The sequence below is a fragment of the Blautia sp. An81 genome (assembly GCF_002161285.1).
GTDB classification, from domain to species: domain Bacteria; phylum Bacillota; class Clostridia; order Lachnospirales; family Lachnospiraceae; genus Blautia; species Blautia ornithocaccae.
The window spans coordinates 1-57519 of the sequence record NZ_NFHH01000024.1; the positions used below are offsets into that span (position 1 = coordinate 1).

Here is a 57519-nt window from a genome sequence, read left to right on the forward strand (position 1 = left end):
GGTCTTTCCAATGGAAGTGGATAAAACCAATGGAAAAGCCGGAGAATGTAGATAACCCGTTTTTTTAGAAAACTCTCCATCCTAAAGCAGGCAGATATATTTTTACCTTTCAAAACTGTAAAGTTTTTCTTATGTTTGAACTTCCCAGGGAAATATGATATCCTATTATAAATACACTTTTGGAAGGAGCGATTATCATGAAGATACATGAATCGGCGGAAAACTACCTGGAAACCATCTTAGTAATCGGGAACCGCAAGCCCCAGGTACGTTCTATTGATATTGCCAATGAACTGAATTTTTCCAAGCCCAGTGTCAGTGTGGCCATGAAAAATCTCCGTCTGAACGGATATATTCAAATGGATCATGAGGGATTTATTACCCTTACTCCCTCCGGCAAGGCAATCGCTGATAAAATATATGAGCGTCATCGTCTTCTCAGTTCCTGGCTTGAACAGCTGGGCGTAGATCCCAAAACTGCTGCTGAAGATGCCTGTAGAATGGAGCACGTTATAAGCTCTGAAAGTTTTGAGGCTATTAAAAAGCACACTCATCTCATGGAAGAAAAAATACAGTCTGCCAAAGAAGCATAGCTGCTTCTTCATATACTGTACATCTGGCCTGCCTGCCAACAGAAAACCGTTCCGTAAAATCCTGATATTATCTGAATTTTACGGAACGGTTTTTTATGACTCCACTTCTTTTTCCTGTTGGATTTTTTCCAGCTGATCAGCAATTTTTTTCTTTATGCCGTTCATTTCCTGATAGGTGGCTGCAAGTTTCTGCTGAGTTTTATTCAGTACATTCACATATTCTGCAATCTTGTACTGTACTTCAGACACAGCACTGCGTACGCCTTCATAGTCTGCCCTGCTGCCTATATTTCCTTCTGCTTTCTCCAGTTTTTCCCGGAGGACCTTGTTTTCTTCCCGAAGGCGAAGGATTTCTCTGGCCAGTTTGTCTTTAATGGCATTCTTCATCTGTTCTGCTTTCAGATATTCCTGCTGGGTAAATTTCTGCTTTTCTTCTGCCATAGTCAGGGCATCCTGAAGACGGCTGTTTTCCCTGGCCAATCCTTCCAGGCGCTTATCCTGGTCCTCTGCCAAAGCTGCGCTGTTTTCTTCCTCCTGCCTGAGCAGCTCTTCCAGTTCCTGAATGCGGCTCTGATATCTCTTTGTTTCCTCTTCATGGGCACGGCTCATCTGCGACAGCTTGTCATTCATGTTTTCTACATATTCCAGTACATCATCTTTTTTGTAACCGCCTACTGCGGTCCTGAATTCCAGTTCTTCTCCCATTATCTATTCTCCCCTTTCTTCCCTTCACTGCCAGCTTTCTCCGCTGGAGTGATTCCTTATCCAGTCATCTCTTAAAGCTCCATAAAGTTCTGCATTTGTGGCTGCCTGATAAGGCAATGCCCAAAAAATTCCCAGAAGGCCGCATGTAAAGGCAGATCCGATCCACCAGCCTAAAAAAGAAAGATCCAGTCCGAAAGCTTCCAATTTCTGTCCCATCATCATTTCTTTACTGATAGCAAAGGCATCCGTACTGCTGATATCCGGCTGTTCCGCCAGAATATAGGGGGACCATCCTGTACTCATAGCTCTTTACAATCCCCGGAATGATCAGAAGCAGCGTCCACAAAAATGTGAACAGATTTCTAAGAAACATTACAAGCACTACATTTCCATAATGGCCGGACTGAAACCCAAAAAGGATCTTGGAAACCCCTGCCTGATAATCCCTGTTCTCTACATAAAACCTGCAGGCTCCCATTTCCAGTACCGAAAACACCAGAATCTGTACTAAAATGACCACTGCCCCGGGGATAAGAAACCATAAGGCAAATGTAGTATCCTCCAACCATCTTTCTATGCTGACAGACCCTCCGGTCCCGGTTATCAGACCAACGATCAGGCTCACCAGCACACAGTTCCCGTAGTTCCTGCGAAATTTTTCTTTTCCGTCTGCTTTCAGACCCGCTCTGTTCCAGTACATACGACCCCCTCCTCTCAAATCATATATTACTGTTTTATTCTAACATGTATTCTACCGGTATAAAAGTGAATTTTTTATTACATAGAAAAACATCATTTCTTCTTAGCTGTTATTATCATAAAATTTTTCCAAAATATTTTTTTAATTTTATCTTGACATTTCAAATTTTATCCCTTATAATCATTACTGTTGCTAAGGACAGCAACGAATTTCATATGTGCGTTTAGCTCAGCTGGATAGAGCGTTTGACTACGGATCAAAAGGCCGGGGGTTCGAATCCTCTAACGCACGGTATCAACCCTTATGTCTCAGGACATAGGGGTTTTTGTTTTATCAGAAAACCATTTATGAAAGGAGTTCCATATGCTTACATCAACTCAGCTTCGGCAGCAGCTTTCCTCCATAAACAGAAAAAGCTATCCTGCATATAAAAGTTTAAAAGGCATCTATCAATTTCCTGACTATCTTTTATCTATTGACCATGTACAGGGAGACCCTTTTGCCTCTCCTTCCCACGTAAGTATTTATGTTTCCAGAAAAAGAGCAGCTTTTCCGGAATTCTGTTTTTCATCTTCTCCGGCCAGGATTGCTGTTCAGGACCTGCTCACACGTAAATTTGAAGAGCAAATTTCCGCTTACAGTTTCCGGGCAAAAGGTTCCGGCAAAAGCGGTCTCATCTCTATTACCCACTGTGGACAGGAAACTCTGGAACGGACGGCCTGTCAGGTTACCGATAAGGAAATCATTGTCCGCTTTACTGTCGGCTTCCCTGCAAATGGCAGGACAATCAACGCACCAGAGCTTGAAAAAATCCTGTTTGACTTTCTTCCCCGCTGTGTGCAGAAAAGCCTGTACTATAAAAATCTTTCTTCAAAAAACGTAGAGGAGACTGTATTTCTCGCAGAAGATCAGGAATATATCCGCAAAGAACTTCCCAAAAGAAATCTGGCTGCTTTTGTGGCTGATCACTCCATTCTCCCCAGACAGAGCGGTATTTCTCAGAAACCCTTGAAAGGAAGTATCCCCTTTCTTTCCCCGGAAACACTCCAGATAGAAATGAAGCTTCCCCACAAAGGTATAATCCGTGGAATGGGAATCCCAAATGGCATCACTCTTATTGCCGGAGGAGGGTATCATGGAAAGTCCACACTGCTGAATGCCTTAGAAAGAGGCGTTTATAATCATATTGCAGGAGATGGGAGAGAATACGTGATCACGGAGCCTTCTGCACTGAAGCTCCGTTCTGAAGACGGACGTTTTATTAAAGATGTGGATATTTCTCTATTTATCAATGATCTGCCTAATAAAAAGGATACCCGTTGCTTCTCAACTCTGGATGCCAGCGGAAGCACCTCTCAGGCCGCCGGAATTGTAGAAGGAATGGAAGCTGGAACTAAGCTCCTGCTTCTGGATGAAGATACCTCTGCCACCAATTTCATGGTCCGGGATACTTTTATGCAGGAAGTGATAAGCAGAGATAAAGAACCCATCACTCCATTTCTGGAAAGAGCAAGGGACCTATATGAAAAGGCTGGCATTTCCACTATCCTAGTAGCAGGAAGTTCAGGTGCTTTTTTCCATATTGCAGATACGGTAATCCAGATGGACAGCTACCGGACTCTGGACATTACAGAAAAAGTTAAAAATCTGTGCAGAAAGTATCCCCTATCTTTCTCCCATGTTCCAGCTTTTGCCATGCCGAATTTTAATAGAGTCATGACAGTGCCTCCGGTGAAAGGAGACGGAAACAAAGAGTTAAAGCTGAAAGTTCATGGAAAAGATTCTTTCTCTCTGGGTAAAGAAACCATAGATTTAAGATATATCGAACAGATTGCCGATTCAGAACAGACCGCCGCACTGGGACAGCTGCTGAAATATGCCAGGGAACACCTTTTAGATAATAAGCGAAGTCTTTCTCAGGTAATTTCCCTTCTGGAAAAGACGCTGGATGAAAAAGGACTGGCCGGTATCTGCTCTTCCTCTTATATCCCCTGTGGTCTGGCAATGCCCCGGAAGCAGGAGATTTATTCTTGTTTTAATCGTTATCGAAGATAATGCCGGGAAACTTTTTATTGTCATGAGTAAAAAGGCCGCTGTATTTGTGCAGACTTTCCTCTATACGGTGTCTGCATAAACACAGCGGTCCCTCTTTATTCTGAGACTTTCTAAGCTTCTGCTTTCTTCAAAATTCCTACTCCAATAGGATAAGGCCCTGTATGGACTCCAATGGTAGCGCCTATCTGCATCTGCGGCCAGTTTTCTGACGGGTAGCCTCTTTCTGACAGCTTCTGACCCAGATAGTCTTTAAAGGTCTTGTACTCCGGAACATCCAGACCTACGCCTGTGACCAGATGATACTCCTCAAGATTTATTTTTTTCTTTTCCAGATACTCGACAAACATATCTGCTACCTTGAACAAGGATTTCTTTCTGCCTCTGCAAAGCTCTGTAGAACCCAGTTCCCCGTCATAATACTGGAGCAAAGGTTTTATATTCAGCATACTCCCGGCCAGAGAAGCCGCCTTTCCGATCCTTCCTCCATGTTCCAGATATTTCAGATCCTTTGTGGTAAAAAAGATATGTCCTGTATTTCTGATCTTCTCCAGGGCTTTTACTGCCGTTTTCAGATCCAGTCCCTTATTCCTGAGCCTGACCGCTTCTTTCACAAAAAGCCCCTGAGCCGCAGTTACCAGCTGAGAATCCATCACATAGATTTCTGCCTCAGGATGCTCTTCCAACAGTTCCTCCCTGGCATTTATTGCAGACTGCATAGAGCCGCTGAATTTCTTTGTCAGGCAGATACACAGTACCGGCGTACTGGTTTCTACAAAGGGAAGAAAGGCATCCATATAATCCTGTACAGAAGGCATAGATGTCTTGGGATAGCAGTCCTGATTATCTGCCATTTCCTGATAAAAGTCCGTAATGGCTATATCCTTTCCTTCTCTCAGATAATTTTCCCCATCAAAGGATACATAAAAAGATACGATGGAGACCTTCTCCTGCTCCGTATACTGAAGAGACAGGTCACAGGAGCTGTCGCTGACAATACCAAATTTCATTTTTCATCCGTCCTTGTCTTTCTTTTTAATATCTGTTATCATCTACAGTAAATGTTACAATTGTAACACTTTATTTTCTGAAAAACAATATTTAAAATCTCAACTGTTACAAAAAGGAGAATTTTGTTCATGAATACTTCATCGAAAAATCCTTCCAAAGAGTTTACAAAAAACTGTATAATGGATGCCCTTCTCCAACTTATGCACACCAAAGAATATGAGCAGATTTCTATCTCTGAACTAACTCAGAAAGCCGGGGTTTCCCGGATGTCTTATTACCGCAACTACAACTGCAAAGACAGTATACTGATTGATTATATGCACCGGATTTTAAAAGAGTACGCAGAGGAGTTAAAAGGTCCTTCTTTTCGTTCAGATTTCCAGACTTACGACCATATCCTGCGAAGTCTGAAATATCTTGAAAAATACAAAGATTACGTGCTGTGCCTGAAAAAGGCCAACCGCTCGGAAATCCTCCTTCAGGGATTGGATCTATATATGCTTTATGTAACAGAATCTCTGGAAAAATCAGCTCTGGAAAAATACGATCTCTACTACTATTCCGGAGCTCTTTACAACATTTTCATGCATTGGATCGAAGACGACATGAAAGAAGACATCCAGGTTATCGCCTCTATTATATATGAACATGTGCGGCATAACCGTTTCAATGACAGACAAAGGAGGTAATCCTCTTAGCAAAATCAAAAATGCTTCAAGCCTTCCTTGCAACGGCTTGAAGCACACTGTAGTGTAATGGGCGATGGTGGATTCGAACCACCGAAGGCTTTGCCAGCAGATTTACAGTCTGTCCCCTTTGGCCACTCGGGAAATCGCCCCTAAATTTTCAGTTCTCACAAATTATAGCATACCCTGACCGAATTGCAAGTGTTTTTTTTCATTTCTTTCAAAGACTGCAAAAGGAACTGTGGCATTCGTCATATATCAGTAATAACATGTATAAGTATTCTCACTTTTAACTAATGCCACAGCTCATTTAAATACCCTGCTATCTTTCTATTCTTCCTGATCCAGCACACATTTCACAATGATTGCTCCATGGGAAGGAACCTCCAGATGGATAACTCCGGCCCTGCACTCATGAATTTTCTTTACAAGACTGTATCCAAAATCTCCAGTCACCATCAGCTGTTTGAATTTACAGGTTCTGGATCTTGGAATCCCCAGTTCCCACACAGACAGCTCCACCATCTTCGTCTCATCGCTGTTATTAATGGTCACCACAGTTTTCTCCCTGTCTGTAAATCTGCCGTAACTGATCTGCTGATAATCATTTGCCAGAAATTTTACAGATCCTCTCAGCAATTCACGATTCTCCTTGTGTATCCGTATGATATCTTTATGAAAAGCGATCAGTTCCTGGTCTTCTCTTCCCCAGGGATAGGTTCTCCGATTATCCGGGTCGGTAAAACCGCAGAGTCCTGCTTCGTCTCCATAATAGATGGTAGGCGCTCCCGGCCATGTCATCTGGATTACCACAGCCTCCCGGAAGACGGCCTTGTTTATATCCTGCTGGGCAGCTTCACTTCCCAGATTTTCTACCCGTCCCACTTTATGATTGGTTCTTGTAAGGAAACGGGAGTGATCATGATTAGACAGCTCATTCATGGCAGTCATCAGCGAAGGCGCATAGAAACTGGCCATATGATATTTCATAGAGCCGATAAAACAGTCACTATTTCCCAGCATGCCCTCGTTAAATTCATCACTGTGTTTCTCCATTCCTGTCAGGAACCAGGTTACCGGCTCCATAAAAGCATCATAGTTCATCACAGTGTCCCACTGGTCTCCTTCCAGCCAGGACCTGGCTTCTCCATAATGCTCTGCAAGGATCAGAGCGTCAGGGTTAGCCTCCTTCACATTCCGACGAAATTCTCTCCAAAACTGATGATTGTACTCATTGCTGTGTCCCAGGTCTGCCGCAACGTCAAGACGCCACCCGTCCACATTATAGGGGGGAGAAACCCATTTTCTGGCAATACTCATAATATAATCATAGAGTCTGGGAGACTCTTCATAATTCAGTTTTGGCAGAGTGTCATGTCCCCACCAACCGTCGTAGAACTGGTTATAGGGCCAGCTATACTCATTGTGAAAGCGGAAAAAAGTACGGTAAGGACTGTCCTGAGATATATAAGCCCCCTTCTCATATCCTATCTGATTCTCGTAAATCTGCTCTCTGTCCAGCCATTTATTAAATGAGCCGCAATGATTAAATACTCCATCCAGGATTACTTTCATGCCCCTCTTATGGATTTCTTCCACAATACAGACAAAAAAAGCATTGCTGGCTTCTAGATTTACTTTGTCTGTAACTCGTTCTATATATTTGGTAGCATGGGCATTTTCCATATCCCCATCGGTCAGGACCTCTCCCCCATCTTTCACGATTTTTCCATAATGAGGGTCTATATAATCATAATCCTGGCTGTCATACTTATGATTGGAAGGAGATACAAACAAAGGATTAAAATAGATCACATCCACACCCAATTCTTTCAGATAGTCCAGTTTATCCAGAACTCCCTGGAGATCTCCTCCGTAAAAATCCCGGACATCCATAGCTTGAGGAGGACGGTTCCAGTCCTCTACCTTTTTTACATGTTCATCAATATATGCATACTCACCTGACACCACATCATTAGACGGGTCCCCGTTGCGGAATCTGTCTACAAAGATCTGATACATCACTGCTCCCTTTGCCCAGTCAGGAGTCTTAAATCCCGGAACAATACCAAAACAGTAGTGGTCGTCAATCTCTCTGGTCACTCCAATCTGGTTATAATAGCAATGAATTTTTCCGGAAATAATCTCAAAATAGTAACGGATAGTCTCATTTCCAAGTTTTACATCCGTCCCATAATAGTCAAATCCGTCTTTTGAGTTAAGCCATTTCATAGGCTGTCTAACATCATCATATACCAGAAAAACAAAGTCCACATTGTTTTTCTTTGTGCGGATACGGATATTCACTGTGTCTCCGGCTTCCGGTTCTGCCGGGGTCCTGTAATTTTCCGTTTCATCGCTGAACACCGCACGTTTATTAAAAGTAGGCCTCATATTGGTCACATATTCCTGAATCTTCCTTGCATCCGTAAGATTTTCGTAATTCATACTGCATCCTCTCCATCTTTTAGCAAAACCTATAAGTGTTTCCTGCTTTGCTGAATTACTTCATATTATTATATGTTACTATTCTATCCCACCGAGTCCATATATACAACTACTTTTTCCACGGATTTTTCGTACATTTTTTGTCAAAGTAAAACAGCCAGTCTATCGACTGGCTGTTTTGGAGAAGGTATTTCTTCTTATGGGGTGTAGCAAAAACTATATAATGTATTGGGGGGTTTTTACAGTAATTATAATAGCATGACCCGAAAAAAAAGTGTGCACAATCTTGACTTTTTTTCGTAGTTTTTTTTGACCATTTTTAACATAACTGGTCCTTCCACTTTTATCCATTCTGAGAAATTCTGCATAAAACCCCATTAAAACAAGGCTTCAAACTCTTCCCTGCCGATTTTTTCTTTCTCAATCAGCAGATCTGCACACCTATGGAGAACCTCCTCATTCTGAGAAAGAATCTCTTTGGCTTTTTCATAGGCCTCGTCAATAATCCGTTTTACTTCACTGTCAATAAGAGCGGCTGTCTGATCTGCATAGTTCTTCGTGTGTCCAAAGTCTCTTCCGATAAATACCTCGTCCTCGTCACCACCGTACTGGATCATTCCCACTTTTTCGGACATTCCGTACTGAGTTACCATAGCTCTGGCCATCTGGGTAGCCTGCTTAATATCCTGAGAAGCACCTGTTGTAATATCGTGGAAAATCAATTCTTCCGCTACACGGCCTCCAAGATCCACCACAATATTCTCCAGCATTTTCTTCTTGCTGTTAAACATTTCATCCTGTTCTGGCAAAGGCATAGTATAACCTGCTGCTCCCATTCCCGTAGGAATAATGGAAATTGTATGGACCGGTCCCATCTCAGGAAGGAGATGGAAAAGAATGGCATGGCCCGCCTCATGGTAAGCTGTAATCTTCTTTTCCTTTTCAGAGATTACCCGGCTCTTCTTTTCCGCACCCAGCCCTGTCTTTATAAAGGCCTGGCGGATATCTCCCTGATTAATAAAGAATCTGCCGTCCTTAGCGGTAATAATGGCAGCTTCATTCATAAGGTTCTCCAGATCTGCGCCAGTATAGCCGGCAGTAGTTCTGGCAATCTCTTTTAAGTCTACATCTTCTCCCAGAGGTTTTTTCGCCGCATGGACGCGGAGGATTTCTTCTCTTCCTTTAATGTCAGGACGGCCTACACCTACCTTTCGGTCAAAACGTCCCGGACGGAGAATAGCCGGATCCAGAATATCTACCCGGTTAGTGGCTGCCATAACAATAATGCCTTCATTTACTCCGAAACCGTCCATTTCTACCAGAAGCTGGTTCAATGTCTGTTCCCTCTCATCATGACCTCCGCCCATGCCAGTCCCTCTCCGTCTGGCAACAGCATCAATCTCATCGATAAATACAATACAGGGTGCATTCTTTTTGGCTTCTTCAAACAAATCTCTGACACGGGAGGCTCCTACTCCTACGAACATTTCCACAAAATCCGAACCGGAAATGGAGAAGAAAGGCACCCCTGCCTCCCCTGCAATGGCTTTTGCCAACAGTGTCTTTCCTGTTCCCGGAGGTCCTACAAGGAGAACGCCCTTGGGAATTCTGGCCCCTACTTTTACATATTTCTGAGGCTCCTTTAAAAAATCTACAATCTCTTCCAGCTCTTCTTTTTCCTCCTGAAGGCCGGCTACATCTTTAAAGGTTACCTTTTTATCTGCATCTGTAGACATTTTCGCTCTGCTCTTGCCGAAATTCATCATCTTGGCATTGCTGCCACCTGACATCTGCCGGTTCATCATATTCATGATAACGATTACCAGAATGACTGTAAGGACCAGAGGGAGTACCGTAGCCATAATGGTATTATCACTTGGAACATCTGCCACCTGTACGGCAATACCGCTCTCTCCTTCCAGCTCATCCTGAAGCTCTTTCACATCCAGAGAATAAAAGTTATGCTCATCCCCGTTCTTCATCCTGACAGTTACCTGGCCTGTAGGAATCTCTCTGTTGGGGCTGATATATACCTGAGACACTTCTTCTTCCTCAATATCCTGCCAAAAGGCCTGCTCTGTGTAGCTGTAGTCCCGTGTCATCTGTCTGGAAATAAACCAGAAGCCCAGCACCACCAACAACAGCAGCAGTGCCGCCGGTATCCAGTTTCTTGCCTGCTTATTCACCTTGTTGTTTCTCCTCTCTTTCCATATTCAAGTCTGTAACTGCCTCTCAAAATTCTACTACACCGATATAAGGCAGGTTTCTGTATTTCTGAGCATAGTCCAATCCATATCCCACTACAAACTCGTCTGGGATGTTAAAGCATACATAGTCTACTTTTACATCCTTCACTCTTCTCTCCGGTTTATCCAGAAGGGTGCACAGATGAATACTGGCAGGATGTCTCTGTTTCAGGATTTCAATCAGATGACTCAGAGTGCGTCCGGAGTCAATAATATCCTCAACGATCAGTACATCCTTTCCCTCTATAGTTTCATCCAGATCTTTTACAATACGCACAACACCGCTGGAGCTGGTATCATCTCCATAGCTGGACACAGACATAAAATCAAGAGTTACTGGTACTGTCACTCTTTTGGCCAGTTCACAGGTAAAAAATACACCGCCTTTGAGCACACATATCATATGCACGGATTTCCCTTCATAATCTCTGCTGATCTGCTCCCCGATCTCACAGATCCGCCTATCTACTTCTTCTTCGCTTAACAGCTGACGGATTCTTTCACTCATCTTCCCTTACTCCTTTTACATGTACTTCTAACACTTCTTTTGTCTGACTTGTAATCTTATAATACTCGCTGATACGGCAGCCTACTGCCCACAAAATATGGGAGCCTTCTGCCAGAAGAGTTATCTTTTCCCGTTCTTCCCGTGGAATCTTACAGTCAATAAAATAGTCTTTCAGCTTTTTCCTTCCTCCCTGAGCATTAACTGTAAGGTAATCTCCCGGAAGGCGGAATCTTACTTCAAGGCCGTCTTTTATTTTATCATAATCAAACCATTTCGTATATGTTTTTTCCGGAATTTGCTGTTTTTCATAGGGAAAAATCCGGAATTCCAGAGGAGCCGGTTCTTTTTCTTTTTCACCAGCTTTTCCTATGGAAAGACTTCCATAGGTCTGCCGGGCAGTAAGGCCATAGGGAAGGGATGCCGCAGCTCCCGTAGCTCCCCTGAAGAGTTTTTTCAACGTTTCCACATGGATTCTGGAAATATCCTTTCGCCTCCCTGCCGCCAGAGACAGAACCTTCAGCAGAACATACTCTTCCATGATCTCCTCCTCAGAAAGAAGCTCTTTTCTGACATAGAATTTCCCGCCTTTTTCTTCTACATATCTCTCGAAAAGGCTGTCTGCCTGTCTCTGAAGATATCCCTCTATCTTCCTCATATATCCTGCCGCAGCGCCTATATGCTCCACTGCCCGGGGATTGATCTTCTCCATTTCCGGGATAACTGCCTGCCGGAGCCTGTTCCTGGTGTAAGAAAGGTCCTGGTTCGTGCTGTCCTCCATCCAGGAAATCCCTCGGCTCTCCAAATATTCTTGTATTTCTCTTCTGGAAATACACAAAAGAGGCCGGATAAAAGTCCCCATTGTTCCCTGCTGTACAGGTTGGATTCCTCCAAGGCCCCCAGCCCCGGTTCCCCGTATCAGATTATGAAGGACTGTCTCTGCGTTATCATTTTGGTGATGAGCCAGAGCAATCCCAGACTCCTCCGGCCCAAGCCCCAGTCTCCTGCGTTCTTCTTCGAAGGCCCTGTGTCTTGCCTCCCGTCCTGCTTCTTCCAGGGAAAGTTTCTCTTCTGCTGCGATTTTTGGCACCGGATAGCTGTATATCCTGAGAGGAATACTCTCTTTCTCACACAGCTGTCTGGTAAATTCCTGGTCCCGCCAGGCTTCTTCTCCCCGTATCCCATGGTTCACATGGATTCCGTGAAGGAAAAACTCACATCTTTTCTGATATTCTTTTAACAAAAACAACAGGCATACCGAATCTGCCCCGCCGGAAATTCCAAGGAGCACATGGCTGCCCGTTTCTATCATATGTTGTTCTTCTATATAAGAAAATACCTTCTCTTCTATCTTCATCTTTTTGTATCTATTTCCTCCATAATCCAGCCGCCAGTACGGTCATATCGTCTGTAGCCTTATATTCACAGTATGTAAGAACCCGTTCCAGAATACCTTTTCCAAGTTCCTGAGCCGCACTGGTATTGACCTCCATAATGATTTCTTTCATGGTTTCCTCTGGTTCCTCTCCTGGCAGAGCATCTAAAACCCCATCTGTGACCATGATAAGGAAATCTCCTTCATACAGTTTTTTTGTGGAAGACTCGAAGTCTGCCTGCTGCACCAGTCCCAGCCCCAGACTTGTAGAAGAAATCGCCTCTACCCAGTGGCTCCTCTTAATAAAGGTTGTGGATGCTCCTGCTTTTAAAAAATGACACATACCAGAATATAGGTCCACAATAGAAATATCCACTGTAGAAAACCTGCCATTGCGATTCTTCAGGTTCAATACAGAATTCACCATTTTGGCCGCTGTCTCTCCTGAAAATCCTGCTTCTACCAGCTGTTCCAGGGTATCCACTACAGTCTCACTCTCCCTGGATGCTTCCAGACCAGATCCCATCCCGTCAGAAAGGCAGATGAAAAACTGCCCGTTTTCTTCCACAGCGCAGGTATAATTATCCCCGGATACCGTTTCCTTGTCCTTGGTTATTTTTGCAGCTCCATAGAGGATTTTAAAATTTACTTCCTCTACAAATCCCAGGACCCCATAGTCTTTGGTAATAAGGCTTTTCCCCTCTGTTCTCACTGTCATCCGGCTGCCGCATAATTCTGAAAGCACTGCTGCCGCTTCAGCGGCAGGTATACAGCTGCCTCCTCTGGTGCAAAATTCTCCATAGTATCTCTGTTTTCCGTCAGGCTGCTCCAGGGTCCATAGATTTCTCACTCTGATGTGCCGTTTTTTAAGTTTTCTGGCGAAGTCATCCCGAAACTGCATGTCTGCTTCGGTCATATCAAAAAGGTCTCTTGACAGATATTTCATCAGCTGAGCCATTTCTCCCAGCTGCTGGGCCACTGCCATTCTGTTTTCCAAGAGTTTATTATTCCATATCAGATTCTGGCGTTCTCTGTCCATGATTCTCTGCAGCTCCTGCACCAGCTTTCCCTGATTGATGCAAACACCTGTCAGATCTGCCCTGGCTTTTCTCAGCTTTTCCTCGTCATTCTCTTCCATGATCCGCAGAAGGCCATAAAACCGCTGATAAGTTTGGGGATAGTGCTGAGTCCAGCACACCTGATTCAGGTGGCATTTCCTGCATACCCCTTCTCTGGCCTCCTCGATCAGATCTTTCAGTTCCGAACTGGAGAGGTAATCCTTTCTGCAGGGCATGCCGTAGAAGCTGTTTGCCAGCTTTTGGAAGGATTCTGCATAGCGCTGCATTTTTTCTTTCTGTGGATGCCGGTCATAGTCCAAAGCTGCTGCACTTTTTTTCATTTCTGAAAAAATAGTTTTTGCCATGTCACGTAATAGCAGCAGTACACTGATTACGAGCATGGCAATTATCCATTCCTGCATCTTTTTCCCTCCCTGAATAAGCAACCGCTATCAAAAGAGTATTATAGATGCTTTTCTCTCTGAACTTTGTCAAAAACCGTCTCCTGAACATAAAAACTTTCAGACAAAATCCGATTTTATCCTTCTGCTTCCTCCTGGTCAGAGCTTTCCGTCTGAGCTTTTTGCTCCTCCTGTGTGCTCTGGTCCTTCTGGGAATCCTCTGTCTGGGAAGTACTGTCCTCCTGCTGAGAGTCTTCTCCCTCTTTAAAGACAATCTCGTTCTCTTTCACCAGACCCAGCTTCTCTCTGGCTGTTTCTTCCACATATTCATCTGTTTTCATATATTCTTTCAGATCATCAATCTCCGTAGTCCGGCCTTCTTCTTCCTCAATCTGTCTGTCCAGATCATCAATCTGGGAATTATAAGAAGAAAGCTGGCTCTCCAGCGCAACACTCTTCCCCATCATTCCCACAAACAGAAGACCGACCACAAAGGTAATGCTAATCATTGCAATTCTGCTTTGTGATCTTCTTTTTTTTGCTTTTTTCATTCCAACGCTTCCTGATTCTTTGTATGGGCTTTTGTTTATATAGGGAAATTTTAACTCTACCCAGCCAAAATTTCAACCTTTTTCTGCATATTCTAATAGGCCTTCCCATTATTCCCAGGAACCTGCCTATTTTCCTCAATACAGCAGAAATATATTTCACCAAAATCCTACTGGGACCGGCATGATACAGCAAAGCTCCCACTGCTGTAAAAATGAGAACATAAATCCGTATCCTGCCGTCATTCTCCCGATAAATCAGGCCAAACAAATATATCCCTGAAACACACCAGTACAGAATATCTTCTATCCCAACCCAGAAAGGGTTGTGATCTGCAATGTTTCTGAAAATGCGGAGAACATCATAACAAACCGCCAGAAAGACACCGGCCAGGAAGGCATCTGCCGCCAGCAGCAGTTCTCCATGCATATAACTGCTCATAGGTCACTGAAACAGCCTTTTCAGCATTCCTTCTCCTCCTTTGGCTTTGGTAATCCCCTGGCTGTATACAAGACTGTCTACTTTTCCCTCTATATCTACCTCCTGTTTCTCCAGATCCAGACGGGTCACATGGAGTCCTTCCCCTTTTATGGAAAGGGTACCGGCCTCCGTCACCAGACTGATTTCCTTTTCATCAAAAGAATTCACATCACGCACACCCTGGATGCAGCCTTTCTTCCGATCCGTTAGCTGCAGAGAGTGAGCTTTTCTGTTCTGCTTTTCCTCCAAAAGAAAATCGATCCCCCATATTCTTTCCTTATGAAAGATTATATGGGAAATCGATTATGAATATACCTTATAGGTATTTGAACAGCTCGCTGGCTGCTTCTTTTTTTACGGTTTCCTGTACGTCCAACACTTCTACCCGGACATTTCTGCTTCCGAACTGGATTTCCAGGATATCACCTGCCTTTACCTGAGCGGATGCTTTGGCTGGCTTTCCGTTTATCAGCACCCGGCCCGCATCACAGGCTTCATTGGCAACGGTCCTTCTTTTGATCAGCCTGGACACTTTTAAATATTTATCAAGTCTCATTCTGCTATTATGCGTTCACTAAATCCTTTAAAGCTTTTCCAGCTTTGAACTTTGGAGTTTTAGAAGCTGCGATTGTCATAGTCTCGCCTGTCTGAGGATTTCTTCCTTCTCTTGCAGCTCTCTCAGAAACTTCAAAAGTACCGAATCCAACTAACTGAACTTTCTCACCTTTCTTCATTTCTTCAGATACAACATCAACGAAGGCTTTTAAAGCTGCTTCTGCGTCTTTTTTAGATAACTGTGTTTTCTCTGCCATAGCAGCAACTAATTCTGTTCTGTTCATGAGTATTTCCTCCTAAATATAAATCACGCTATAAGTCTACCGCTACTGCGGTCTACAGTTATTTATACCGTGTTTCCTATGGTTTGTCAAGCATATCCCGAAATTTCTCAGGCCACAAAAATACTTTCCACAAAGTTTCTCCATTTTTCCTGCTGATCCTTCAGTTTTTCCAGTTTTTCTACGTTTTTTTCCGAAATCCAGGCTTTATTGTGGGTATAATAATAATTTGCCAGTTTCCAGTATTTCTCCGGATAGGCAAACCGAATCCTAAGGTTTTCCATTTCCCCCCGGCTAAGAGGCCTGACCTGATGATAGGCCGTCAGGATTTTTTTTCCCAGCTCCAGATCCCACTGATGTTTTTCCAGGATTTTCCTCATGAAGCGGTATAGGTCTCCCACCTGGATGTCAAAGTTCCACTTATCAAAATTAGTCACTGCCTTGACTTCTCCCTCTGAAAACAGCACATTGTGCTGATTAAACTCCCCATGACAGACGGCCCCTCTCTCTAATTCTGCCTGGCGAAGTTCTTTGTAATCTGATGCCTCCAACCTTTTTACCGCCTCTTCACCATGTCCAAGAAAACAGCATACTGTATCCAGAAATTCCTGCTCAAACCGATTCTTTTTCCGCTTTCCGCATACAAATTTCCGGATTTTACGCAGTTCTCTGTTATGTCTCTGAAATTCACTGCAAAGAGATTCCTTTACATAATGGCTTTCTACCGGCATACACATAACTTTATGTAAACTTGCCAGGGCCAGGGCCCCTTTGCAGATGTCTTCTTCGCTGCGGGTATCACATTCCCTTCCCTCATACCATTTTTTCACAATATAAGGAATATTCTCTCCATCTATGGAGATATAAGAGCCTTCCTTATTGCACAATATCTGATCTGTCAATATGGGAGATGCGTCTGCAACTTTTTCTAAAAGTTTTGCCTGATACTCCAGCTTTCTGGGAGTTCCCCAGAATTCCCGGATCAGTACTAATTCCCCGCCTGTCTCACAGATCAAAGCCCCCCTTCCCCGGTATACGGCCCCGGTTTCCAGCCCATACTGTTCCAACACACTAAGACCACGGTCATACACATTTTTCTCCCCCTTTTTTCATGTCCCTTTCATTGTATGCAGGGGAGTCCGGGGTTAGAAGGGTTCAGAGCAGGGACAGAAGATATTCTTTTGTATTTTTCTCCGGTTCTTCCAGAACAATCTCCAGGAACTTTTCCAGGGTTGCTCCAATTTCCTTTCCCGGTTTCATTCCGGCATCGATCAGATCCTTTCCGGAAACTGCCAGATCTTTTATAGAAACACATTCCTTATGCCGGATAATCTCCTGATAAATTTCTCCAAGTTTATCCAGCCACTGCTGCTTTTCCCCTAAATGATAACCGCTCTGTGCCATAATGTCCCCTCTGCGCACCTCCAGGAGAATAGGAAAAAGCTCTGTGCCTGTTTTGGAAAGGGCTCTTCGCACAGAGCGGGGGTCTGCCTCCCAGGGACATTCATGCCAGTATACCAGTTTTCCCACCTTGTTTATAGTGTCATTATCAAATCGCAGTCTTCTCAGGACAGTCCTGGCAATTTTTTCACTCTGGGCAGGATGCCCATAAAAATGGTCCCTTCCTTTTTCATCCCTGGTCCTCGTCTCAGCCTTTCCCAGGTCGTGAAAAAGGAGTGTCAGCCGCAGAAGACGATCAGGCTTCACAGCTTCCATAGCCTTCAGCGTATGCTCTCCTACATTGTAGCAATGATGGGGATTCTCCTGGGGCGTCTCCATAGCCCTGTCAAATTCCCAGAGAAAAACTTTCGTCAGTCCCAGTTCCCAGGCCTTCTTCAGATACTGGGGATTTGGCGACACCAGAAGCTTTACCAGCTCTGTCTGGATACGTTCCGCGCTGATCTTCTTCAGGGTTTCTGCCAGTTCCCGGGCTGCTTCCTGTGTTCTTTCGTCAATATCAAATCCCAGCTGGGCAGAAAACCGCACCGCCCGCAGTATACGCAGAGCATCCTCTGTAAACCGCTCTTGGGGTTCCCCTACACAGCGGACCACCTTGTTTTTCAGATCCTCCACCCCTCCAAAAATATCCACCAGGCCAGTTCGATGGTTATAGGCCATAGCGTTGATGGTAAAATCCCGCCGTCTTAAATCTTCTTTAAGACTTGGGGTGAAGATCACCTCTTTAGGGTGACGTCCGTCTTCATACTCTCCATCTATCCGATAAGTCGTCACCTCAAATCCTTCTTTATCCATAAGCACTGTTACAGTTCCATGCTGGATTCCCGTATCCACCGTTCTTGGAAAAATTTTTTTTACTTCTTCCGGAGTGGCAGAGGTGGTAATGTCCCAGTCTGCCGGTGAACGGTGAAGGAGGCTGTCACGAACACAGCCTCCCACTACATAAGCATCATATCCATGTTCCTGTAAAGCATCTATGATTTTTTCAGCTTTTTCTGGAACTTCAATTCTCATAATTAATATGCGCGCCCCCAGTAAACCATTTTCTTGGCCGGCTTTCCGCATACCACACATTTATCAGACAGGTTCTCCTGCTCAAAAGGCATGCATCTTGCCGTAGCCTGAACGTCTTCCTTTACCTTATCTTCACATTCTCTGCAGCCGCACCACATTGCCTTTACAAACCCCGGCTTTTCGTTAATAGTCTCCTTAAAGGATTCGTAGTCTGTAGCCACATAGGTGTGAGCGTCTCTGTGAGCCCTGGCTCTTTCCAGCATCTCTCCCTGCATAGTTTCCAGGATTTCTCCTACTTTCTGAGCCAGCTCATCCAGAGATACTGTAACCTTCTCTCTGGTATCTCTGCGGACAACTACCGCCTGATTTGCCTCAATATCCTTGGGTCCGCATTCAATGCGAACAGGAATTCCTCTCATCTCCTGCTCTGCAAATTTAAATCCAGGGCTCTTATCTGTCTCATCAGTTTTCACCCGAATGCCTGCCTCCTTTAACTGAGCCTCTAATCTCTGGGCAGTCTCCAGAACCCCTTCTTTTCTCTGCTGAATAGGAATGATCACTGCCTGTACCGGTGCGATCCTCGGAGGCAGCACCAGTCCGCTGTTATCTCCATGTACCATGATCAGTGCTCCGATCATACGGGTTGTCATACCCCAGGAAGTCTGGTGTACATACTGTAATTTATTTTCTTTATCTGTATACTGGATACCAAAAGCCTTTGCAAATCCATCTCCAAAATTATGGCTGGTTCCTGACTGAAGAGCCTTTCCGTCATGCATCAGAGACTCAATAGTATAGGTAGCTTCCGCTCCGGCAAATTTTTCTTTCTCTGTCTTCTGTCCTTTAATTACCGGAATTGCCAGTACCTCTTCACAGAAATCTGCATAGATATTCAGCATCTGGATGGTCCGCTCTTCTGCTTCTTCTGCTGTAGCATGAGCCGTATGTCCTTCCTGCCACAGGAATTCTCTGGAACGTAGGAAAGGTCTGGTAGTTTTCTCCCACCGTACTACAGAGCACCACTGATTGTATACTTTTGGCAGGTCTCTGTGAGAATGGATTTCTTTTGAATACAGGTCGCAGAACAGGGTTTCTGAAGTTGGACGTACGCAGAGTCTTTCCTGAAGAGGCTCCATCCCGCCGTGGGTCACCCAGGCTACCTCAGGGGCAAAGCCTTCTACATGATCCTTTTCCTTCTGAAGAAGACTTTCCGGGATAAACATTGGAAGGTATACGTTTTCCACTCCGGTTTCCTTAAACCTTCTGTCCAGCTCATGCTGGATGTTTTCCCAGATAGCATATCCTGCCGGTTTGATCACCATACATCCCTTTACGCTGGTATAATCGATGAGCTCAGCCTTCTTCACTACGTCTGTATACCACTGGGCAAAATCTTCCTCCATAGAGGTAATCTCTTTTACAAACTTCTTATCCTTTGCCATTTTTCTACTCCTTTTTAATGATTTCCTTCTAAGACAATACATAGGCGTCCCGCTCTAAATCCCAGGAGAATTTTTATTCTATAGGGCATTCCTGCAGAACAAAAAAAGACACCGTATCCCCAAACAGGGACCGATGTCTTGGATTCGGCGGTACCACCCTTCTTGACGGCTGTTTTTCTGCCGCCCTCTTTATGCTTTTCTAACGCCAAAGCCCGCGTCCTGCTCCTCACAGGCAGCTCCAAAGCCGGTTCCCTGTCTTCCCGGGAGAACCTTCCACCAGCGGTCCTCTCTCTGTGCCATTCCGAACAGGTACTATTCCTTTTCATCGCCATTTTTCTTTTTATCTCTTTGCCCCATTTTATTGGAATTTCTCTTTTTTGTCAAGACCAGACCTTCTACAGTTCCAGCTCTATCTTTCGTCCTGTTGGGCTGTACTGATAGTACCGGACTCCTGCAGCATCCAGCATTCTCTTAGAGGCTTTCACTGCCGGAGTGTCCCCGTATTTATCGCTGCCGTATACAATGGTCTTGATCCCTGCCTGGATAATGGCCTTGGCACATTCATTACAGGGGAACAGGGATACATAAAGTTTTGCCCCTTCCAGAGAGCCCCCTCTGTAATTGAGGATAGCATTCAGCTCACTGTGTGTCACATAAAAATATTTGGTATCAAAGTCCTCTCCTTCTCTGGCCCAGGGGAATTCATCATCAGAGCATCCCATGGGAAAACCGTTGTAGCCCATAGAAAGGATTTTATTATTCTGACTGACAATACAGGAGCCCACCTGTGAATTAGGATCTTTGGAACGCATTCCTGACAGTTTTGCAACTCCCATAAAATATTCGTCCCAGGATATATAGTCCTGTCTTTTTTCTGACATTTTCTTCACTCCTTGTCTATTTTGTACCAAAGATCCGGTCTCCTGCGTCTCCCAGTCCGGGAACGATGTAACCGTGGTCATTCAGATGGTCATCCAACGCGCCAATATAGATGTCCACATCCGGATGGGCTTCTGTAAGAGCCTTTACACCCTCCGGAGCTGCTATGATACACATAAAGTGGATATTTTTTACGCCTTTTTCTTTCAGCATGGAAATGGCTGCCACTGCAGAACCTCCTGTGGCCAGCATAGGATCAGTGACAAAAACTTCCCTCTCTCCACAGTCAGCAGGCAGCTTACAGTAATATTCCACAGGCTTTAAAGTTTCAGGATCACGGTACAGACCAATATGGCCTATCTTTGCAGCAGGAACCATGGACAGCATTCCTTCTACCATACCAAGACCGGCACGGAGAATGGGCACTACTGCCATTTTCTTTCCTGCCAGCTCTTTCACCACTGTTTTTGTGATAGGCGTCTCTATTTCCACATCTGTCAGCTTCAGTTCTCTGGTGGCTTCATAGGCCATAAACATGGCCACCTCGCTCACCAGCTCCCGGAACTCTTTTGAGCTTGTCTCTTTCCTTCTGATAATTCCGATTTTATGCTGGATCAGCGGGTGCTCCATTACTAACACTTTTCCCATTTTTATTCTCCTTTATCTCCAGTCTGTTTTTCCTGTTTTATTCATCACTTTCGATCAGGTTTATCCTTCTCTGATGACGCTCATCATGAGAAAATTCTGTATGCAAGAAGGTATCTACGATCTTTACTGCCAGGCCGGGGCCTACTACTCTTCCACCCAGAGCCAGAATATTGGCGTCATTATGCTGCCTGGTGGCCTCTGCACTGAAGCAGTCTGTACACAGCGCCGCCCGGATTCCTTTCATCTTATTTGCAGCAATAGAAATGCCGATTCCTGTTCCGCAGATCAGAATCCCTTTCTCGCATTCGCCACTCTGTATAGCTCTCCCTACTTTTCTGGCGTAGATAGGATAATCTACAGACTGGGTGCTGTCGCATCCAAAGTCTTTATAAGGAATCTTTTTTTCCTCCAGATATTTTATGATCTCCTGTTTCAGTTCATAACCGCCATGGTCACATCCCAATGCTATCATATGCATCCTCCTCTTTTTTATATTCAGGGCTCCTGCAAAAAGAGCGCCTTTAGTCTGACAGTTCAATTATATGATGGCCTGCCGCTTTCAAAAGCCGGTTCATAATGGCCTGTCCCATCCTGGGTGTGTCAAAAGATTCCGAAAAGATTGCCTCCACATCCTCTTCATCGAATTCTCTCAGAATACTGAAAAGATGCCGGGCAATACCTTCTTCCTCCTGCCTGCTCCCGATACTCTTTACCACTGAGGCCTGATACTTCTCCCTGGTCTCATCTGTGGCGATAACACCTGCTTTTTTTCCCTGCTCTGCCAGTTTTTCACACTGTGCATTAATGTAGGCCACTGTCTCCGCCTCTTTTCCCTGTACAATGGTAAGAGGGGCTCTGGGTGCATAATGCCGGTACTTCATTCCCGGAGCCTTTGGCCGCACCTTTTCATCTGTGATCAGCAGGCCTTTATCTATTTTTACCTGGCCGATAACTGCTTCCATCATCTCCTGATTGATATATCCGGGGCGAAGGATCACCGGCTCCTCCTCAGTAAAATCTACAATGGTGGACTCCAGCCCAATGCCTACGCTGCCGCCGTCTATGATCATATCAATCTTCCCCTCCAGGTCCTCCCGGACATGGGCAGCCTGAGTAGGACTGGGCCGCCCGGAAGTATTGGCGCTGGGAGCGGCAACATAGCCTCCTCCCGCCTTTATCAAAGCTGCCGCCACCGGATGACTGGGCATCCGCACAGCCACGCTCTCCAGTCCTCCTGTGGTTTCATAAGGCACCAGACTGCTTTTTTCAAAGATCATAGTCAGCGGCCCTGGCCAGAAGGCTTCTGCCATCTTTTGGGCCTTCGGAGGGATTTTCTTTACAATCTTATCCAGACTCTCCAGATCCGCAATGTGTATGATCAGAGGGTTATCTGATGGCCTGCCTTTGGCCTGGTAGATTTTTTGAGAAGAACTTGGATTCAGCCCGTCTCCGCCCAGACCGTAAACAGTTTCTGTAGGAAAAGCTACCAGCCCGCCGGATTTTAAGATCTGGCCGGCTCTTTCTATTACTTTTCTGTCCGGATGCTCTTTATCTACTGTGACTACTGTTGTATTCACCTTAAAACCTCTTCTTCCTTAGTTTCTTACAATTCAGACTTATCATACCACATCTGTTCCTTTCATTTCCACCGTTTTTAGAAATTTTAAGATACCGTCGGAAATCGCCTGGGCACATTTTCTCTGATACTCCTCTGTCTGAAGCAGTTCTGCCTCTCTGGAATTGGTGAGAAATCCGGTCTCTACAATATTTACGATACCCTTGCTTTTCTTTAGAAGGTAATAGGAATTGTTTGCTTTTGCCTTTCTGGGCCTTTGGATCTCCAGCTGTTCGTTCATCGTTTCCTGGATACACTCCGCCAGTGCCTTTCCGCCCTCTGAATCTGCATAATAAAACACCTGAGGTCCGCAGACACTTTCATCCTGGTAGCTGTTCTGGTGAATACTGACTGTGAGAAGGGGGGCTGTTTCTTCAATAAGGGCGCAGCGGTTCTTCAGGTCCTGATTCTTTTTATTCCTGCTGTCCTCATCATACAATCCTGTATCATCCTCTCTTGTAAAAACAACCTCATATCCCTCCGCTTCCAGATATTCCCCCAGGAAACCGGCGATTTTCAGGTTAATCCCTTTTTCTTCCAGTCCGTCAATCCCCACTACTCCCGGATCAATCCCTCCGTGTCCGCTGTCTATAACGATTGCTCCCGAATTCTCTGTTTTTTCCTGGGCTGTCAGGACAGCCCCCTCTCTGGAAAGGAGATATATGGCACAGAGCATTACCCCAGCCATAATCCTTTTTATCCATTTTCTCCCCATAGGGTTTCTCCTTATTCTGCTGTCTGTTAAATATATGCAGAATGGTTCCAGTGTTTTCCTTACTCCCTAATGGGGAATCCAGCAGTCCGCTGCAGCATCGCAGAACAGAAAAGCTGCCGGCTGCAGGACCTGTCCTGCAAACGGCAGCTTTTCCGTATCTCTATTTCATTATTTTACAGCACCATTTACAACACCGTTAAGGATCTGTTTCTGGCATACCAGATAGAAGATCAGAATCGGAATCAGGGCCAGCAGGTAAGATGCAAAGGCCAGGTTGTAGTTTGTACCGAACTGTGTCTGGAAGTTTAACTGTGCCAGAGGCAGTGTGTTTACATCGGTTCCGGAAAGGATGACCAGAGGAGTCATAACGTCGTTCCAGGTTCCCAGAGCAGTGAGAACTGCTACAGTTGCATGCATGGGTTTCATAACCGGGAAGATAATACTCCAGTAAGTCTTCCATGTGGTTGCTCCGTCTACTCTTGCTGCTTCCTCAAGAGCCAGAGGGATATTTTTCAGATAGCCGGAGTACAGCAGCAGGTTCATAGGCATATAGAATACCGTATACAACAAAATAACGCCCACTCTGTTTGCCAGTCCCATCTGTGCCGTCAGCTTTACAACAGGCATCATCAGGATTGCAAAAGGTACGAACATACCACTTACAATGTAAAGATAAATGAAGCTGTAAACTTTGCTGTGTGCCATGCTTCTGCCTATAGCATATCCTGCCAGAGAATGGATGATTACTGCCAGGACAATAGCAATCACCGTGATCAGCACACTGTTTGCCAGAGAGTTCCAGAAATCGGTAACTTCCATAGCCTGAGCAAAGTTGCTGAAACTCCAGGAGCTTGGGAATGCCAGTGCTCCTGCAATGTCATTGGTCATTTCAGAAGGCTGCTTAAAGGCAATGATGATGGTCATATACAATGGAAAGAAGATGGTTAAGCAGCCGATGATCAAGAGAATGGTAATCGGCCAGTTTGTACGTGCCGTCTGTTTATTTCCTTTTGTATTCATTATAACTGCTCCTCCTTACTTCCTGTAAATTTCATTTGTGCTACTGAGATTACCACGATTACGATAAAGAAGATTACCGCATTGGCACTCTGGAAACCAAACTGTCCGCCGCTCATACCGTTGTTGTAGATCAGGTAAGAGATAGACTCTGTACTCTGTGCAGGACCGCCTTTTGTCAAAGCCATGATCTGGTCAAATACCATCAGGAAGTTCTTCATACACAGTACCATATTAATGGAGAAGAAGGGAATGATCAGCGGGAAAGTCAGATTCTTGAATTTCGACCATCCGGTAGCTCCGTCAATAGAGCCTGCCTCATATACATCCTCCGGCACAGTCTGAAGACCGGAAATATAAATAATAGTATTCATTGCCACAGACTGCCAGCATGCTACAAATACGATGGCCAGCCATGCGCTGCTTTCACTTGAAAGCATACTGCTGGAAAGGAAACCGATTCCCAGCTTCTGTCCCACTGTAGGAAGGATATAGGTAAAGATAAAGCTGAAAATATAACCTACAACCAGTCCGCCCAGTACGTTAGGAATGAAGTAGATTCCCCTCAGAGCACTTTTCCCTTTGATCTTACTGTTCAGTCCCAGAGCCAGGATCAGGCTGACCACGTTGGTGACAATGGTACTGACAATGGCAAATTTAAAGGTAAACAGATAAGACTTTCCAACTCTGGAATCCTGAAACAGATCTACATAGTTTCTGAATCCTACAAAGTCATAAGTTCCATAGCCTTTATAGTTTGTAAAACTGTAAATCACACCTCTGATCAACGGAAGTGTATTAAACATAAAGAATAAAATCAAAATCGGAATTGTAATGCACAGAAATGTTTTCTCTCTGTTTCCCATCTTTTTCTTCATCTTAACTTCCTCCTATTCTGCATCCGGATGCTCTTCCATGTACTCTTCCAGATTTCGGATCGTATCACGGTTATACCTTACCCACTCTGTGTCAAATCTCTCCAGGAAAGTATCTGTTGCGTTTTCGCTGTCGTCCAGCAGATAGGTCTGGATCATAGCATCTACAGCCATCTCACTTGGATAGTGGTGATCCTGATAATCCGCCAGATATCCATCTTCGATGTAAGTCTTCATACCATCCAGCATTGGAGCCAGTTCAAAGTCTCCCTCCTTACAGGGAACTGCGTTCTGGTCGTCCAGATAGAACTGAACGTTCTCATCCTCCAGCAGGAAGTCCAGAACTTCGTAAGCAGCCTCCTTATGCTCAGACTCTGCCAGCACAGAAAACTGCAGGTCATTACCGGAGTTCAGTTTATTCACAGAAGCGTCCTCACTTGCGGGCATTACAAAAGAGTCAATGTTGATATCCGGATTTACAGACTGGATCTGAGGAACCGCATAACTTCCGATAGGATACATAACCGCTTCCCCTCTGGCAAATGCCGTACAGGCATCATTATAGCTGTAAGCAAAAGGATCGTCCTGGGCATAATCCAGAAGTGCTCTGGTCTTTTCCGCAACTTCCCGGTAGTTATCTGTAAAGTTGGCTTCCCCTCGGTTTACCTGGGAGCAGATATCAGAATCCACCAGGTCTACAGCAATGGCATTCCACGGTGCCAGACAGGTCCAGGTATCTCTGAATCCAAAGAAGAAAGGCTGAAGGCCTTCCGCCTGGATATCCTCGCACAGTGCCAGGAATTCGTCCCAGGTAGTGGGGATTTCCCAGCCATACTCATCAAAAATGTCCTTGTTATACAGCACACCAGCGGCATTGGCTGCATAAGGTACCGCATATACGCCTTCCTGAGGCACCAGTTCCAGTTCTTTATCCATGTCCAGATACGCCTGTTTGATACTGTCCAGTCCTTCATAGTCAGAAATATCCATCAAAAGTCCTGCATCCAGGAAGTTTGAATAGTTCATATCGCCGCCGATACCGATAATATCCGGATAGTCCTCACGGATAAACCTGGTCTTCATAATCGTCGTCGCATCGTTTGGAGAGTCGATCACCAGTTCAATGTCGTCATGGGTCTCATTGAACTTTTTCTCCAGTTCCTCAAACACGCCCACTGCTTCCTGTTTGTACTGAATCATTTCAATCCGGATTTTTCCGTTGTCTCCCCCTGAGAGACTGCACCCGGACATTACTCCTGCTGCCGCCATGATTCCTGCCAGGGTAACACTGACAGCGGCAATTTTCTTTCTTCTCATCTTCTCATTCCCCTTTCCTGATGATGATCATTTTAGCTTCAAAAGGACGCAGAGTTCCAAAAGATCCCTCTTCTGCATAGTTGGAAATCAGGACTTCCTGGCCATTCCATGTGTCTGGGAGTTCATACGAAACCTCCTGTCCTTTAAAGTTACATAATACTAAAAGCTGTTCTCTCTCCGTAGTTCTTGTATATGCAAAAATACATGGGTCATCTTTAAGAAGAAGCTGAAATTTCCCTTCTGTGAGGATAGGCTCTGTTTTTCTCAGCCTGATCAGTTTCTGGTAATAATAGAATATAGAATCCTGATCGATCAGCGCTTCCTCAGCATTGATCATGGTATAATTCGGATTACACCGTATCCAGGGAGTACCTTCTGTAAATCCTGCATTTGGCCCCTCATTCCACTGCATGGGAGTTCTGGCGTTATCTCTTCCCTTCACATAGACAGAACGCATCACATCTTCTTCTTTGTATCCCTGTTCTATCCGTTCTTTGTACATATTAAGAAGTTCAATATCTCTGTATTCCTGAATGTCAAACTGAACATTTGTCATTCCCAGTTCTTCACCCTGATAGATATACGGGGTTCCCTGCATTCCATGAAGACAGGTAGCCAGCATCTTGGCAGATTCTATCCTGTATTTTCCATCGTCTCCAAACCGTGAAACAGCTCTGGGCAGGTCATGGTTGTTCAGAAAAAGGCTATTCCAGCCTTTGTTATAAAGGGCTGTCTGCCATTTTTCAAAAACCTGTTTAAACTCCAGGAAAGGCAGTTCTCTAAGGTCCCATTTTTCTTTTCCAGGTACCTGGTCCAGTACCATATGTTCAAACTGGAAGACCATAGAAAGTTCGCTTCCATCTGGATTGCTGTAAAGCATAGCTCTTTCTGGTGTAGCACTCCAGGCCTCTCCTACCGTTACTAGGTCTCCTTTCTGGAAAGTTTCCCTGCTCATTTCCTTCAGGTAAGGATGAAGCATCTTTCCCTCTGCCATTACCATTTTATCTGGCTCTTTTCCGATAAGGTCAATGACATCCAGACGGAAACCGCCTACGCCTTTTTCCATCCACCAGTTGATCATCTTATAGATTTCCTGACGAAGTCTTGGATTCTCCCAATTCAGATCAGGCTGTTTTACAGAAAACTGATGGAGATAATACTGCTGGCACTCTGGCACCCACTCCCAGGCAGGTCCGCAGAACGCAGATTTCAGCTCATTTGGATAGACTCCTTCCACCCCATCTCTCCACACATAATAGTCATGATAAGGGTTATCCTTACTCTTTCTGGCCTCTATAAACCATGGATGCTCGTCCGACGTATGATTCAAAACCAGGTCCATGATAATACGGATGTTCTTCTCCTTTGCTTTCTGGATAAGTTCCTCCATATCCTGAATATTTCCGAAAATAGGATCAATATCCTGATAGTCTGAGATATCGTATCCATTATCGTCCTGGGGGGATTTATACACAGGTGAAAGCCAGATGGCGTCAATTCCCAGTTTTTCAAGATAATCCAGCTTCCGGATAATACCTTGAATATCTCCGATCCCATCTCCGTTGCTGTCATAAAAACTTCTTGGATAAATTTGATAAATAACCGATGTTTCCCACCATTTTCTAGTCACTTTTTCCATGGTCTTCTCCTTCACGTTTTACTTACTGAATATAAGCCTAATTAGTTTTGTGAGGTTTTTCAATAAGTGTTGCAAAAAACTACATTACTTTACAAGTTTTTTACAGCTTTTTTGTGCATTTTGTTAAAAATCCCCTGTATTTTACCCTGTCTGGAATATATGCATCCTATACGGATACTTTCCATCTTTGGTCAAAATACAGGGGGATATGCTCTTTTATACAACATTCTGGCGTTTCCAGATATTCCGCACGCTTTCCCTTACAATCAGCTCCGTAGGCAGTTCCATGCTGTGCACCATGACTTTCTGCCCATAAATTCTCTTCAAAAGGAGTTTCACAGCTTCTCTTCCCTTGTCTGTAGGGGACTGGCGCACTGTAGTAAGAGTAGGCCTGGACAGCCGTGCATAAACATTGTCATCAAAACCTACCACCGAAATATCCTCCGGCACCCAGAGATTTTTTGAAAAGAACACGCTCACAGCTTCATTAGCATAGAGGTCTGCTGCAAAGAATGCCGCCGTGTATCCTTTCTCCCTGGCTGTTTTGGCAAACCTCCGCAAAACCTCATAACGAAGGTTTTTTTCCTGGGGAAGGAAATGATAGTCCTCCTGGGAATAGGGAACCCCTTGTTTTTCCAATGCCTCCTGATATCCCCTCAGCCTGGCCTGATTGCTGGCCAAGGGCTTTTCCTGATCACAGAAAAAAGCAATCTTTCTATGTCCCTGTTTGAGCAGATAAGAAGTAAGTTCCCTGGCGCCCTCCCGGTCCTGTAGGCCGATATTATCATAATTTCCCTCTCCGCAATCCACGAATACCAGTGGTTTTGCCGTCCTCTTGCAGAGAGCCTCACATCTGCCGGGATCACATCCCAGGATAATACTCCCTTCCACATTGTGGGCGGAAAGCTTTTTTAGAAACTCATCTTCACTATAAACCGTACTACATACCACATTTCTTCCTGTTTTTTCCAGTTCTTTTTCTATAGCCTCCAAAAGTTCTGCACAGAAAGGATCTGTATAAATATGTTCTCTTACACCGAAAAAGAATTCCACTATCACCAGTTTTAATTCATCCTGGCTGCCTCTTCCACCTTTGTTTTCCTGAACATAATGATTTTTTATCAGCATCTCCTCAATCCGCATGCGGGTCTGCTCAGACATTTTCTCTGTCCTGCCATTTATTACATTGGAAACTGTTGTAGGGCTGACGCCAAGCTGTTTGGCAATCTCCTTAATCGTAATCATAACCTTCCACCTTTTAGAATAATTAGTAATATATTAATCTTATAAAAATATATGGAAAAATTCAACCTTTTCCCAAAATATTTCCATGTTTGATTAACATTTTTTCATATAGAACTGAGTAAATATCACAAAGCGGGAATACCGGATTCTTTTCCGATACTCCCGCCTTTCAAAGCAGCCTTATTCTAATAGTAGATTTACAGGTCTTCCAGTTCCTCTTCAAGCATAGCTTCGTCTTCTTCGCTGAGAAGTTTGGAAATCTGAAGGGCCAGCTTACTGTCCTCATCTTCCTCTTCATCTTCTTCATCAAATTCTTCCAGCTCTGCAATATCCTCCATGGCATCCAGAAAATCCAGTTCCTGAGTATCTCCCAGGTGGAGTTCTTCTTCCTCCTGATCCGCTTTTCTGTCCTCTCCGTTCTTCAGCTCTTTCAGTTCAAGTTCCACTTCCTCTTCAAGGTCATTTAAGGAAGTAGGCATGCTGCTGATGATCTGATGGACTTCCTTATACGAGGACATAAATCTCTTTTGGGCCTGGTTGATCAGCTCTACGATCCCATTCATTTCTTCCTGGACAGCCAGATACTTTTTCTTGCCTTCCATCAGTTTATCATCAATCTCGGACTGAACAGATTCTACCTTGCGTTTTGCCTCTGCCTCAGCGTCCTGAAGCATTTTCTCACATTTTTCTCTGGTTTCTCTTTCCATGGTGTCTGCCTTTACTTGAGCCTCAAACACCAGCTTTCCGATACTCTCATAGTTATCGATATATTTCTGGTACTTTTCCTTAATGTCTTCTTCCAATCGTACCTGATATTCTTCTTTCAGCTCAATACGCTTCTGAAGTTCCGCGATTCTGGCATCTTTTTCTTCAATCTGCTTTTTATATGCTTCCTGCTGCTCTGCCATCTCGTCCTTCAGCTTCTGTATCTGCTCCTGAACCTCTTCCTTATCGTAGCCTCCCATGAGAGTTGTCTTAAACATTTCGTATTCTGCCATAACACTCCACCTCTTATCTTTCTCATTGTACATATTTACTGATAATGGCCCAGACATCATCTCGCTGGAAGCCAAGCTTCCATTCAGCCACACCGGCCAGATCATATTCCTGGATAAGTTTCATTTTTTCCTCCAGAGACTCCTCGTCTTCCAGCCACATTTTCAGGACTTTATTGTCCACAGTTGCCTCCGCATAATTTTGTGACATATCGGTATTCCAGTACACCTCCATGCCATACTGTTCTACATAGGCATCTGCCTGGTCCATACTACAGACTTCACTGGTCACTGTTCCATTATTAGCCTCTGTCCACAGCCGGGTATAGAAAGGCACACCGTTGATCACCTTCTCCTTAGGCACTTCTGAAAGTGTCTGGGTAATCCCTTCTTCCACAAATGGGAGAGATGCAACAGATCCTGCTGTTTCAGAGCCAACTGTGTGCTCGTCATATCCCATGATGATCACATAATCAGCCAAAATTCCCTGTTCCCTGCGGTTATAGAAAGCCGTGTACTGGGGCACTGGATTGTCTATAGACAAAACCAGCCCGTTATTCCTGCAGGCAACAGAAAGCTCCCTTATAAACTGGATAAAATGGACAGCTTCTTCCTCTGTCAGCGACTCAAAATCCACATTAATCCCATCCATATCCACCCGCTTTGCTTCTGAAATCAACATATCAATGATATGCTGTCTTGCACTGCGGACAGAAAGAGTTTCCAGGGCGCTCACATTTTCATTAAAATTATCAATCAGTCCCCATACTTCCAGACCTTTCTCATGGGCCTGCCGCACATAATCTTCACTTGCAAGAGAAGAAATATTCCCCTGGGTACTGGTTACAGAAAACCAGGTGGGGGAAATTACATTTACTCCCGTCATATTCTGGGTATCTGCGGCAAAAGCCTGATTTGCAGCTTCTGAAGTAACCTGATGCCAGGCCAGATTAATCTTATGATCCCTGGTCAAACTGGTAAAGTTTTCCTCATAGCTGCCTGTATAGGTATATTCTGTCTCTTTTGCTGATGACAGAGCGCTGTTTTCCACATATCCGTCAATTCCATCTTCAGTCATTACCCTGGACCAATTATCCAGCTCTTCCAGTAAAATCATCTGTTCTCCGGCTTCCACATCTTTCAGGATCGGACTTTTGATCCCTCCCTGATAGCGTACCTGAGTCTCTTTGCTGGATTCTACTGTACGGACAGATTCCCATTTGTAAAGGATCACGGCTCTTGCCGGATTCTCATAGACGGTTCCCTGAATTTTCATATATTGTTCCAAAAAATCAAGTGCAATATAATATTCCCCGTCTATCTGCCTTACAATTGGATAGTTTTCTGTGACTGTTTCCCCTTCTCTGGTATAACTGCTGCTTTCCGGCTGTATCTCCATGATTTCCGTGGGCAGTGTATACAACATCTGCTGGGTTTCCTGGTCCCAGTAAAATCTTCCGTTCAGTTCCTCTGTTATCACCTGATAAGGAATGTATGCAATCCCATCCTCTATTTTCCCTTTGGAAGTACTTATGCTATCTTGTAAAACCAGGGATAATTCATTTGCGGCTCCCTGCTGATAATAGTCTGCTAAATCCATCCTGGCATCTGAGGGAGTATATCGCCGTATGGCACTTGTGATCACTCCCGCTGCTCCCACTAAAATGATCAGAAGCAAAGCGACCAGAACCGGAGCCAGCCTGCTGCTGCGCCTCCTTCTCCTTCTTCTACTTTTTTTTGCCATATTTCAGCTCCTCTTCATTATCTTTTGGCTCATGTGTATTATAGCATATTTTTCCTCGCCGTCATTATTTTCTTCCAGGATTTCATGAATTTTTCAGTTTTTTTCTATTTTGTATACAATTGAAAGCCGGTTTCTCCAATAAAATCAAAGGACAATCCCTGAATCTTTCCCTGTTCATCTTGTATATAATCCCGCATATATTCTCCCATCTCTGCAATCTGACATGCCTTCTCTATTTGTTTTGCTGTGGTCTGCTTCCCGTTTAAGAGCAGTGGAATCCCCTTTTTGCAATATATCTGCAGTTCCCGATGGAGTCTTTGTCTTTCTTTTTTCTTCATTCTTTTTAACGCAGGTTTTCCCGTGATATATTATTTCACCTGCAGCTCCTTTCCCGCATAATCCTCTCCATTTAAAACTCCTTTAGCCGATAGAGGAGGCTGTCCCTGTTAAAATCACTCTCTGCAAAACTCTCTGTCTGATTTCTGATGACACAAATATAGCGTTATTCCTGTCTCCTGCCTGGAAATATGCGGCAATACAGAACGTATCCTCCGCTTGCAGCAGAATGCTGCGACAATGAATCTGAAAAGAACAATCTGAAAATCCCGAAGGCTGCTGAAGTTTTCACCCCTTTCTGTAATAAGATACAGAACCGCCTTCTCTATCTGAAAGTCATTATACCATTATCCTCCGGCAATAGCAAGTATTTCCTTCTTTACAAGCTTGTGTTGCATAGTATATAATATGAAATGGAAAATAACATCTTAATGAATCATATTAGATAGGATGTGACTAAAAATGAAAATAGAAAAGATTAACGAAAACCAAATCCGCTGTACTCTTACTAAATCTGACCTTGAAGAAAGACATATCAGACTCAGCGAACTGGCCTACGGCAGTGAAAAGGCAAAAGATCTTTTCCGCGATATGATGCAGCAGGCTAATACAGAATTTGGTTTTGAAGCTGACAATATTCCACTGATGATTGAAGCAATTCCCGTTTCATCAGACAGTATTATCTTAATAATATCCAAGGTAGAAGACCCTGAAGAACTGGATACTCGTTTTTCTAAATTTACACCTTTCGGAAGCTCCGGAAACGGCAGTTCCGAGGGCACTGGCATAGAGCTGGAGGGTGCTGATGATATCCTGGATATCTTCAAAAAAATCTATGAAGCAAAATCCAAGGCTGCAGAAAACCGGAAAAAAGAAAAAAGTCCGGCTTCACCTGCATCTTCCAAACCGGCAGAGCCGGCTATTTCCGTAAACCTTATGCGGGAGTACACTTTCCCCACTTTAGATGCAGTGATTGAGGCTGCCCATGGGTTAAATAACTTCTTCACCGGTGAAAGCGCTCTGTACAAAGACGAGAAGAATGGTTCCTACTCCCTGATCCTCCATCAGGCTGGAACTTCTCCTGAAGATTTCAATAAGGTCTGCAATATGCTTTCCGAATACGGAAAAGGCCACTCTTCCTCAGCGGCTAAGGAAGCCTTCTTAATGGAACACGGCGGCTGCATGATAGCGAACTCTGCCTTAAGCAAGCTGACCCAGATTTAAGATGTCTGTTTTCCAAGGACACAAAAATCAGCCTTTTTATGTCTCTGACATGAAAAGGCTGATTTTGCATTTTCTTCTCTCCGAATATGGAATTATTTATTTTCCAGGTAGTCGTTGATCTGAGCAACTAACATATCTCCGTTAATTCCATGAACCATAGCGGCCTCTGCAAGAGACTCTCCCTGAGCAGAAGGGCATCCGATGCAGTGCATACCGGCTCTCATTAAAATTGGAACGATATTCTCATCTAAACGGATCAATTCACCGATTGTCATCTCTGGTGTTACTTTCATGGATATTTCCTCCTTAAAATTTTTTCTGTTTTATTATAATCCCTTTTCCCAGTATATTCAACTGTTTTTATCCATTTTCGGTCACATAACCTGTTAGTGCACTACCCGTACAGTCAATAATAAGATTCCCATGTATTGTACCGAATTTAAGACTTGTATTCTTGAAATAAATATATTAGAATAAGCGTAGTAACTGAATTACATATTCAGAATTATAAAGGAGGGTACAACCATGGCATACGTAATTACAGACGAATGTGTAAGCTGCGGAACATGCGCAGGAGAATGTCCAGTAGAAGCTATTTCTGAAGGAGATTCCAAATATGTAATCGACGCTGATACATGTGTTGACTGCGGAACATGCGCAAGTGTATGTCCTACAGAAGCTATTGTAGAAGGCTAATTATTTACATTTGCTGACTGGTACACAGGATTTTGTGTACCAGTCTTTTTTTTTGTTTTATAGAGAAAGGGACTTTCCTATAGATAAAAAAGGAGCCATGGCACATTCCACAACTCCTTTTCTGCTAATTCTTTTTCCTTCCGGTCCTTCCCAGCAGCCTTCTCTTTCCCTGGCCTTTTTTCTCCGCCGACGCAGCCACCTCTCTTCTGGACTGCTGACAGTCTCTGATTCGCTGGTCCAGTCTTTTATAACGGGCTTCCTCTGAATTCTGTTCCTGAAGCCGCTGCTCTACAAGCCGGCTGATAAGCTCCATAAATTCCGGAGGGATTTTTCCCTGTTCTTTTTTTCTCTGAGCTCCCTCTGTCTTTTTCTTTTCTCCGGTCCTGTCCTTCCTGAGAGTCTCATTTTTGTAGAAAAAGGGCGTCAGTTCTCCAATCTCCTTCAGAGAATACCCCCTTTTCTTCAGTTCCTTTATACTCAGGAATACCTGAATATCCCATCGGGTGTAGTATCTGTGTCCCATCTCATTTCTCTTTATCGGCAATTTCAGTTCTTCCTCCCAGTACCGCAGCACATGGGACTGAACCTCCAAAAACTTTACTGCCTGAGAAACTGAGTAAATGGTCTCCTCCATATACTGACCCCTTTCACATTTTCTCTCCAACAATTATAGCAGACCTGTCCTGAAATGCAAGAAAATATGTTCGACAAAAAGCGTTGACAAGTCCTATCCTGGATGATACACTAAGAAAAACAGCCAGGGAGCCCTGAAGGGCTGAGAGGAAGCGCCTGAGACTTCGACCTGTATTACCTGATTTGGATCATGCCAACGTAGGGAGTGTTATATAGCATACATGGAGTATTTCTATATCTGCACCCTATTTAGGTGCAGATTTTTTCTATAGAAAAGTCCTTCGGGTTTTGCAGAAATGTTCTCCAGTCAGAATCCCACCGGCGGAGCACTGCCCGCCAGGGAATCATCATTTTACTCACATCCTTCAGAAATTCTCCGGCAATATTTAATGGGAGGAAACCTATGAGCTATACAACACAGATGGACGCTGCCCGCCAGGGAATTATCACCCCTCAGATGGAGGCAGTGGCAGAAAAGGAACAAATAAATGTCAGAGAGCTTCAGGCGCTGATGGCCCAGGGAAAGGCCGTGATTCCTGCCAACAAGCTCCATACCTGCCTGGAGCCTAATGCTATCGGCTCTATGCTGAAAACAAAAATCAATGTAAATCTTGGTACTTCCAGAGACTGGAAAGACCTGGATATGGAACTTGAAAAAGTAAATGACGCAGTAAAAATGGGGGCAGAATCCATTATGGACCTTAGTTCCTTCGGTGATACCCAGAAATTCCGGAGAAAACTCACTGCCCAGTGCCCTGCAATCATCGGAACTGTTCCTATCTACGATGCCGTTGTCTACTATCACAAACCCCTGAAGGAAATCACTTCCAAAGAATGGATTGATATTGTAGAGATGCATGCCAAAGACGGAGTGGACTTTATGACCATCCATGTAGGGATCAATAAAGCTACCGCCGGACGTTTCAAGAAAAATAAACGTCTTACTAATATCGTTTCCAGAGGAGGCTCCATTATCTTTGCCTGGATGGAGATGACCGGTGAAGAAAATCCTTTCTATGAGCACTACGACCATATCCTGGATATCTGCCGGGAATACGATGTAACTCTGAGCCTGGGAGACGCCTGCAGACCTGGCTGCATTGCAGACGCAGGAGATATCTCTCAGATTGAAGAACTGGTAACTCTGGGAGAACTGACTAAACGGGCCTGGGAAAAGGATGTCCAGGTAATCATTGAAGGACCGGGACATATGGCTCTGAATCAGATTGAGGCCAACATGAAAATACAGCAGACCATCTGTCAGGGAGCGCCTTTCTACGTACTGGGACCTCTGGTAACCGATATTGCTCCTGGATATGACCATATTACAGCCGCTATCGGCGGTGCTATTGCAGCAGCCAACGGTGCCTCCTTCCTCTGCTATGTAACTCCGGCAGAACATTTGAGACTCCCTGATGTAAATGACGTAAAAGAAGGCATTATCGCTTCAAAGATCGCAGCCCACGCTGCAGATATCGCAAAGGGTATTAAAGGAGCTGCCGACTGGGACCGTCAGATGAGCACAGCCCGAAAAAATCTGGACTGGGAAGAAATGTTCCGTCTGTCCATTGACCCTGAAAAGGCCAGACGCTACAGAGCTCAGGCAAAACCGGAAAAAGAAGACACCTGCAGTATGTGCGGCAACTTCTGTGCAGTAAAGAACATGAACCGTATCCTGGAAGGAGAAATCGTCAGCATCTACGACGAATGATCTTTCAGTAAAAAGAGCTGTCACATTAGACATATATCAGGAATAAAATGTATAAATATTCTCGACTCTATCTAATGCGACAGCTCTTATTTTTTCATATTCACAAACTTCGTATAATTTGGCATCCATACCAGGTTTACCGTACCGATAGGACCATTTCTCTGTTTTGCGATGATGATCTCTGCAATATTCTTATTTTCAGAGTCTTTATTATAATAATCATCACGATAGATAAACATGACCACATCGGCATCCTGCTCGATAGCTCCTGACTCTCTCAGGTCGGAAAGCATAGGTCTGTGATCAGGCCGCTGTTCCACTGCACGGCTCAGCTGTGACAGAGCAACTACAGGAACATTTAATTCTCTGGCAAGGGCTTTCAGGGAACGGGATATATCTGAAATTTCCTGCTGCCTGGACTCGCTTCTTCCGCTGCCAGTCATCAGCTGGAGATAATCGATAAAGATAATACCCAGATTATGCTCCATTTTATATTTTCTGCACTTAGATCTCAGCTCTGAAATAGAAATGCCCGGCTTATCATCAATGATCAGATTGGAATTTCCGATAACATTTGCCCCTTCTATCAGCTTGGCCCATTCTTCATCCTCCAGGTTTCCTGTACGGATATTCTGAGAATCCACCTTGGACTCCAGGGCCAGAAGACGGTTTACCAGCTGTTCCTTAGACATCTCCAGACTGAAGATGGCAGCGGTTACATTGTTGTGAAAAGCCATATACTGGGCAATGTTCAGGACAAAAGCCGTCTTTCCCATAGAAGGCCTCGCCGCTACCAGTATAAGGTCTGAGGGCTGAAATCCGGAGGTCTTATAATCCAGATCGATAAACCCGGTGGGAATTCCCGTAACACTTCCCTGATTTCTGGAAGCCTTCTCAATTTTTTCTATGGCGTTCAGCACCACCTGGCGGATAGGCACATATTCCTGGCTTCCCCTGTTCTGGACCAGGTCAAAAATTTTTTTCTCCGTAACTTCCAGAATATCCTGTGTCTTTTCTTTTCCCAGATAACAGGCGTTGCTGATTTCCTCCGTGGTTTTGATCAGCTTTCGCAGCATAGCTTTCTCTGCCACGATTTCTGCATAGTATTTTACATTTGCCGAGGTAGGCACTGCGGAAAGAAGGTCCCGCACAAATTCCATGCTGGAGATTTCCGGCGGCAGGTCTTTCTCTTTCAGTCTCTCCTGAAGGGTTACCAGATCTACCGCTTTTCCCTCATCATGGAGCTCTACCATAGCCTCAAATACTATCCCGTACTGCTGCTGGTAGAAATCTGCCCCGGTTATGATCTCTGAGGCTTCGATAATAGCATCTCTGCTCATGATCATAGAACCGATGACCGATTGCTCCGCTTCCATACTGTGGGGCAGTATCCTTTTCATCAATGCCTCTTCCATACTGAGGAAACTCCCTTCTAGCGTAACTCCATATTCTCAGTCAGACAATAACTTGTCCGCCCATTAAGCTTCTCTGACAACCACTTTTAACTGTGCAGTTACTTTAGGATGGAGCTTTACAGGTACCATGGTAGTTCCCAGTTCCTTGATCGGAGACGGAAGCTGCATTTTCTTTTTATCAATATCGTAGCCCAGCTGTTCCTTAGCGGCTTCTGCGATTTCTTTTGTAGACACAGAGCCAAAGGTCCTGCCATTCTCTCCTACTTTAATACTTACCGTTACTTCTTTTGTCTCCAGCTCTGTTTTAAAGGCTTTGGCAGCCTCCAGATTTTCTTTTGCCACCTTCTCTTCGTGGGCTTTCTGGAGTTTCAGTTCATTAATGTTCTTCGGTGTTGCCTCCACTGCCAGTTTTTTTGGAAACAGCATATTTCTGGCATAGCCGTCGCTTACATTTACAATGTCCCCCTTTTTTCCATGGGACTTTACATCTTCGATTAAAATTACTTTCATATCTCTATGTCTCCTTCGTGAATCATCTGGTCAAGAGTCTCTTTTAACTGAGCGATTGCTTCTTCCACTGTAGCTCCCGGAAGCTGAGCGCCTGCCATATTGATATGGCCGCCTCCGCCCATCCGTTCCATGACAAGCTGTACATTTATCTCATCAATGGCCCTGGCGCTGATAAAAATCTTATTCTGATAATCTGTCAGAACAAAAGTTGCTTTCACACTGTCGATGTTCAGCAGTTCATTGGCCGCCTGTGAAGCGACAACTGTAGGACTGTCCACGCCCTCTGTAGGGCAGACAGCTATGGCAAAACATCCCTTGTAGGTTTCTACATGGCGGATAGCCTCTGCCTTTGCCCGGTAAGACTGGAGATCATCCCGGAACATCTTCCTTACTCTGGTTACATCGGCACCGCATCTTCTCAGAAAGGCAGCAGCTTCAAAAGTACGCACCCCTGTTTTGGAAGTAAAATTGTTGGTGTCAATAATAATTCCTGAATACAGGGCGTCTGCCTCTATGTTGTAAATCCGTATGTCATCCGAGAAATACTGAAGGATTTCCGCAACCATCTCGCAGGCTGAGGAAGCGTAGGGCTCAATATAAGAAAGCACTGCATTCTGGATTACTTCACTTCCCTGTCTGTGATGGTCAAGGACTACAATGGTCTTGCTCATGTGGAGAAGGTCTTCACACTCTGTGTAGCTGGGCTTATTGGTGTCTACCACCACCACTACTGTATTGTCATCTACAATATCTCTGGCCTCATCGCTGCTGATGAACATATTTTCATCATAATCCGGATTATCCTTGAAAGTCTGAATGATGGGACGCACAGACATAGTAGGATTATTTACAACGATGTGGGTTTTCTTATTCAAGGACTTAGCTGCCCGGTAAATACCAATGCCGGCACCTATGGAATCCACATCAGGGATCTTATGTCCCATAACCACTACCTTATCCTTGCTCACCATAAATTCTCGGAGGGCATGGGCTTTTACACGGGCCTTTACACGGGTGCTCTTGCCCATCTGCTGAGATTTACCACCGAAATAAGTCATCTGATCCCGGTCCTTGATCACCACCTGGTCACCGCCGCGCCCCAGAGCCAGGTCAATGGCAATACGGGCATATTCGTAATTCTGGGAGTAACTGGGGGCGTTAATGCCAATACCGATGCTGATGGTCACCGCCATGTCATTTCCTATATTGACAGTCTTTACATCCTCCAGGATATTAAACCGTTTTTTCTTTAACTCTTCCAGAGAGCGCTGACGCATTACAAGAATAAACTTGTCTTTTTCCAGCTTTTTGATCAGCCCATCCACCTCGCCGAAATATTTGTTCAGCTTTCTCTCGATTAAAGCTACCAGAAGAGAACGCCTTACTTCTTCCACACTGTTAAGGGCTTCTTCGTAATTGTCCAGATACAGAAGGCCTGTAACCAGCTTTTCATCTTCTTTCTGGCGGATATACTGATTCAGCTCTGTCTCATCAAAGAGATACAGGGCAGTAAGATCATTATTTCCCTCAGGCTCTACCAGTCCGGATTCCTCCAGCAGACGCTGAATAGATATAGGCCGCATAACTGCCCGGTAATCTTTTTCTTCATACTGGAAAGTCACCTCTGCCTCCCGCTCTGTAGGCAGTTTGTCCTTGGTCAGCTCCGGAAACAGATTGGTCACTGACTTCCGGTACCTCCGATTTTTTCCTGAAAGGGCCGCAAAAGCGTCATTCATCCACAGGATTTTTCCATTATAATCCAACAGTGCATAGGGTACGATGAATTCCTTCAGCAAGGTTTTCTGAACTTGCCCATATTGGGTGGCGAAGGAGATCAATTCGTTCATAATGACTGCTCTGCTGTGAAAATACAGAAAAACCACAATTAAAACATATGCCGCAACAAAAATGCTTACCAGTCCTCCGGCTTTCCTGTCAACTGTAAACACCAGAATGTCCATGAACACCAGCAAAACCGTCAGTATCATAGGCCACTGCATGTAAAATTTCAGCTGACCTTTAATCTTTATTTTTCCGTCCATAACTTCACCTGCATGCATATTAAAATGCGATTTAACAGTCCTCCATTAATAGATATTCTGATATATTATACCATTATTTTAATAACAGCACAACTTTTAATTTACCTGTGGAATACTCCCCTGCCGCGTGTGCATCACCCCGGGAAGACTTTTTTATCCTATAGGGCAGTCCAGAGGACTTTCCTATAGGATAAAAATAAGGCGCGCTGCTCAAGCAGCACGCCTCGCATTTTTAATTAGTCCTGTACATAAGGCATGATAGCCATATGTCTTGCTCTCTTGATTTCTACAGTCAGAGCTCTCTGATGCTTTGCACAGTTTCCTGTGATTCTTCTGGGAAGGATTTTTCCTCTCTCAGAAACGTATCTTTTTAATTTATTTGCATCCTTGTAGCTGATCTCGTTGTTTTCCTGTCCGCAGAATACACAAACTTTTTTTCTTCTGCGTCCTCCTCTTCTCTTCATTGGAGAATCTGGTCTATTACCTTTTTCGTAAGCCATGGTCTTTACCTCCTATCAATATTGGCCGCTCTTAGCTGAAGGGCAGCTCCTCGTCAATTCCATCAGGAATGTTCATAAACCCATCTGCTGACGCGGCACTGGGAGAAGGTGCTTCATAAGGTGTCGGCGCTCCTGCGGGTGCACGTCCCACATGGCTGTCGCTTACAGCCTTGCTCTCTGCAAATTCCTGCTCCTCCACTACCACATCTGTGGTATAGACTTTGTTTCCATCACGGTTAGTATAGCTGCCGGTCTGGATACGTCCTGTTACCAGGATCTTGATTCCCTGACGGAAATATTTTTCTGCAAACTCTGCCTGTCTTCCAAAAGCTACACAGCCGATAAAATCAGCCGTAGCCTCTCCGTCTCTTTTAAAACGACGGTCAACAGCCAGCGTATATCTTGCAACTGCTGTTGCGTTGTCTCCTGCGGAATATCTCACCTCAGGATCTCTTGTTAAACGACCCATTAAAATTACTTTATTCATATCATCACCTCATATAATACTTAAACATACGTTATTCAGAATCAGTAATTTTAAATGGATTCTGATATGCGGTCTGCGGATTACGCCTCTTTTTTCACAACTAAATATCTTAATACATTATCCATAATGCGGACATGACGCTCGATTTCAGCAGGTGCTGTAGCGTCAGCCTCAAACTGGATGAAGTAGTAATATCCCTCGCGCATTTTCTGGATCTCGTAAGCTAATCTTTTCTTGCCCCATTCTTCAACTTCTGTGATGTTTCCGTTGTAGCGGGTGATATAGCCTTTTGCTTTTTCTACTACTGCCGCACGAGCTTCATCTTCCAGCTTTGCATTAACGACTAATGCTAATTCGTATTTGTTCATGCTTGTTGTACCTCCTTTTGGTCTTTTGGCCCCCTGATCAGGTCAGGGAACAAGGATTGCAGAACGTGTCGGGAAACACTATTCTGTCCTGAAATAATATATCACGGTTGCTTATTCTAACATAAAACCAAAGGATATTCAAGCCTTTTTTTTCAATTCTCTGGCACTTTTTTCCACGGCTTTCCTGGCGATCATGATCTGATGACCACAGCCCATGCATTTCAGCCTGAAATCCGCTCCCACTCTCAGAATCTCCCATTCACTGCTTCCACAGGGATGCTGTTTTTTTAATCTGACAATATCCCCTACTTCATAATCAAATTTCATATTCTTTTCCTCATCACTCCTGTATCTGTGCAAAAACTTCCCCTATGGGCTGGCTGATCAGAAGTTCAGCCATATTATCCCGGGGTGTTGGATCTCTGTTTATGACTACCAGATGGTCTCCTCTGAAATAATCAATAAGAGAAGCTGCCGGATATACGGACAGCGAAGTTCCACCGATGATCAATATTTCCGCCTGGGAAATCGCCCTGACAGATTCCTGGAGCACATCAGAATCCAGAGCTTCTTCATAAAGGACCACATCTGGTTTGATGATCCCTCCGCACTTTTCACATCTGGGCACTCCCTGGGTACTTTTTATATACTCAATATCATAAGATTTCCCGCATTTCATACAATGGTTTCTATAAACACTTCCGTGAAGTTCCAGAACCTTTCTGCTTCCTGCCATCTGATGGAGATTATCAATATTCTGGGTAACAACCGCCTTCAGCTTTCCCGCTTTTTCCAATGCAGCCAGTTTTTTATGAGCTTCATTGGGCTGGGCTTCACAAAGCATTTTTGTCCTGTAAAAACGATAAAATTCTTCCGGATTTTTCATAAAGAAACTATGGCTCAAAATCACCTCAGGAGGATAATCCCACTGCTGATGGTACAAGCCGTCTACACTCCGAAAATCTGGTATCCCACTTTCTGTGGAAACACCGGCTCCACCGAAAAACACAATATTTTCACTTTCAGAAATCATTTTCTGCAGTCTTTCCACTGCTTCATCTCTCATGCTCATCCCTCCTGGTCTGAAATCTTTCTCCCTGTTTTACGTCTAATACTCTCCTTCTCTTTTTGCCTGTACTACAAAACGGGTGGCGTCATTTCCTGTGCAGGTAGAGAGCGTAATAATCTTGTCTTCCTTTGTCACTTCTACTCCAAAGTCTACCAGAGACTGGGCTTTCATATTTGCCAGATACTGTTCAAACTGCTGGTCCGGTCCTGAAAACAGAGTATATACTTCTCCGGCTGCATCTACTACATGGCTGGAAAAAATCTCATACCGATAATTCTTATCCGGAGTGCATATCCAGACATAATGGCCTGGAAGAGATTCCTGACTCTGGAAATATTTTCTGAGAAGGCCGAACATGGAGCCGTTCCTCATATTATGTCCATAGATAATAGTGTTGCAGTCCTGGAAGTCACTGCTGTTAGTATACTCAATGAAGATAGAACCTGCAGAATTATAGTTTCCTTCAAAGGTATGATGGAGATAGTAATCATTGTCTGTTCCCTGTACCACCGGATAGCTGATTTCCGTACCTTCAATCTGAATCCATGCGATGATATCAGGATTTATCCCTTTCAGGCTCTCCCAGTCCACAGTGGGAGGCACCGGCTGTTCTGCCTGTTCTCCTTCTGTACCCTCCTGGTCACTGGTATCTTCCTGTACATACTCCCGGATACGGTCATACTCCTGGGTTCCTTTTTGATATTCCAGAAAAATCCCTCCCAGCTGTACCGCTGAAAACACAAATACGCAGGCAGCTATGATCAATATGATATATCGCAGAATGTCACCTGCTGTCTTTCTTTTTTTCTTAGTCTTGCTCATGTTCCGCTCCCGTTCAGGACCATCCCCTGTTTTTAATACATATTTTCATAATAACTTTGGTAATCTTCTGAGATAATACTGCTGCTGGGCACTAACTGGCAGGAATAATCTTCAGCATTTACAATAGCCCCTTCCGGCAGGACTACATTCCTATATGCCGAGGAGTATTCCGGATATTCCTCACTCGGTTCCCGCTCTAACATGATTCCAAAGGAATAGTAGGACTGCTCACCCTCACTGTAGGGGTCTTCATAAGGAATCTCATATGTAATGTATCCGAAGTTATCTCCTGTAGGCTGTATATCATAAGTTCCCGCAGGGAAATCTACTCCGGCTGTCATAATCCCCGTAGCATCCACTGCCTCAGCAAGAGGATTCGAAATCCTGGATTCCAGTACCTGTGTCTGGGCATTCTCTGATGCAAAAGATACTGGATTCATTCCATCTACACAGACCAGGGCGCCTTTAAATAAGGGAACGCCTTCGGCCTGTTCAATCTCATATTCCTCTGTTCCAAAAGATTCCTGGTAATAAATAGAATGTGTGCTGTCATGAACCTCAAAGCTGCTTCCATCCTGACCTGACACAACATATTCTCCCTCTGGTATGTCTACTCCTACCATGTACATGCCTGCCGGAAGTTCATTGTCCCAGTGTTCACCCTGGGCTGGAATCTCTTCCAGTACTTCTACATATTCATAGTTCACCACAGATGACCCGTTGTCTGTGGCCTGGCCAATAAAGCTGGCCATGGACAAGCCCAGCATTACTAAAATTACTACTGCTATAAGGATAGCCAAGGCAATAAGCTTGGAAGGCTTATTTTTCTTTTGGACTGAAGCCGAAGAAAATCCCTTTATGTTTTTTAAATCCGTGCTCTTATATCCGCCTTTTCTTTCCTGTTTTTTTGGCAAAGCAGTTCCTGCCATTGTTTTCCAGTCCGCTGCCGAATTCTTCCTGGGGTTTTCTCCTTTGCTTTTCCCGGTACTTTTATTCCTATTTTCGTTCAGTACCGGCTGCTTATAGTTCTCTGCTCCTTCCTCTGTGTGAACATGGCTCATAGTTCCCATAGAGGTATGGTCATACTTTGACCGGTTTAAACAATTCCGATACATTTCATCGGACTTCCGATTGTCCATACCGCACTCTGTACAGACACCATCTTTCAGTTTTCCGCCGCATAGGCTGCAGGTATATTTCATCGCTCACCCTCCTTCACCCTGATATCCCCATTTTACCATATTTCTTTCAAGAACTACACTCAAATCTCAGTAAAAAAGAAGCCAATGACCTGAATACTGTCACTGGCTTTTCTTCAAATAGCGGGAGTAGGATTTGAACCTACGACCTTTGGGTTATGAGCCCAACGAGCTTCCAGACTGCTCCACCCCGCGGCGATATATTTATCTCTTCTTTATAAGTATAGTCCTCTGATAATGCTTTGTCAACCCTCATCCAATTTTTCCTTGTTCCCTCAAATTATCTATGTTATCCTTTATCCTATGAAAGGAGGAGACTATGAACCAGACATCAAAACTGAAAGAGCAGAAAGATCATGGAACTTCTGTATTCCCCTGCGGACTTTATGAAGTTTTTGACAATACTCCCTGGGACGGCGTAAAGCATCACTGGCATGATGAAATAGAAATTCTTTATTTTATGAAGGGCACTTTCAATGTCACTATCAATATGGAAAGCTTCCCTATTGAACAGGAGTGTTTTTTCTTTGTAAATCCCGGAGAGATCCATTCTGTAGAATGTTCTTCTCCTGCTACTGAATCTGCCATTGTCTTTCATCCCTGTATATTGAATTTTGAACATTATGACCTGGCTCAGACCCGGCTCATGCAGCCTCTCACCAGAGGCGAAATCCAGCTCCCTCGTTTTCTGGACATCTCCCATCCGGCTTTTTTCAGAATCAAAAAGGAATACCTGGACATTCTGAATGTTTTTCACCAGACTGGTTTTTTTCTGTCTGTGGAATATGAAACCGTGACTGAAGACATTCCCTCCCAGCTTTTTATCCGGGCCGGACTTCTGAAGATCCTGGGAACCCTGTCTTCGTTTTCTCTCCTGACCCAGCCGGAGAAAACCGATGATTACCGCGTCCGCATCATCAAGTCTTCCCTGGAATTTATACGAAACCACTATCAGGAAAAAATATACATCCACAATCTGGCAGAAAACGCTAATATGAATGAGCAGTACTTCTGCCGATTTTTTAAAAAAGCTCTGGGGAAATCACCTGTTACCTATATTAATGGATACCGTATCAAACAGGCGATCACCCTCCTTCAGGCCACTGACGCCCCTATTATGGAGATCTGCCTGGACTGCGGCTTTAATAATCTGGGGAACTTTCTCCGGGAATTTAAAAAGCATACAGGCTTTACGCCCCTCCAGTATCGAAAACATTATTCTTTGGAAAAGTCATAATATCGTAGTTTTTAATCAAATATTTGTAAGACCTTCTTGTTTTTGCACATTATAATGAGTTACCAGAAGCAAGGGACCGCCAGATTGGTTAAAAAGTCCTGGAAGAATAAAAACGACGGAGGTTATAAAAAATGGAAAAGAAATGGTGGCACGACAAAGTTGCCTATCAGATTTACCCAAAAAGTTTCTATGATTCTAACGGAGACGGAATTGGGGATCTACAGGGAATCATCAGCAAATTAGATTACTTAAAAGACTTGGGCGTGGATATCCTGTGGATTTCTCCTATCTACCCTTCCCCCTTTGCAGACCAGGGATATGACATTTCCGATTATTATAATATTGACCCTGCTTTCGGCACTTTGGAAGATATGGACGAGCTGATCAGAGAGGCCCATAAACGTCAGATGTATATTCTGATGGACCTGGTAGTAAACCACTGTTCCGATGAGCACGAGTGGTTTGAAAAAGCCTGTGCAGATCCATATGGAGAATACGGCAATTTTTTCTATATCGAGGACCGGAAAGAGGGAGAGCTCCCCTGCAACTGGAGGAGTTATTTCGGCGGTCCCGTGTGGGAACCACTCCCGGGACACCCTGACAAGCAGTACATGCATGTTTTTCATAGAAAACAGCCGGATCTGAACTGGGAAAATCCGGCAGTAAGAGAAGAAGTATATAAAAATATCAATTGGTGGCTGGACAAAGGCCTTGGTGGATTCCGTATCGATGCTATCATTAATATTAAAAAAGCACTGCCTTATAAAGACTATCCTTCTGACAGGGCTGACGGTCTATCTGATATTTCCCTAATGCTGGCAGATGCCCAGGGAATCGGTGAATTTCTGGGAGAAATGCAGGCACGAACTTTTGGCCCCCATGATGCTTTTTCCGTAGGTGAAGTATTCAATATCAAGGACGGAGAACTCCCTGATTTTGTAGGTGACAAGGGTTACTTCTCCTCTATCTTTGACTTTGCTACTACTTCCTTTGGAAAAGATGACAGAGGCTGGTACGCCAGCAAGCGGCCCACACCAGATGATTACAAAATATGTTATTTTGAATCTCAGAAGAAAATGGGAGACACAGGTTTCTACTCAAATATTATTGAAAACCATGACGAGCCCAGGGGAGTCAGCTATTATATCCCGGAAGGCGAGGTCTGTGACGCCAGCAAGAAACTTCTGGCCGCTATGTATTTCCTGATGAGAGGTCTTCCTTTTATTTACCAGGGACAGGAAATCGGAATGGAAAATCTCGGCGTGGTTCCTATTGATAAAGTAGACGATATCAGTGCTTTAGACCAGTATCAGGTCAGCCTGGATGCAGGTCTCAGCCCTGAAGAAGCACTGAAAGTCATCTCTGTTTACAGCAGAGACAACGCCAGGACTCCTGTTCAGTGGAACAGCAAAAAAAATGCAGGGTTTACAAAAGGAACTCCATGGCTCATGGTAAATCCAAACTATACTTCTATTAATGTAGAAGCTCAGGAAAAGAATCCTGATTCTGTCCTGTCCTTTTATAAGGAACTCATTGCTCTCAGGAAAAATCCTGATTATAAGGAAACTCTGGTATACGGTACTGTCATTCCTTATCTGGAAGGCCAGCACAATCTGATGGCTTATCACAGAAAGGGAGAAAAAGATCTGCTGGTGATCGGCAACTTCCAGAAGGATCCTCAGACTGCAGTCCTTCCTTCCGCCTGCAAAAATCTTCTGCTGAACAATTACCAGGACCTGGATATGAATGAAGAAAAGACTGCAGTACATTTGAAAGGCTATCAGGCTATTGTGATAGAACTGTAATTTTCCCAGTCTGCTTCCTTTTCACAGAATTTACACGGAATCCTCATAGTGTTGTCACAGAAAAAACACAGGTTCCCCTTAGACTGAATGACAGCAACAGGGAAATCAAGTTTTTACAGCAATGTGAAAGGAGCAGACTTCTATGAAAGCAAAAAAATACGGAAAATTACTGGCATTAGCTTGTGTGACTATGTTATCTGTGTCGGCCTTTACCGCCTGCAGCAATGATGAAGAAGACAGCAGTTCGGACTCTTCCAGCACCTACAGTTCAGATTCTGAAGATACCGATTCTTCCAGTACGGATAGCACAGATGCTTCCGATTCCGGCAGCTCTGATTCCAGCAGTTCAGACACTTCTCTGGATTCTTCAGAGGACAGCAGTGATTCTTATAGCCTGGACTCTGACAGTTCCAGCTCCTACGATCTGGATTCCGACAGTTCCACGGAGGAATAAAACATATATCGTCTCTGAACTGTTTTGAAACTATGATACCTTTCGTGTTTTATATTTTCTTTACAGGGAAGTGATTATTATGATGGGAGTATTACATGTTAATAGGGACAATAAAATTTTTTTAGACAATTACGCAGAACACAAAAAAATCAATTTAAGCTCAGGCCAGTATATATATTTTCGGGTAAAGAACAGCTGGATTCCGGTCATCGTCAAATATTCCCCTGAGTCAGGCCGGTGGTGTTTCTGCCATATGGAAAATATTAATATCAATGGCCGGGAGGCCATGATCAAAGATTATTACGATCCGGAAGATCCTGACAGTCAGGTATCCGGAGATAAATAAAAAAGTCTGTCTCATACAGCTCTGAGGAAAGATTTGCTGAATGAGGCAGACTTTTTTCAGCAAATTTTAACTTGACTTACATCATTTCAAATACTAAACTAATCACATAGAAAATCTTATATCATATCTTTCACATGTTCTTTATCCATATCGGGGATATCCCATTCGATTTTCAATAATAATATTTTTAATCAGGGAACCGTTGGGGTGCTATGTCAGCCGCCGGACGCAGGAAAGGAGGCTGGTGCTATGGTTACATACAGTGATATGTTTACTTTTGTAATTATGCTTTGTGCTGTCATAACTCTTGTTTTGGCTATATCTAACCACAAAAAATAGCGCCCCTGCTCTGGCAAAGTAAGGCGCTATTTTTGACTTATCTTTCCGGCGGTCAGATGTGCGCTGACCAACGGTTCTCTTGTTAAGTGTATTATACTCACCTTCCCTGAGGTTGTCAAGTCAAACACCCCGATACAACACGACGTACGCATGAATCTTTTTCCTCCCTCATTTAAAAAAATTGACTTTTTAAAAATTCAAAACCTGCTCCAAAAACTCTTCCGGATTCATGCTGATCACAAATCGTTTCTTTTTCATAGACAGATTAGGTCGAAAAATTTCTACCATTTTCAGGATGCTTATACACCATTTCCGTATGATATTCAGATTTTCTGCTGCCTGCTTATCTAACGTTGTGTTCGCATCCTCGGGAGTTTGACAGTTGAATAATAGAAAAAGTACTTGCAGGCCGCATAAAACCTGCATTTTTTGTGTCAATTTTTCTGTTTTTATATATTGTATTTTATTGCAATGTGTTGTAAAATATATAAAAGGGGGTATTTTTTCTATGAGAGTTGTAACCTCGAAATCCAAGAACGCTGAATCTTTTTATATTTCAAAAGGCTATGTCAATGACAAAGGAGCCAGTACTTCTGTTATCGTCAGGAAACTGGGAACTCTAAAAGAACTTTTACCAGAACACGGTCCGACACGAGATGATGTAATGGCCTGGGCAAGAGAACAAGCACGCATAGAAACTTTAAAGTATAAACAGGAAAAAGAAGAAAAACAGATAAAACTCACTTTTCATGCAGACCGCTTGCTGGATTATCATAAACAAACCTTTTTCCGTGGAGGATACCTTTTCCTGCAGTCCATCTATTATCAGATGCAGATGAATAAGAACTGTCGGAAATTGAAACAAAGATATAAATTTAAATATGACATCAACGCGATCCTTTCTGACTTGATCTATGCAAGGATACTGGATCCATGCAGCAAGCGTTCTTCCTATAAAGCTGCATCGGAGTTCTTAGAAAAACCTTCCTATGAACTTCATGATGTATACCGCGCCCTGGATGTTCTCGGTGCTGAATGCGACCTGATCCAGGCAGAAGTCTATAAAAACAGCCATTTCATGGGGAAAAGGAATGATAAGATCCTTTATTATGACTGCTCGAATTATTATTTCGAGATTGAACAGGAAGATGGCAGCAAAAAGTACGGGAAAAGCAAAGAACACAGACCGAATCCGATCATTCAAATGGGGCTTTTCATGGACGGGGATGGGATTCCCCTTGCGTTTTCTCTCTTCCCGGGAAATGCAAACGAACAGACATCCTTGAAGCCGTTAGAAAAGAAAGTTCTTGGGGATTTCGGATGCCAGAAATTTATTTACTGCAGCGATGCCGGACTGGGTTCAGAATCCATCCGGGAATACAACCATATGGGAGAGCGGGCTTATATCGTAACCCAGTCGATCAAAAAGCTGAAGAAAGAAGAAAAAGAGTGGGCGCTGGACCCGCAGGGATTTAAACGGGTCTCCGATGACAAGCCTGTCGATATCACGAAACTGCCGGAAGATGACAAAGGGCTTTATTACAAGGACGAACCGTATACCACAAAAAAGCTGCACCAGCGTTTAATCATAACTTATTCCCCAAAGTATGCCCTGTATCAGAAATCCATCCGTAACAAACAGGTGGAGCGGGCACAAAAAATGCTGGATTCGGGGAAAACAAAAAAGAACCGGAAGAACCCGAATGACCCGGCACGTTTCATTGGAAAGATGGCTGTTACAAAAGATGGGGAGGCTGCGGATATCAAACAGTATCTGGATGAGGATAAGATTGCAGAAGAGGTGCAGTATGATGGGCTCTATGCAGTATGCACGGATCTTTTAGATGATGAGGTCGATGATATCTTAAAAGTAAGTGAAGGCAGATGGAAGATCGAAGAATGCTTCCGGATCATGAAAACGGATTTTACTGCAAGACCGGTTTATTTAAGGGATGAAAACAGGATCAAAGCCCATTTCCTGATCTGTTTTCTTGGATTAACCGTCTACCGTTACCTTGAGAAAAAACTGGATTTAAAATACACCTGCGAAGAATTGCTGGACACACTGAAAGCAATGAACTTTGCCGGGATACAGGAGCAGGGCTTCATCCCTCTGTATCGTCGGGAAAGTATCACGGATGCTCTTCATGAAGCCTGCGGTTTCCGGACGGACTATCAATTCATAACCAAAAGTAAAATGAGAACAATCCAGAAAAAAAGTAAAGGGAAGGAATAAATTACTATAGTTCGAAACAACAGCAAAAATCGCTGTAGCCCAGTAAGCACAAGGGATACAGCGATTTTTTCTTCCGTCAACTGTCAAAGACAGGATTATATCCTCTTTCCTTAAAAGTCTCAATTTTTTTGCTGATCTGTATACGTTCGTGTGCTTATCCAGTTTCCCAGCTATTTTTCACTGTTTTCAAATATATAGGAGCGTCTGCACTAATCAAAGAAAAGAATATTTGTAGATTTTATTGCTCCATCTGCATCGCTTTGAGCCTATAGTCTCAAAGCTATACTCAACAAACTCGCATAAAATCTATAAATATCCCTGACATATGATTAATGCAGCCGCTCCTTCTATTCTTCCTCTTTAATCACCGACCTGATACTCTATCAGGTCCTCATCGATAATATTGTAATGTTCCCGGATGGCTTTCATCCCCTCCTGGACGTCATTTTTTTCCAGGCAGTCATAGACTCTCCTATGGCAGGCCAGAAGCCGGTCCCAGTTCTTCTGGGTAATGTGCTGAGTGTAGTCGCTGATCATGGTCTCAAAAAGTCCTGAAAGAGCTTCGTTTAAGAGAACCAGCAAATGGTTCCCGGAAATCAGGATCAAATGGTCATGAAACTGTTTATCCAGTTTCACTTTTTCCTGGTCCTGGCACTGGTCGATTCTATCCAGGATCTCTTTCAGCTCTTCTCTGGCCTTTAGGTCCGGATTTTTTACCGCCAGAAGGAAGGCGCCAATCTCAATAAATCTCCTAAGCTGGCTGATTTCTACATAGTTGCTTTCTTTCATGAAAAGCAGCAGGGAAAACAAACTGCTGAGGCTCTGGCCAACATGATTCACCAGAAAATTTCCCTGACCCTGGCGGCATTCCAGCAGTCCCATGTTTTCTAAGGTTCTGAGGGCTTCCCGGATAGAATTTCTGCTCAGCCCTAAAGTTGACATAAGTTCCCTTTCTGACGGAATCTTTCCTCCGAATTTCACGTCTCCCTTTTTCACCAGTTCTTTGATATACTCAATTACCAGAAAATAAACCTTTTCGTTTTCCCCTGTATTTTCTGCTTTTTCTGTTATTTCATCCATGTTCTGTAAATCCCCTGCTTTCTAAATATGACAATATGATATCTGCAGCTTTCTCTGTTCCTGTAACCCCTGCATCCAGACAAAGGTCATAGTCATTAACCTTTCCCCAGTTTCCTCCGGTATAAAACTTATGGAACTGAGCCCGTTCTTCCTCTACTTTCTCAATAAGTTTCCTGGCTTTATGGGCAGAAACCTTTTCCTGGTTTTCTATCCACTGTATCTTTTTATCCATCCCCGCATAAATAAAAATCTTTACACAGGAAGGGTCATCCCGAAAAATATAGCTTCCGCATCGTCCTATGAGAATACAGGGCCGTGAACTGCATATCTCTCTGATCTTCTGAAAAGGAACCTCTCCTGCTCTGTTTTCGCCCTGCCCCATAGCAATGGCATAAAGCAGGCTGTTTACCGGCTGTTCCTCATAAAAAACCCGTACTTCTTCATAATCCTCTCTGCCTTTTTCCATTTCCATAAGCTCTTCTTTTCCATAGAGAGGAATTCCCAGTTTTTGGGCGAGGATCCTTCCTACTTCTTTTCCGCCGCTTCCATATTGTCTGCCAATGGTAATCATAAAGTCTTTCATACCCATTCTCCTTTTCTCCTGGAAACTTTAAACAGGAAGTCCCGCAAATACTGAGGCTCCAATTACTGTGAGAAGCCCTGCCACTGCAATAGCCAGGCTGCTCATAGCGCCTTCCACCGGACCCATTTCCATAGCCTTGGCAGTTCCAATGGCATGGGAAGCCGTTCCCAGGGCCAGTCCTTTGGCAATAGGTTCCTGTATCCGGAATACCTTACATACTCCCTCTGCGATCACGTTTCCCAGAATACCGGTAATAATGATGACAGCCACGGTGATGGTCACAATGCCTCCCAGTTCCTGGGAAACCCCCATGCCGATAGCTGTTGTAATGGATTTTGGCAGAAGTGTTACATACTGTTCATGGTTCAGTCCGAAAAGCCGGGATAATAGATAGACGCTCCCCAGACTTGCCAGAGTTCCGGAAAATATTCCCGCCGCTACAGCTTTTAAATTTTCCTTTAAAAGGGTAAGCTGTTCATATAGAGGTACCGCCAGACAGACCGTAGCCGGCGTAAGCAGGTAGCTGATATACTGGGCTCCCCCGTTATACTGGTCGTAGTCTATACGCAGCACTGCCAGAGCCCCCATAACGCAAAGGATCCCGATAAGCAGAGGATTCAACACCGCCAGCTTAAAACGCTTTTTCAAAAGCAGCCCGATCTCATAGGCCAGAAAACTTAGTACTGCGCCGAAAAACACCGAATTAGTGAGAAATTCTTCCATTTTTTTTCTCCTTTCCGATCATTCCCTGTGTGACCCTGCCCGTCACTGCCATTACCAGGATCGTAGTCACAATGGTGATCAGGATCACAGGAAGCCAGACAGGTTGGAGAGCAGACCAGGATTCCATCAGCCCTACTCCCGCCGGAATAAACATCACCGGCATGATCTCTATCAGAAAAGTTGCTGTCTCCCGAACCTGCCCCAGTTTTAACACACCGGTAATCAAAGCACCCAGCATAAGCACCAGGCCATATACACTGGCCGGTACCGGCAGAGGAATCAGCATATGAAGGATTTCTCCAAGAAACGAAATAAATAAAATAATACTGAATTGCTTTAAAAATTTCACTTTTTCCTCCTCGTTAGTGGTAGTACCAGTCTATTATAGGATTCTCTCCTTTCAAAGTCAATGGGCTCGGGAAAACATAGACATAATTTCTTCTCTGTGATAGGATACTATCAGAAAAGCCATACGAATTAAAAAACAGAAAGTGGGGTCAAAATATGACAGTTACAGAACGATTTTTAAAATATATTGCGGTGGATACTACTTCAGATCCTTCCTCAGATACCTTTCCCAGTACAAGAAGCCAGGAAGCCTTTGCCAAGGCTCTTGCTGAGGAAATGAAGGAAACAGGACTTGAAAATGTTACTGTAGATTCTTATGGATATGTTTTTGGGACCATTCCCTCTACCATTGAAGATTATCAGGGAAAGATTCTGGGCTTCATTGCTCATATGGATACTTCCTGTGCGGAATCCGGCAAAAATATCCGTCCCCGGATTATTAAAAATTATGACGGGAAAGATATTGTATTAAACGAAGAAAAACAGATTGTTATGAGTCCCCGTGATTTTTCCAATCTGACTCAGTATCAGGGGCAGGATCTCATCGTCACCGACGGCACTACCCTTCTGGGAGGAGATGACAAGGCCGGGATCGCAGAGATCCTTACCGCTGCCCAATATCTTCTGGCTCATCCGGAAATTCCCCACGGACCTGTCCGGGTAGGGTTTACTCCTGACGAAGAGATCGGCCAGGGTACGGATCATTTTGATGTAGAAAAATTTGGCGCCGACTTTGCCTATACCATGGACGGCGGCGAATGCGGAGAACTGGAATATGAAAATTTCAACGCTGCCGAGGCAGTTGCAGATTTTCATGGCGTCAGCATCCATCCCGGTTCTGCCAAAGGCAAGATGATCAACGCTCTGCGTCTGGCTATGGAATTTGAGTCCCTTATGCCCTCCGCTCAGCGTCCGGAATGTACCGAAAGCCGTGAAGGATTTATCCATCTGGATGCTCTTCAGGGTTCTGTGGATCATGCCCGGTCAGAATATATTATCCGGGATCATGACATGTCTCTTTTCCAGGAGAAAAAGAAGCATATGGAAGATATGTCCAGAATCATGAATATAAAATACGGCTATGAAGCTGTATCCCTGAAAATTGAGGACTCTTATTTTAACATGAAAGAAAAAATAGAGCCCCATAAATTCCTCATTGACAACGTTTTAAAAGTATACGAAAAACTGGGAATCCGTCCCCAGATCCAGCCTATCCGGGGAGGAACCGACGGCGCCCAGCTTTCCTTTAAAGGACTTCCCTGCCCCAACCTGGGGACAGGGGACCACAACTGCCACGGTCATTTTGAATTTGTCTGTATACAGGCAATGGAAAAATCTGTAGAAGTCATTGTAGAGCTGGTTAAACTGTGGCATTAAAAAGTTCCATCAAAAGCGATTACAGCTAACTCTGTATTTTCGTAAAAAAACCGTTCATTAAGAGGAATCTGCTGAACTGCAGATTGCCTCTCTGAACGGTTTTTCTCTATTCCAGAGTCTCCTCTTCGCTGTCACTTTCGATAGCCTGGGAAGAACCTACAGGTTCAGCCCCCAGATACTCTTCCAAAGTAATATCCTGCTCATAGATCTCCTTGGCGGCTTCTTTTCCCACATACCGGTAATGCCAGGGTTCAAAAATAATTCCTGTAATATCGCTTTTATTCAGAGGATAGCGAAGGATGAACCCATATTTCCAGGAGTTTTCCATCAGCCACTGCTGGTCCTCGGTCTCCATCTGTTTCTCATCCAGGTTCATATATTCGGAAGATACAATGTCTACTGCGAGACCGATCTGATGCTCGCTGGTCCCCGGCACTGCCACTACGGTTCCGGCCTCCACTGCAGCCTCCTCCTGTGAAAGTCCCTCTTCCGCCATTACCCGCTGTATCTTATTCTGATAAAGGTATTCCTGAGTATCCCAGGACCGGAATGCCGAACAGATCACCGGATTGCGTCCGGCTGCCTGGGCGTCTGCAAACATATCTTCCAGATCTCCCATAATCCTGGCGTCTACCTGATATCCGTTGGCATCAATGGTTTCTGTAGCCACTTCCGGAACATCCTCCTGGGTCATAGGATTTTTGGCGTTTACCAGTTTCAGATACCACTGATCCTTTTCGCTTTCATCTGCCAGTTTCAGGCCATTATCTTCTTCCTTCTCTTCTGCCTCCTGGATTTCTTTCTTGGCCTGCTGCTCTGCATAAGCCTGAGCGGCAGCTTCCTGCTGTTTTGCCTTTATGGCATTGACTGCGCCTGCGATTCCCACAAGCAGCACCAGCAGAAAAATCCCCACCCGAAGGTTTCTCTGCCGGACTCTCCTGATATTTCCCCGGTATCTGGGTTTGTATCCTCCAGAGCCAGATCTGTGTTCTGTACTTTTTTCAGATCTCTGTGTGTATAGAACATCTTCTGGCGCTCTTCTCCTGGGCTTCCTGTTTTCCGATGTCTCTCTCCTATATCCTGTATCTTCCGACGGTCTCCTCCTGTATTCCGTACCATCTGGCTGTCTCCGTCTGTGTTCCGTACCATCTGGCTGTCTCCGTCTGTGTTCCGTACCTTCCGGCTGTCTCCGCCTGTATTCCGTACCTTCCGATGGCCTCCGCCTGCGCTCCCCGCCTTCTGACGGTCTCCGTCTGTGCTGTATACTTTCTCCGGGCCTCTTTCTGTACTCTGTTCCTCTCCCCGATTCCATATTTATAATCCCACCTTACCTGTCTGGTATATTCATTTTTCCAAAAAGCTTCCCCGTTAGTATACCACGTTTTTTTCTGTTTTTCTTCTTTTTATTACATTTTCATGAATAAAAGATTTCTAAAGTCTGTTTTTTCCATTTACAGGTAAGGGCTCTCCTATATTCCAGACGCTTCTGAGGCGGATGCCTTCTGGCCTTCCCCGCAGGATTTCCACTGTCTTTGTATCACCATTCAGATCAAAGTAGTTGTCCGACAGCACCAGATCCTCCTGGTCGTTGAGAATCTCCACACTTTTCGCATAAGTCTCTGCCTTAACCGTAATCTTGTTCTTTTCCACTGTACAGGACAGTTTCGGGTCCTCATACCGGAAATATTTCGGATAAGAAAAAATCACGGTTCCTTCTGAAATCTGTGTTTC

Annotated in this window: 60 protein-coding genes, 3 tRNA genes, 1 riboswitch and 1 other annotated feature (1 of these 65 only partly in view); of the genes, 12 read left to right on the forward strand and 51 right to left on the reverse strand. The window is 44.2% G+C overall.

All coding sequences use genetic code 11. The annotated features are described in order from the left end of the window. Window positions 1-197 precede the first annotated feature (197 nt). The gene (locus tag B5G33_RS16390) at window positions 198-593 is read left to right on the forward strand and encodes a metal-dependent transcriptional regulator (RefSeq protein ID WP_087418412.1); all 396 of its coding nucleotides are present in this window, start codon (window positions 198-200) and stop codon (window positions 591-593) included. A gap of 93 nt (window positions 594-686) precedes the next feature. Here B5G33_RS16390 and B5G33_RS16395 read toward each other — a convergent pair whose 3' ends face one another. From B5G33_RS16395 to B5G33_RS16400, 3 genes are read right to left on the reverse strand one after another with little or no spacing between them, the layout of a single operon-like run. Next, a complete protein-coding gene (locus B5G33_RS16395) occupies window positions 687-1298 on the reverse strand; it encodes a hypothetical protein (protein WP_087274353.1) in 612 nt (203 codons plus the stop codon). 24 nt (window positions 1299-1322) lie between these two features. Then, entirely contained in the window at window positions 1323-1601 is a 279-nt protein-coding gene (locus B5G33_RS22040) for a DUF975 family protein (protein ID WP_242974739.1), read from the reverse strand. Next, window positions 1525-1998: a hypothetical protein gene (locus B5G33_RS16400; protein ID WP_242974740.1), complete on the reverse strand. Its 474-nt coding sequence runs from the start codon at window positions 1996-1998 to the stop codon at window positions 1525-1527. The genes B5G33_RS22040 and B5G33_RS16400 overlap by 77 nt, the downstream gene beginning before the upstream one ends. Before the next feature lie 217 nt (window positions 1999-2215). Here B5G33_RS16400 and B5G33_RS16405 point away from each other — a divergent pair. Both B5G33_RS16405 and B5G33_RS16410 read left to right on the forward strand, forming a co-directional pair. Continuing rightward, window positions 2216-2289 (forward strand) — tRNA-Arg (locus B5G33_RS16405). Window positions 2290-2361: 72 nt separating this feature from the next. Further along, the gene (locus B5G33_RS16410; protein WP_087418413.1) at window positions 2362-4053 is read left to right on the forward strand and encodes an ABC-ATPase domain-containing protein; all 1692 of its coding nucleotides are present in this window, start codon (window positions 2362-2364) and stop codon (window positions 4051-4053) included. 110 nt (window positions 4054-4163) lie between these two features. Here the strand turns inward: B5G33_RS16410 and B5G33_RS16415 are convergent, their stop codons facing one another. Continuing rightward, window positions 4164-5060 carry a DegV family protein gene (locus tag B5G33_RS16415; protein WP_087418414.1) on the reverse strand — a complete coding sequence of 299 codons (897 nt, stop codon included), beginning with the start codon at window positions 5058-5060 and terminating at the stop codon, window positions 4164-4166. Between the two features lie 129 nt (window positions 5061-5189). Here B5G33_RS16415 and B5G33_RS16420 point away from each other — a divergent pair, with 129 nt between their 5' ends. Then, entirely contained in the window at window positions 5190-5750 is a 561-nt protein-coding gene (locus tag B5G33_RS16420) for a TetR/AcrR family transcriptional regulator (protein WP_087274363.1), read from the forward strand. 67 nt (window positions 5751-5817) lie between these two features. Here B5G33_RS16420 and B5G33_RS16425 read toward each other — a convergent pair. The 27 genes from B5G33_RS16425 to B5G33_RS16560 all read right to left on the reverse strand — a co-directional run bounded on the left by B5G33_RS16425 (window position 5818) and on the right by B5G33_RS16560 (window position 32586). After that, window positions 5818-5899, reverse strand: a tRNA-Tyr gene (locus B5G33_RS16425). Between the two features lie 178 nt (window positions 5900-6077). Further along, window positions 6078-8195 (reverse strand): glycoside hydrolase family 13 protein, encoded by a 2118-nt coding sequence (locus B5G33_RS16430; RefSeq protein ID WP_087418415.1) that lies wholly within the window; start codon window positions 8193-8195, stop codon window positions 6078-6080. Window positions 8196-8572: 377 nt separating this feature from the next. After that, complete coding sequence (ftsH, locus tag B5G33_RS16435; protein WP_191385661.1) at window positions 8573-10381, reverse strand: ATP-dependent zinc metalloprotease FtsH; 1809 nt, start codon at window positions 10379-10381, stop codon at window positions 8573-8575. Between the two features lie 46 nt (window positions 10382-10427). After that, the gene (hpt, locus tag B5G33_RS16440; protein ID WP_087274369.1) at window positions 10428-10949 is read right to left on the reverse strand and encodes a hypoxanthine phosphoribosyltransferase; all 522 of its coding nucleotides are present in this window, start codon (window positions 10947-10949) and stop codon (window positions 10428-10430) included. Next, a complete protein-coding gene (tilS, locus tag B5G33_RS16445) occupies window positions 10942-12303 on the reverse strand; it encodes a tRNA lysidine(34) synthetase TilS (protein WP_087274372.1) in 1362 nt (453 codons plus the stop codon). Before tilS ends, hpt begins: the two co-directional genes overlap by 8 nt. Before the next feature lie 10 nt (window positions 12304-12313). After that, the gene (locus B5G33_RS16450) at window positions 12314-13801 is read right to left on the reverse strand and encodes a SpoIIE family protein phosphatase (protein WP_087418416.1); all 1488 of its coding nucleotides are present in this window, start codon (window positions 13799-13801) and stop codon (window positions 12314-12316) included. 116 nt (window positions 13802-13917) lie between these two features. After that, the gene (locus B5G33_RS16455) at window positions 13918-14331 is read right to left on the reverse strand and encodes an FtsB family cell division protein (RefSeq protein ID WP_242971387.1); all 414 of its coding nucleotides are present in this window, start codon (window positions 14329-14331) and stop codon (window positions 13918-13920) included. Continuing rightward, the gene (gene yabQ, locus B5G33_RS22645) at window positions 14282-14770 is read right to left on the reverse strand and encodes a spore cortex biosynthesis protein YabQ (protein WP_087274377.1); all 489 of its coding nucleotides are present in this window, start codon (window positions 14768-14770) and stop codon (window positions 14282-14284) included. The genes B5G33_RS16455 and yabQ overlap by 50 nt, the downstream gene beginning before the upstream one ends. A 3-nt stretch (window positions 14771-14773) precedes the next feature. Beyond that, window positions 14774-15058, reverse strand: a complete 285-nt coding sequence (yabP, locus tag B5G33_RS16465) for a sporulation protein YabP (RefSeq protein WP_087418417.1) — start codon at window positions 15056-15058, stop codon at window positions 14774-14776. A gap of 67 nt (window positions 15059-15125) precedes the next feature. After that, a complete protein-coding gene (locus B5G33_RS16470; protein ID WP_087274381.1) occupies window positions 15126-15365 on the reverse strand; it encodes an RNA-binding S4 domain-containing protein in 240 nt (79 codons plus the stop codon). Between the two features lie 7 nt (window positions 15366-15372). Further along, window positions 15373-15648, reverse strand: coding sequence for an HU family DNA-binding protein (locus B5G33_RS16475; protein WP_087274383.1), 276 nt, complete (start codon window positions 15646-15648; stop codon window positions 15373-15375). A 107-nt stretch (window positions 15649-15755) separates the two neighbouring features. Further along, complete coding sequence (locus B5G33_RS16480; protein WP_087418418.1) at window positions 15756-16736, reverse strand: CotS family spore coat protein; 981 nt, start codon at window positions 16734-16736, stop codon at window positions 15756-15758. Between the two features lie 64 nt (window positions 16737-16800). Next, on the reverse strand, window positions 16801-18117 hold the full coding sequence (locus tag B5G33_RS16485; protein WP_087418419.1) for a CCA tRNA nucleotidyltransferase: 1317 nt from the start codon (window positions 18115-18117) through the stop codon (window positions 16801-16803). A 2-nt stretch (window positions 18118-18119) separates the two neighbouring features. Next, complete coding sequence (gene proS, locus B5G33_RS16490; RefSeq protein WP_087418420.1) at window positions 18120-19559, reverse strand: proline--tRNA ligase; 1440 nt, start codon at window positions 19557-19559, stop codon at window positions 18120-18122. Window positions 19560-19681: 122 nt separating this feature from the next. Next, window positions 19682-19894 (reverse strand) — a binding site (T-box leader). A 60-nt stretch (window positions 19895-19954) separates the two neighbouring features. Next, window positions 19955-20440 (reverse strand): deoxycytidylate deaminase, encoded by a 486-nt coding sequence (locus B5G33_RS16500; protein WP_087274393.1) that lies wholly within the window; start codon window positions 20438-20440, stop codon window positions 19955-19957. 16 nt (window positions 20441-20456) lie between these two features. Further along, the gene (upp, locus tag B5G33_RS16505; protein WP_087418422.1) at window positions 20457-21086 is read right to left on the reverse strand and encodes a uracil phosphoribosyltransferase; all 630 of its coding nucleotides are present in this window, start codon (window positions 21084-21086) and stop codon (window positions 20457-20459) included. 37 nt (window positions 21087-21123) lie between these two features. Continuing rightward, window positions 21124-21558, reverse strand: a complete 435-nt coding sequence (rpiB, locus tag B5G33_RS16510; RefSeq protein WP_087274397.1) for a ribose 5-phosphate isomerase B — start codon at window positions 21556-21558, stop codon at window positions 21124-21126. A 49-nt stretch (window positions 21559-21607) separates the two neighbouring features. Then, window positions 21608-22663 (reverse strand): L-threonylcarbamoyladenylate synthase, encoded by a 1056-nt coding sequence (locus tag B5G33_RS16515; protein WP_087418423.1) that lies wholly within the window; start codon window positions 22661-22663, stop codon window positions 21608-21610. Window positions 22664-22705: 42 nt separating this feature from the next. Further along, window positions 22706-23416: an N-acetylmuramoyl-L-alanine amidase gene (locus B5G33_RS16520; RefSeq protein WP_087418424.1), complete on the reverse strand. Its 711-nt coding sequence runs from the start codon at window positions 23414-23416 to the stop codon at window positions 22706-22708. Window positions 23417-23584: 168 nt separating this feature from the next. Then, window positions 23585-24436, reverse strand: a complete 852-nt coding sequence (locus tag B5G33_RS16525; protein ID WP_087418425.1) for a carbohydrate ABC transporter permease — start codon at window positions 24434-24436, stop codon at window positions 23585-23587. Next, window positions 24436-25311, reverse strand: a complete 876-nt coding sequence (locus B5G33_RS16530; RefSeq protein ID WP_087274404.1) for a carbohydrate ABC transporter permease — start codon at window positions 25309-25311, stop codon at window positions 24436-24438. Before B5G33_RS16530 ends, B5G33_RS16525 begins: the two co-directional genes overlap by 1 nt. A 12-nt stretch (window positions 25312-25323) precedes the next feature. Beyond that, window positions 25324-26625, reverse strand: coding sequence for an ABC transporter substrate-binding protein (locus tag B5G33_RS16535; protein WP_087274407.1), 1302 nt, complete (start codon window positions 26623-26625; stop codon window positions 25324-25326). A 4-nt stretch (window positions 26626-26629) separates the two neighbouring features. Beyond that, complete coding sequence (locus B5G33_RS16540; RefSeq protein ID WP_087418426.1) at window positions 26630-28264, reverse strand: glycoside hydrolase family 13 protein; 1635 nt, start codon at window positions 28262-28264, stop codon at window positions 26630-26632. Between the two features lie 216 nt (window positions 28265-28480). After that, window positions 28481-29509 (reverse strand): LacI family DNA-binding transcriptional regulator, encoded by a 1029-nt coding sequence (locus B5G33_RS16545; RefSeq protein ID WP_087418427.1) that lies wholly within the window; start codon window positions 29507-29509, stop codon window positions 28481-28483. Window positions 29510-29706: 197 nt separating this feature from the next. Beyond that, complete coding sequence (locus tag B5G33_RS16550) at window positions 29707-30507, reverse strand: hypothetical protein (protein WP_087274414.1); 801 nt, start codon at window positions 30505-30507, stop codon at window positions 29707-29709. Between the two features lie 22 nt (window positions 30508-30529). Then, window positions 30530-32248, reverse strand: coding sequence for a glycosyl hydrolase family 18 protein (locus B5G33_RS16555; RefSeq protein ID WP_087418428.1), 1719 nt, complete (start codon window positions 32246-32248; stop codon window positions 30530-30532). Between the two features lie 104 nt (window positions 32249-32352). Then, a complete protein-coding gene (locus B5G33_RS16560; protein ID WP_087274418.1) occupies window positions 32353-32586 on the reverse strand; it encodes a hypothetical protein in 234 nt (77 codons plus the stop codon). Window positions 32587-33046: 460 nt separating this feature from the next. Between B5G33_RS16560 and B5G33_RS16565 the strand changes: the two genes are divergently transcribed. Continuing rightward, window positions 33047-33808 carry an adaptor protein MecA gene (locus B5G33_RS16565; RefSeq protein WP_087418429.1) on the forward strand — a complete coding sequence of 254 codons (762 nt, stop codon included), beginning with the start codon at window positions 33047-33049 and terminating at the stop codon, window positions 33806-33808. A gap of 92 nt (window positions 33809-33900) precedes the next feature. On the opposite strand, the gene B5G33_RS16570 is transcribed toward B5G33_RS16565, so the two are convergent. Continuing rightward, the gene (locus B5G33_RS16570) at window positions 33901-34101 is read right to left on the reverse strand and encodes a DUF1858 domain-containing protein (protein WP_087274422.1); all 201 of its coding nucleotides are present in this window, start codon (window positions 34099-34101) and stop codon (window positions 33901-33903) included. 232 nt (window positions 34102-34333) lie between these two features. On the opposite strand from B5G33_RS16570, the gene B5G33_RS16575 reads away from it, so the two are divergent. Further along, window positions 34334-34504 (forward strand): DUF362 domain-containing protein, encoded by a 171-nt coding sequence (locus B5G33_RS16575; RefSeq protein WP_087274425.1) that lies wholly within the window; start codon window positions 34334-34336, stop codon window positions 34502-34504. A 124-nt stretch (window positions 34505-34628) separates the two neighbouring features. On the opposite strand, the gene B5G33_RS16580 is transcribed toward B5G33_RS16575, so the two are convergent. After that, a complete protein-coding gene (locus B5G33_RS16580; protein ID WP_087274427.1) occupies window positions 34629-35138 on the reverse strand; it encodes a helix-turn-helix domain-containing protein in 510 nt (169 codons plus the stop codon). A 114-nt stretch (window positions 35139-35252) separates the two neighbouring features. Next, a riboswitch (TPP riboswitch) is annotated at window positions 35253-35359 on the forward strand. Between the two features lie 181 nt (window positions 35360-35540). Between B5G33_RS16580 and thiC the strand changes: the two genes are divergently transcribed. Next, window positions 35541-36848, forward strand: a complete 1308-nt coding sequence (gene thiC / locus B5G33_RS16585; protein WP_087274429.1) for a phosphomethylpyrimidine synthase ThiC — start codon at window positions 35541-35543, stop codon at window positions 36846-36848. A gap of 86 nt (window positions 36849-36934) precedes the next feature. On the opposite strand, the gene dnaB is transcribed toward thiC, so the two are convergent. The 11 genes from dnaB to B5G33_RS16640 all read right to left on the reverse strand — a co-directional run bounded on the left by dnaB (window position 36935) and on the right by B5G33_RS16640 (window position 45455). Beyond that, on the reverse strand, window positions 36935-38263 hold the full coding sequence (gene dnaB / locus B5G33_RS16590; protein ID WP_087274431.1) for a replicative DNA helicase: 1329 nt from the start codon (window positions 38261-38263) through the stop codon (window positions 36935-36937). 63 nt (window positions 38264-38326) lie between these two features. Further along, the gene (gene rplI / locus B5G33_RS16595) at window positions 38327-38773 is read right to left on the reverse strand and encodes a 50S ribosomal protein L9 (protein WP_087274433.1); all 447 of its coding nucleotides are present in this window, start codon (window positions 38771-38773) and stop codon (window positions 38327-38329) included. Next, complete coding sequence (locus B5G33_RS16600) at window positions 38770-40815, reverse strand: DHH family phosphoesterase (RefSeq protein WP_087274461.1); 2046 nt, start codon at window positions 40813-40815, stop codon at window positions 38770-38772. Before B5G33_RS16600 ends, rplI begins: the two co-directional genes overlap by 4 nt. 236 nt (window positions 40816-41051) lie before the next feature. After that, window positions 41052-41315: a 30S ribosomal protein S18 gene (rpsR, locus tag B5G33_RS16605; protein WP_087274435.1), complete on the reverse strand. Its 264-nt coding sequence runs from the start codon at window positions 41313-41315 to the stop codon at window positions 41052-41054. Window positions 41316-41346: 31 nt separating this feature from the next. Beyond that, window positions 41347-41802 carry a single-stranded DNA-binding protein gene (locus tag B5G33_RS16610; RefSeq protein WP_087274437.1) on the reverse strand — a complete coding sequence of 152 codons (456 nt, stop codon included), beginning with the start codon at window positions 41800-41802 and terminating at the stop codon, window positions 41347-41349. An 80-nt stretch (window positions 41803-41882) separates the two neighbouring features. Beyond that, on the reverse strand, window positions 41883-42170 hold the full coding sequence (rpsF, locus tag B5G33_RS16615) for a 30S ribosomal protein S6 (protein WP_087274439.1): 288 nt from the start codon (window positions 42168-42170) through the stop codon (window positions 41883-41885). A 138-nt stretch (window positions 42171-42308) separates the two neighbouring features. Next, a complete protein-coding gene (locus B5G33_RS16620; RefSeq protein WP_087274441.1) occupies window positions 42309-42497 on the reverse strand; it encodes a DUF951 domain-containing protein in 189 nt (62 codons plus the stop codon). Window positions 42498-42510: 13 nt separating this feature from the next. Continuing rightward, window positions 42511-43236, reverse strand: coding sequence for an NAD-dependent protein deacylase (locus B5G33_RS16625; RefSeq protein WP_087418430.1), 726 nt, complete (start codon window positions 43234-43236; stop codon window positions 42511-42513). Between the two features lie 42 nt (window positions 43237-43278). After that, window positions 43279-44061 (reverse strand): class B sortase, encoded by a 783-nt coding sequence (srtB, locus tag B5G33_RS16630; RefSeq protein WP_087274445.1) that lies wholly within the window; start codon window positions 44059-44061, stop codon window positions 43279-43281. 32 nt (window positions 44062-44093) lie between these two features. Then, on the reverse strand, window positions 44094-45263 hold the full coding sequence (locus B5G33_RS16635; RefSeq protein ID WP_087418431.1) for a hypothetical protein: 1170 nt from the start codon (window positions 45261-45263) through the stop codon (window positions 44094-44096). Window positions 45264-45381: 118 nt separating this feature from the next. Further along, window positions 45382-45455: transfer RNA gene (locus B5G33_RS16640), tRNA-Met, on the reverse strand. Window positions 45456-45579: 124 nt separating this feature from the next. Between B5G33_RS16640 and B5G33_RS16645 the strand changes: the two genes are divergently transcribed. From B5G33_RS16645 to B5G33_RS16670, 4 genes are all read left to right on the forward strand, one after another. Then, entirely contained in the window at window positions 45580-46497 is a 918-nt protein-coding gene (locus B5G33_RS16645) for a helix-turn-helix domain-containing protein (RefSeq protein WP_087418432.1), read from the forward strand. 131 nt (window positions 46498-46628) lie between these two features. Next, window positions 46629-48302, forward strand: coding sequence for an alpha-glucosidase (locus tag B5G33_RS16650; RefSeq protein ID WP_087418433.1), 1674 nt, complete (start codon window positions 46629-46631; stop codon window positions 48300-48302). 142 nt (window positions 48303-48444) lie between these two features. After that, entirely contained in the window at window positions 48445-48756 is a 312-nt protein-coding gene (locus B5G33_RS16655) for a hypothetical protein (RefSeq protein ID WP_087274453.1), read from the forward strand. 1193 nt (window positions 48757-49949) lie between these two features. Beyond that, on the forward strand, window positions 49950-51677 hold the full coding sequence (locus B5G33_RS16670; protein WP_087418435.1) for an IS1634 family transposase: 1728 nt from the start codon (window positions 49950-49952) through the stop codon (window positions 51675-51677). Between the two features lie 360 nt (window positions 51678-52037). Here the strand turns inward: B5G33_RS16670 and B5G33_RS16675 are convergent, their stop codons facing one another. The 4 genes from B5G33_RS16675 to B5G33_RS16690 are packed head-to-tail and all read right to left on the reverse strand — an operon-like array spanning window position 52038 to window position 54412. Continuing rightward, window positions 52038-52757: a FadR/GntR family transcriptional regulator gene (locus B5G33_RS16675; protein WP_087274981.1), complete on the reverse strand. Its 720-nt coding sequence runs from the start codon at window positions 52755-52757 to the stop codon at window positions 52038-52040. Beyond that, complete coding sequence (locus B5G33_RS16680) at window positions 52750-53340, reverse strand: cytidylate kinase-like family protein (RefSeq protein WP_087274982.1); 591 nt, start codon at window positions 53338-53340, stop codon at window positions 52750-52752. The genes B5G33_RS16675 and B5G33_RS16680 overlap by 8 nt, the downstream gene beginning before the upstream one ends. Window positions 53341-53367: 27 nt before the next feature. Then, window positions 53368-54063: an LrgB family protein gene (locus B5G33_RS16685; RefSeq protein ID WP_087274980.1), complete on the reverse strand. Its 696-nt coding sequence runs from the start codon at window positions 54061-54063 to the stop codon at window positions 53368-53370. After that, window positions 54044-54412: a CidA/LrgA family protein gene (locus B5G33_RS16690; protein ID WP_087274979.1), complete on the reverse strand. Its 369-nt coding sequence runs from the start codon at window positions 54410-54412 to the stop codon at window positions 54044-54046. The genes B5G33_RS16685 and B5G33_RS16690 overlap by 20 nt, the downstream gene beginning before the upstream one ends. A 155-nt stretch (window positions 54413-54567) precedes the next feature. Here B5G33_RS16690 and pepT point away from each other — a divergent pair, with 155 nt between their 5' ends. Then, window positions 54568-55788, forward strand: a complete 1221-nt coding sequence (gene pepT / locus B5G33_RS16695) for a peptidase T (RefSeq protein ID WP_087418436.1) — start codon at window positions 54568-54570, stop codon at window positions 55786-55788. A 106-nt stretch (window positions 55789-55894) separates the two neighbouring features. Here pepT and B5G33_RS16700 read toward each other — a convergent pair whose 3' ends face one another. The 3 genes from B5G33_RS16700 to B5G33_RS21425 all read right to left on the reverse strand — a co-directional run. Beyond that, window positions 55895-56701 (reverse strand): M15 family metallopeptidase, encoded by an 807-nt coding sequence (locus tag B5G33_RS16700; RefSeq protein ID WP_242971419.1) that lies wholly within the window; start codon window positions 56699-56701, stop codon window positions 55895-55897. Beyond that, window positions 56644-56937 carry a hypothetical protein gene (locus tag B5G33_RS22045; RefSeq protein ID WP_242971418.1) on the reverse strand — a complete coding sequence of 98 codons (294 nt, stop codon included), beginning with the start codon at window positions 56935-56937 and terminating at the stop codon, window positions 56644-56646. The genes B5G33_RS16700 and B5G33_RS22045 overlap by 58 nt, the downstream gene beginning before the upstream one ends. Window positions 56938-57219: 282 nt before the next feature. Next, window positions 57220-57519, reverse strand: the 3' portion of a protein-coding gene (locus B5G33_RS21425) for a glycoside hydrolase family 2 protein (protein ID WP_087418438.1). The gene runs 213 nt beyond the window's last position; 300 of the gene's 513 nt are visible here — the last part of the coding sequence; the start codon falls outside the window, past its right edge; the stop codon is at window positions 57220-57222.

Coding starts and splice junctions, on each gene's coding strand:
- B5G33_RS16525 (WP_087418425.1), bottom strand. CDS start 24,436: ATGAATACAAAAGGAAATAAACAGACGGCACGTACAAACTGGCCGATT.
- upp (WP_087418422.1), bottom strand. CDS start 21,086: ATGGGAAAAGTGTTAGTAATGGAGCACCCGCTGATCCAGCATAAAATC.
- B5G33_RS16675 (WP_087274981.1), bottom strand. CDS start 52,757: ATGGATGAAATAACAGAAAAAGCAGAAAATACAGGGGAAAACGAAAAG.
- B5G33_RS16575 (WP_087274425.1), top strand. CDS start 34,334: ATGGCATACGTAATTACAGACGAATGTGTAAGCTGCGGAACATGCGCA.
- B5G33_RS16565 (WP_087418429.1), top strand. CDS start 33,047: ATGAAAATAGAAAAGATTAACGAAAACCAAATCCGCTGTACTCTTACT.
- B5G33_RS16645 (WP_087418432.1), top strand. CDS start 45,580: ATGAACCAGACATCAAAACTGAAAGAGCAGAAAGATCATGGAACTTCT.
- thiC (WP_087274429.1), top strand. CDS start 35,541: ATGAGCTATACAACACAGATGGACGCTGCCCGCCAGGGAATTATCACC.
- B5G33_RS16635 (WP_087418431.1), bottom strand. CDS start 45,263: ATGAAATATACCTGCAGCCTATGCGGCGGAAAACTGAAAGATGGTGTC.
- B5G33_RS16485 (WP_087418419.1), bottom strand. CDS start 18,117: ATGAGAATTGAAGTTCCAGAAAAAGCTGAAAAAATCATAGATGCTTTA.
- B5G33_RS22045 (WP_242971418.1), bottom strand. CDS start 56,937: ATGGTACGGAACACAGACGGAGACAGCCAGATGGTACGGAATACAGGA.
- B5G33_RS16395 (WP_087274353.1), bottom strand. CDS start 1,298: ATGGGAGAAGAACTGGAATTCAGGACCGCAGTAGGCGGTTACAAAAAA.
- B5G33_RS16470 (WP_087274381.1), bottom strand. CDS start 15,365: ATGAGACTTGATAAATATTTAAAAGTGTCCAGGCTGATCAAAAGAAGG.
- B5G33_RS16550 (WP_087274414.1), bottom strand. CDS start 30,507: ATGGCAGAATACGAAATGTTTAAGACAACTCTCATGGGAGGCTACGAT.
- B5G33_RS16400 (WP_242974740.1), bottom strand. CDS start 1,998: ATGTACTGGAACAGAGCGGGTCTGAAAGCAGACGGAAAAGAAAAATTT.
- B5G33_RS16655 (WP_087274453.1), top strand. CDS start 48,445: ATGAAAGCAAAAAAATACGGAAAATTACTGGCATTAGCTTGTGTGACT.
- B5G33_RS16625 (WP_087418430.1), bottom strand. CDS start 43,236: ATGAGAGATGAAGCAGTGGAAAGACTGCAGAAAATGATTTCTGAAAGT.
- B5G33_RS16620 (WP_087274441.1), bottom strand. CDS start 42,497: ATGAAATTTGATTATGAAGTAGGGGATATTGTCAGATTAAAAAAACAG.
- B5G33_RS16390 (WP_087418412.1), top strand. CDS start 198: ATGAAGATACATGAATCGGCGGAAAACTACCTGGAAACCATCTTAGTA.
- B5G33_RS16685 (WP_087274980.1), bottom strand. CDS start 54,063: ATGGAAGAATTTCTCACTAATTCGGTGTTTTTCGGCGCAGTACTAAGT.
- B5G33_RS16555 (WP_087418428.1), bottom strand. CDS start 32,248: ATGGCAAAAAAAAGTAGAAGAAGGAGAAGGAGGCGCAGCAGCAGGCTG.
- B5G33_RS16430 (WP_087418415.1), bottom strand. CDS start 8,195: ATGAATTACGAAAATCTTACGGATGCAAGGAAGATTCAGGAATATGTG.
- rpiB (WP_087274397.1), bottom strand. CDS start 21,558: ATGATAGCATTGGGATGTGACCATGGCGGTTATGAACTGAAACAGGAG.
- B5G33_RS22040 (WP_242974739.1), bottom strand. CDS start 1,601: ATGAGTACAGGATGGTCCCCCTATATTCTGGCGGAACAGCCGGATATC.
- B5G33_RS16420 (WP_087274363.1), top strand. CDS start 5,190: ATGAATACTTCATCGAAAAATCCTTCCAAAGAGTTTACAAAAAACTGT.
- srtB (WP_087274445.1), bottom strand. CDS start 44,061: ATGAGCAAGACTAAGAAAAAAAGAAAGACAGCAGGTGACATTCTGCGA.
- yabQ (WP_087274377.1), bottom strand. CDS start 14,770: ATGAGCAGTTATATGCATGGAGAACTGCTGCTGGCGGCAGATGCCTTC.
- B5G33_RS16680 (WP_087274982.1), bottom strand. CDS start 53,340: ATGAAAGACTTTATGATTACCATTGGCAGACAATATGGAAGCGGCGGA.
- B5G33_RS16600 (WP_087274461.1), bottom strand. CDS start 40,815: ATGGACGGAAAAATAAAGATTAAAGGTCAGCTGAAATTTTACATGCAG.
- rplI (WP_087274433.1), bottom strand. CDS start 38,773: ATGAAAGTAATTTTAATCGAAGATGTAAAGTCCCATGGAAAAAAGGGG.
- B5G33_RS16545 (WP_087418427.1), bottom strand. CDS start 29,509: ATGATTACGATTAAGGAGATTGCCAAACAGCTTGGCGTCAGCCCTACA.
- dnaB (WP_087274431.1), bottom strand. CDS start 38,263: ATGGAAGAGGCATTGATGAAAAGGATACTGCCCCACAGTATGGAAGCG.
- B5G33_RS16610 (WP_087274437.1), bottom strand. CDS start 41,802: ATGAATAAAGTAATTTTAATGGGTCGTTTAACAAGAGATCCTGAGGTG.
- B5G33_RS16580 (WP_087274427.1), bottom strand. CDS start 35,138: ATGGAGGAGACCATTTACTCAGTTTCTCAGGCAGTAAAGTTTTTGGAG.
- B5G33_RS16410 (WP_087418413.1), top strand. CDS start 2,362: ATGCTTACATCAACTCAGCTTCGGCAGCAGCTTTCCTCCATAAACAGA.
- tilS (WP_087274372.1), bottom strand. CDS start 12,303: ATGAAGATAGAAGAGAAGGTATTTTCTTATATAGAAGAACAACATATG.
- B5G33_RS16670 (WP_087418435.1), top strand. CDS start 49,950: ATGAGAGTTGTAACCTCGAAATCCAAGAACGCTGAATCTTTTTATATT.
- B5G33_RS16540 (WP_087418426.1), bottom strand. CDS start 28,264: ATGGAAAAAGTGACTAGAAAATGGTGGGAAACATCGGTTATTTATCAA.
- B5G33_RS16650 (WP_087418433.1), top strand. CDS start 46,629: ATGGAAAAGAAATGGTGGCACGACAAAGTTGCCTATCAGATTTACCCA.
- B5G33_RS16560 (WP_087274418.1), bottom strand. CDS start 32,586: ATGAAGAAAAAAGAAAGACAAAGACTCCATCGGGAACTGCAGATATAT.
- B5G33_RS16450 (WP_087418416.1), bottom strand. CDS start 13,801: ATGCAGGAATGGATAATTGCCATGCTCGTAATCAGTGTACTGCTGCTA.
- hpt (WP_087274369.1), bottom strand. CDS start 10,949: ATGAGTGAAAGAATCCGTCAGCTGTTAAGCGAAGAAGAAGTAGATAGG.
- B5G33_RS16520 (WP_087418424.1), bottom strand. CDS start 23,416: ATGGGGAGAAAATGGATAAAAAGGATTATGGCTGGGGTAATGCTCTGT.
- B5G33_RS16500 (WP_087274393.1), bottom strand. CDS start 20,440: ATGTCAGAAAAAAGACAGGACTATATATCCTGGGACGAATATTTTATG.
- rpsR (WP_087274435.1), bottom strand. CDS start 41,315: ATGGCTTACGAAAAAGGTAATAGACCAGATTCTCCAATGAAGAGAAGA.
- B5G33_RS16475 (WP_087274383.1), bottom strand. CDS start 15,648: ATGAACAGAACAGAATTAGTTGCTGCTATGGCAGAGAAAACACAGTTA.
- B5G33_RS16415 (WP_087418414.1), bottom strand. CDS start 5,060: ATGAAATTTGGTATTGTCAGCGACAGCTCCTGTGACCTGTCTCTTCAG.
- rpsF (WP_087274439.1), bottom strand. CDS start 42,170: ATGAACAAATACGAATTAGCATTAGTCGTTAATGCAAAGCTGGAAGAT.
- proS (WP_087418420.1), bottom strand. CDS start 19,559: ATGGCAAAGGATAAGAAGTTTGTAAAAGAGATTACCTCTATGGAGGAA.
- B5G33_RS16530 (WP_087274404.1), bottom strand. CDS start 25,311: ATGAAGAAAAAGATGGGAAACAGAGAGAAAACATTTCTGTGCATTACA.
- pepT (WP_087418436.1), top strand. CDS start 54,568: ATGACAGTTACAGAACGATTTTTAAAATATATTGCGGTGGATACTACT.
- B5G33_RS16535 (WP_087274407.1), bottom strand. CDS start 26,625: ATGAGAAGAAAGAAAATTGCCGCTGTCAGTGTTACCCTGGCAGGAATC.
- B5G33_RS16570 (WP_087274422.1), bottom strand. CDS start 34,101: ATGAAAGTAACACCAGAGATGACAATCGGTGAATTGATCCGTTTAGAT.
- B5G33_RS16455 (WP_242971387.1), bottom strand. CDS start 14,331: ATGAAAAAAGCAAAAAAAAGAAGATCACAAAGCAGAATTGCAATGATT.